Source organism: Micromonospora sp. CNZ296, assembly GCF_007827635.1.
Genome location: NZ_VISW01000004.1, coordinates 1 through 56622 on the forward strand (window position 1 = coordinate 1; position 56622 = coordinate 56622).

Below are 56622 nucleotides of genomic sequence, written 5' to 3' on the forward strand. Positions count from 1 at the left end.
AGCCAAACCAAAAGGCCTGACCAGTACGGGGTATAAAACAATTGGCACTGGCTTTACAAGCACCCTGTTGAGTTCTCAAAGAACAACCACACACCAACCAGAAGCACCGCTACCAGCGGAACCCCCGTTTGGGGCAACCTCTCCAACCTACTCGGTCTTGCTTCCGTCGTCAACCTCGCGTTCGAGGTGATCAACTTGGCTCGACCAGACCCACGCTGACGCTCACCGTTTCCGGTGGTCGTTGCTCTCGTGGGTTTCGGCGGACCGGCCGGCGTCGCTCTCGCGACCACCCGCCCGGCTCCCTGCCGACTTTCGAACTCTACCCGGTCGGCTTCGCGTTCGCAACTCCGTGTCCCGGAGTGTCGAGCACCGCCCGAATCTCAGTCTGGCTCGGCGTCACCGCCACCAGCCTGGCGCCCGTTCTCGGCCGGTTTGCCCGGCCTCCCGCGTGCAGAGAGAAAGTTACGCGGACCCGCCCCGGAAGGCAAATCAATGATCGTCATTGGGCGAGCGTGACGGGTCCACCGGAATGCCGGCGTCGAAGAGAGCGTTCCGGAGCTGTCCCGTGCCAGAGTGGTCGGCATGGATGATCCGTCCCCGGTCCCGGCCGTCGCCGAGGACGCTCTGCTCGGCCTCCTGCTGCCGTTCTGGCAGTTGGTGATCGGGGCCGTCGTGCTCGCCGTACTGCTGCTGTCGGTCAAACGCCTGGCCCGGCGCGGCCCCTCCCGGATGACCACCGCTCTCCTGGTCACCGCGGCGGCGATCGCCGGGATCGCCGCCCTGGGCCTGCTCTTCGGAGGCTGACCGCGATCAGAGCCGGCGGTTGGCCAGGCTGGGCAGCTCGGCGCGGATCGTCCGCAGCCGCTGCAGGTCGATCTCGGTGACCGCCAGTCCCGGGCCGTCGGCGACCTGGCTCAGCACGGTCCCCCACGGGTCGACCACCATGCTGCGCCCGAAGCAGGTCCGGCCCGGGTCGTGGTCACCTGTCTGTCCGGCCGCCGCCACGAAGCACTGGTTCTCGATCGCCCGGGCCCGCAGCAGCACCTCCCAGTGGTCCCGCCCGGTGTGCATCATGAACGCTGCGGGCACCACGAGCAGTTCGGCGCCGCCGTCGGTCGCGAGCTGCCGGTACAACTCCGGGAACCGCAGGTCGTAACAGATGGACAGGCCGACCCGCAGACCCTCGACGTCGACCACCACTGGCTTCTCGCCCGGCGCCACGGTTGCCGACTCCAGGTAGGAGACGCGGCCGGGGATCTCCACGTCGTACAGATGGATCTTCCGGTAGGCGGCAGCGAGCGCGCCCTCGCGGTCGAAGACCAGGGAGGTGTTCCAGGTGTGCGCCGGGTCCGGACCCGCCTCGTGGAACGAGCCGGCGATCACCCACATGCCCAGCCGGCGGGCGGTCTCCGCGAAGAACCGCCCCACAGTGCCGTCGACCGGCTCGGCCGGCGGCATCCGGTCGGCGTGACCGAGGTAGTCGACGTACTCCGGAAGGAGGGCGAGGTCCGCGCCGGCCGCCGCGGCCCTGACCAGCAGGGCCTCGGCGGCGGCGAGGTTCGCCGCCCGGTCGTCGCGGGCGTTGAGCTGGCAGATGGCGACGCGCATGACCCGAGGGTACGGGCGGAAGCAGGCGCGCGACAGGGCTCAGACGCTGGACAGGACGAGCGCCGCCGCGGCGAAGCCGAGCCCCGCGACCTGTGCCGGCCGGAGTCGTTCCCGGTCGACGGCGAGCGCGAGCAGGACGGTGCTCGCCGGGTAGAGCGAGGCGATCGCGGCCACCACGCTCAGGTGCCCCCGCCCCGCCGCGGCGAGGAACAGCGCGTTCGCGGCGGAGTCGAGCAGGCCGGCCGTCGCGGCCCAGCCGAGCACCCGCCGCCCCAGGCGCAGGCGTGCGCCGGTACGGACGGCGAGCGCGAGGCCGAACGCGATCGAGCTGACGCGTACCGCGAGAACCGGCCACATGCCGGCGGCCTCGTCGGCCTGGCCGAGCAGCGCGAAGAAGACGCCGAAGAGCAGTCCAGCGGCCAGTGCCATGCCGATCACGCGGCCGGAGACGCGGCGTGCCGCGCCGCGCTCCCCCAGGCTGACCAGCCCGATGGCGACCACGGCGAGCCCGGCGCCGCCGAGCGCAACAGCACCCGGCGAGTGTGCGAGGACCAGGCCGGCGACGATCGGCACGATCGCCGCGGTGATCGCGGTGACGGGCGCGACGACAGCCATCACGCCGGTGGCGAGCGAGCGGTAGAGCAGCATGACGCCGCCCGCGCCCGCCACGCCGGCGAGCAGTCCCCACCCCAGGTCGAGCGGGCTCGGCGTGCCGGGCACCACGAGGACGAGGACGAGCAGCAGCGGAACGCTGAGGATCTGCGACACGACAGTCACGGCGATCGGGTCGGCGCGCCGGGACGCCTTGCCGCCGGCGAAGTCGGCCGTGCCGAAGGCCAGCGCGGACACGGCGGCGAGGACAATGGGGAGCATCCCGCAGTCGTACCACAATAGTGACCGTGAAGGACAGTGTGATGACCGATACCGGTGGACGGGTCGGCGCGGTGACCTCAGCGGTCGCCCGCCAGGTACGTGACCTGCGAGCAGCACGCGGCTGGTCGTTCGAGGAACTGGCCGGCCGGTCCGGAGTCAGCAAGGGCATGCTGGTGCAGATCGAGGGGGCGCGCACCAACCCGAGCATCGGCACGCTCTGCCGGGTCGCCGACGCGTTCGGCGTCAGCATCGCCCGGCTGCTGGAGCCGGCCGAACCGAGCACGGTGCGGGTCAGCGCGGCCGACGAGGCGCCGGTGCTGTGGCGCGGCCCCAACGGCGGCCTGGCGCGTCTGCTCAGCGGCCTCGGCGAACCCGACCTGGTCGAGCTGTGGGACTGGCGGATGGAACCCGGGGAGGCGTTGCGGTCCCCCGACCACGCCCACGGCACCCGGGAGATCCTGCACGTGCTAGACGGCGTCGCCACTGTCACAGTGGACGGCGTCGACCACGACGTACGCGCCGGCGAGACGGTCGAGTTCCACGCCGACCGGGAGCACGGCTATCGCACGGCCGGTGACGGGCCGGTGCGCCTGATGATGGTGGTGGTCACCCCGTCGGGCGAGTGGGACCGGCGGACCCGCTCACGCGGACCGCGCCCGAGCTGACCCGGGCGCGGTCGCGAACGGCGGTATCAGGCCGACTTCTCCTCGCGGTCCCGCCGGCGCCGGCCGGTGAACTCGCGGGGCACGATCGTCGGGTTGACGTTCTCCAGGACGACCTCGCGGGTGATCAGCACCCGGGCGGCGTCGGGGTTGCTCGGCACCTCGTACATCACGGAGAGGAGCACCTCTTCCATGATCGCCCGCAGGCCGCGGGCGCCGGTGCCGCGGAGCATGGCCTGGTCGGCGATGGCCTCCAGCGCGGGCTGCTCGAACTCCAGCTCGACGCCGTCCAGCTCGAACAGGCGCTGGTACTGCCGGACCAGCGCGTTGCGCGGCTCGGTCAGGATCCGCACCAGGGCGCTGCGGTCGAGGCTGCGCACGTTGGTGATCACCGGAAGCCGGCCGATGAACTCGGGGATGAGCCCGAACTTCAGCATGTCCTCCGGCATGACCTGGCTGAAGATGTCGTCGGTCGACCGCTCGGACACCGACCGGAGCCGGGCGCCGAAGCCGGTGCCGCCGGAGCCGGTGCGGGCCTCGATGATCTGGTCGAGCCCGGCGAACGCGCCACCGCAGATGAACAGCACGTTCGTGGTGTCGATCTGGATGAACTCCTGGTGCGGGTGCTTGCGCCCGCCCTGCGGCGGCACGTTGGCGACGGTGCCTTCGAGCATCTTCAGCAGCGCCTGCTGCACGCCCTCGCCGGAGACGTCACGGGTGATCGACGGGTTCTCCGACTTGCGGGCGATCTTGTCGACCTCGTCGATGTAGATGATGCCCGTCTCGGCGCGCTTGATGTCGTAGTCGGCGGCCTGGATCAGCTTCAGCAGGATGTTCTCGACGTCCTCACCGACGTAGCCCGCCTCGGTGAGCGCGGTGGCGTCGGCGATGGCGAACGGGACGTTGAGCATCCGCGCGAGCGTCTGCGCCAGGTGCGTCTTGCCGCAACCCGTCGGGCCGAGCAGCAGGATGTTGGACTTGGCCAGCTCGACGCCGTCGGTGCCGGAGCCCGGCGCGCCTGCGGCCTCGGCCTGGATCCGCTTGTAGTGGTTGTAGACCGCGACGGCGAGCGCCTTCTTGGCCTGCTCCTGACCGACGACGTAGTTGTCGAGGAACTGGCAGATCTCCATCGGCTTGGGAAGCTCTTCCCACTTCACCTCGCCGGACTCGGCCAGCTCCTCTTCGATGATCTCGTTGCAGAGGTCGATGCACTCGTCGCAGATGTAGACACCAGGGCCCGCGATGAGCTTCTTGACCTGCTTCTGCGACTTGCCGCAGAACGAGCATTTCAGTAGGTCGCCGCCGTCACCGATCCGTGCCACCTACGTTCTCCCTGCACTCGTCGGCCGGAACGCCGGCCCTGACCTGCGAGCGCCGGAGCGCCCGTCCGTCCTGTCGTCCCACCATGCTGTCGGCTCCACCTGATCCGACCGGCGGAGCGGTACAGACCCGACGTTACCCGGTGGCCGGGTTTTCTCCGACCCCCAAAACGGGTGTGTCAGAGGTCGACCGGGAACGATACCCCGACCGACCTCCGACCACACGTTGCTCAGCCCGCGGCGTGCGACGCCAGCAGACCCTTCTTGCGGCTGGTCAGGATCGTGTCGACCAGCCCGTACTCCTTGGACTCCTCGGCCGTCATGATCTTGTCACGGTCGATGTCCTTGCGAACCTGCTCGATCGGGCGGTTGCAGTGCCGGGAGAGCATGTCCTCCAGCTGCGTCCGCATCCGCAGGATCTCCCGCGCCTGGATCTCGATGTCCGAGCCCTGGCCGTAGCCGCCCTCGGTGGCCGGCTGGTGGATGATGATCCGGGAGTTGGGCAGCGCCATCCGCTTACCCGGCGTGCCCGCGGAGAGCAGCACCGCCGCCGCGCTCGCCGCCTGCCCGAGGCAGACGGTCTGGATGTCCGGGCGGACGTACTGCATGGTGTCGTAGATCGCCGTCATGGCGGTGAAGGAGCCACCGGGCGAGTTGATGTACATGATGATGTCGCGGTCCGGGTCGGTGCCCTCCAGCGTCAGCAGCTGGGCCATCACGTCGTTGGCCGACGCGTCGTCCACCTGCACGCCGAGGAAGATAATCCGGTCCTCGAAGAGCTTGTTGTACGGGTTGGACTCCTTCATCCCGTACGACGTGCGCTCGACGAACGACGGCAGAACGTAGCGGTTGTGCACGGCCGCGAACTGGGGCGGCAGGCTCAGGTCGGTCATCGTCAGCTCCTCGGTCAGCTCAGGGTCCCGGCGCCATCCGGAACCTGCGCGGCCCCGATGATCACCTTGTCGATGAAGCCGTAGTCCATGGCCTCCTGGGCGGTGAACCAGCGGTCACGGTCCGAGTCCGCCTCGATCTGCGCCTGGGACTGGCCGGTGTGGAACGCGACCCGCTCCTGGAACATCCGCTTGGTGTAGAGCATCTGCTCGGCCTGGATCGCGATGTCCGACGCGGTGCCGCCGAGGCCACCCGAGGGCTGGTGCATCATGATCCGCGCGTGCGGCAGGGCGTAGCGCTTGCCCTTGGTGCCCGCGCAGAGCAGCAGCTGGCCCATGGAGGCGGCCATGCCCATCGCCACGGTCGAGACGTCGTTGTCGATGTACTGCATGGTGTCGTAGATCGCCATGCCGGAGTAGACCGAGCCACCCGGCGAGTTGATCCAGAGGAAGATGTCGCGGTCCGGGTCCTCCGCCGCGAGCAGCAGGAGCTGCGCGCAGATGCGGTTGGCCACCTGGTCGTTCACCTCACTGCCCAGGAAGATGATCCGTTCCTTGAGCAACCGGTTGTAGACCGAGTCGTCGAGGTTGCCAATGGAGTCGCCACCGCGGGCCTCGTTCACCCGGAGCGACTTCTTGGGGATGTGCATGTCGGTCATGGCAGCCCTTCGCTCTCCGTACCGTCCTACCCGACACTAACCGCTCAGCCGGGAGGCGTACTCCCGGTCGGGGCACTGTTCGCTCTCAGCGCAGTCACCCGCACGGCGTACCCCGGAAAGGGTTTCGGCCGCCTCCCGGCGCGCAGCGCGGGACGGCGGCCGACACCCCCGATGGTCAGTGCTGGTGGTCGTGCTCGGCCTCGTTCTGGGCCCGCAGCGCGTCGAGGGAGACCTCGTTGCCCGCCGAGTCCTTGATCTTGATCTTCTCCATCACCGCGGCGAGCGCCTTGCCCCGGCGGACGTCGCCGAAGACGGCCGCGGCGGCGCCGGAGCGGACCAGCTGGTCGTAGTACTGCTGCGGGGCCATGCCGGCGCGCTGCGCACGGTGCACGATCTCGTGACCGAACTCGTCGTCGGAGACCTGCACGTCCTCGGCGTCGGCCAGGGTGTCCAGCAGGAGCTGGATCTTGACGCCGTCGGTCGCCGCCTCGGTCAGCTCGGTGTCGATCTGCTCCTCGGTCTTCTCCTCCGCCGCGAGGTATTCCTCCAGGGAGGCGCCGATGCGCTCGAGCTGGTCGACCATCGCGGCCTTGCGGCTCTCGACCTCCTCCTTGACGACGCCCTCGGGCGCCGGCACCTCGGCGGCGGCCACCATCTGCTCCAGGGCCTTGTCACGGGCGGCGTAGATCTGCTCGACCTGCTTGCCCCGGGTGACCCGCTCCCGCAGGTCGGCGCGCAGCTCGTCGATGGTGTCGAACTCGCTGGCCATCTGCGCGAAGTCGTCGTTGAGCTCGGGGAGCTCCTTCTCCTTGACCGTGCGGACGGTCACCGCCACGTCGGCGTCACGGCCGGCGTAGTCGCCGCCGACGAGCTGCGTGGTGAAGGTGGTGCTGTCGCCGGCGGCCAGGCCGACCAGCGCCTCGTCCAGACCCGGCAGGAGCTGCTTGCTGCCCACCTCGTGCGAGATGTTGCTCGCCGAACCGCCCGGGACCTCCTCGCCGTCAACAGTGGCGTTCAGGTCGATCTGCACGAAGTCGCCCTCCTGGGCGGCCCGCTCGACGGTCTTCAGCGTGGCGAACCGCTCGCGCAGGCTGTTGATCTGCTCGTCGATCTCGCTGTCGGCGATCTGGATCTCGTCGACGGTCACCTCGATGGTGGCCGGGTCCGGCAGGGTGATCTCCGGCCGGACGTCCACCTCGGCGGTGAAATTGAGCGAGTCGCCGTCGTTGAACTCCGTGATGTCGACCTCGGGCCGGCCGAGCGTCTTCAGGTCGTGCTCCCGGACCGCGGCGAGGATGTTCTGCGGGATGGCCTCCTGGATCGCCTCGTTGAGGACGGTCCCCCGGCCCACCCGCTGGTCGATCACCGCGCTGGGGACCTTGCCCCGGCGGAAGCCGGGAACCTGGACCTGCTGGCCGATCTCCCGGTACGCCTTCTTGAGGCTCGGCTCGAGCTCGACGAACGGCACCTCGATGGCGAGCCGCACGCGCGTCGGGCTCAGAGTCTCGACGGTGCTCTTCACAGGCGTACTCCTTGACGGATCTGGGTGTTGAGTCTGGGGCGTGATTGCGCGCATCGAGTGTAGGCGAGCCGGCCGACGGCATCGGCAGGGCCCGGGTACCGCGCGGAAAAAACCGGCGGTTCCCGGGACGATCCGGTCGCGAACGACAGTCGGGGTGGCGGGATTTGAACCCACGGCCCCTCGCTCCCAAAGCGAGTGCGCTACCAAGCTGCGCCACACCCCGGTGGCGACGAAGAGTGTATGCCGTCCGGCCCCTCGCGCGGGTGACCGGGGCACGGCGCGCGGTGTGGCGGGCGCCGCCGGGTGCCGCCGGGTGGCGTCGGGTGGCGCCGGGTGGCGTCGGGCGCCAGTTCGGGGAAGTGGCTGGGTCCGGGGGCGCAGGAAGGCGCCACCTCGCCGAAATTGTGTGGATCTTGACGGTCGGCGGCGTGCGCGGGGTACGCGCTGCACGGCGGCGGGGGTGATTCGGTACGCTGTCGGCGCGCCCTGCTGTGGTGGGGCGCTCGCGGGCGTAGCTCAATGGCAGAGCTTCAGTCTTCCAAACTGACGGTGCGGGTTCGATTCCCGTCGCCCGCTCCACGGCCTCCGGCCCCGGTCAGAGGACGCATCCCCCGAGCCTGGGCCGGTCGGCGACTCCCCCGCTCGGGCCAGCCGTGGCCATCAGCTGCTCCGGCCGCCTGCGAGGATCCGCCTCACGAACTCAACGGCCGGGCCCCTGGAGCGCCGAAGCCAGCAGTTCGTACGTGGCCTGGTCGAAGGCGACCAGGCGGACGTGCTCGACGTTCGTCGGTGTCGCTCTGATGGTCGAGATCGCGATCTTCGCTGCCTGGTCGGTCGGGAACCCGTACACACCAGTAGCGATGGCGGGGAAGGCGACGCGGCGAGCGGCGATCTCATCGGCAACCTCAAGGCTGCGCCGGTAGCACGACGCCAGGACATCGGCCTCGCCGTAGCCGCCGCCTTCCCACACCGGGCCGACGGTGTGAATGACATGGCGTACCGGTGGGTCCAGATCGAACGCCGGCGTGGCGACCGCGTCGCCCGGATCGCACGGTGCCAGGGCAGCACCCGCCTGGGCCAGCCGCGGTCCGGCTGCACGATGAATCGCCCCGTCCACACCGCCGCCACCCAACAGCGACTCATTCGCCGCGGTAACGACGGCATCGACGTCCTCTTGGGTGATGTCACCGAGGACAACTTCGATCACAGGCACGGATCGATGATGCCACCAGAGCACCTCGCCGGCAGATGACCCCCGCCGCTCTCATCGACCGAGGAACCCCACGACGGCGTCGCGCAGATGCCGGTCCGGCTCGCGAGGTTCAAGGTCCGGGCCGGAGGTAGCGACGCCGGAGGCCCACCGCACCGCTCGACCCGGTGCTCAGCCGTGGCGCGTCCACCGTCGCCCGGGTGCCTAGTAGTGGTCCTCGATCGGCCGACGTGCCTCGTCGAACAGCGCCGGCCCGTCGTACCGCACCGGGCGCGGCGCGGGCGTCGCGGGCTTGACCTGCTCGAACTGCTCGGTGGACAGCGCAAAGACGACCCGGCCGAGGCCTGATGCGTTGATCGCGACTGTGCACATCGGGCAGGGCTGGCAACTGGTGTACATGGTGGTGGCGACGGCCGCCTCGGGGGCGAGCTGCCGGGCGGCCCAGCGGGCCAGCTTCAGCTCCGGGTGGGCGGTGACGTCCTTGTCGGAGACCACAGTGTTGTGGTCCTCGATCAGGACGGTGCCGTCCGCGCCGACGAGCAGCGACGCGAACGGCCGCTCGCCGGACGCGCCGGCCCGGTCGGCGAGTTCCACGGCGCGGCGCAGGAACGCCTCGTCGTCGGGTGTCATCAGCCCTCCACGTGTTCAGTCTGCGGCGATCTGCTCGACGGCTCGGGCGGCCACGGCGAGCAGGGCCGGGTCGCCGCTGCGGGCGTACGCGTCGCTCAGGGTGTCGATGAATTTGATCGCGTGCGCGTCCCCGGTGTCCAGCGCCCGCGCCATGACCTCGTCGAGTTCCGGCCCGGCGGCCGGCGGGAGGGCACGGGCCCCGGCCGGGGCGTAGGCGGCGGTGACGGCGGCGGTCGCCGCCCAGGCGGCGGCCAGGCTCGGCCGCCACAGCGCCGGCGGCAGGGCCGGCAGCGTACGCAGGACGGCGTTCGGCGCGGTGGCTGCGTGCACGAGCATCACCGGACCGGCGTACCCGTGTGTGCCGTGCCGGACCACGGCGGCGTCGACGACAGCGGCGAGCCGGGCAGGCACGTCGCGCCACGGCTCACCGGCCAGCTCGCGGTCGAAGAGGTCGAGCCAGTCACCGGCACGTGGTTGGACAGCCACCCGTCGCGCTCGGGACCGGTGTGGCGTACGCGCTCGTACGCCTCGTCGAGTACGGAGTTCAGCACACCGGGAGCGTCCGACCTGAAGTGTGGTTCAGGTCAAGCGGCGGCGGATCCGCGCCATGTCCTCCTCGGGGAGCGCGTCGGCGACCAGCAGCCGGGGCAGCAGCTCCGTCTCCAGCGTCGTGGCCCGGAACACCAGCGCCACGGTCACGTCGTGGTCGGGCCGGTGCACGACCTCGACCGGGTCTCCGGCGCCGACGCTGCCCGGCGTGACCACCCGCAGGTACGCCCCGGGCCGTACCTGCTCGGTGAACCGCTTGATCCAGCCGCGTTCGCCCAGCCACCCCTGGAACGTGCCGCAGGGGATGCGCGGGCAGGAGACCTCCAGCACCAGGTTCGGCCCGATCCGCCACCGCTCGCCGATCAGCGCGCCGTTGACGTCCAGCCCGGTGGTGGTCAGGTTCTCGCCGAAGCTGCCGTCGGCGAGCGGGCGGCCCAGGCCGGCCTCCCAGTGGTCGAGATCCTCCCGGGCGTACGCGTAGACCGCCTGGTCGGTGCCGCCGTGGTGGGCCACGTCGTAGACCCGGTCACCGGCGAGCCCGACGTCGCCGGTGCCCTTGGGGCCGGGCGCGGTGACGGCGACCCGGCCGTCCACGGGCCGCTTGTCGATGCCGGTGGCGCCGATTCCCTTCCACGGGTTCGGTTGCGGTCGGCCCACGTTGACGGAGATCACCCTCATGACGGCGACGGTATGCGGCCGGGCGCCGGACCGGCCAGTCCATTCCCCCGGGCCGGGTGCGCGGCGAGGCGGCGCGGCCTGCGTACGATGCGGGCCGGACATCCTCGTCGGGTGGTGGAGGTAGCCGCGGATGGCAGGCCAGCAGGACGGTTTCGCCCTCGGCGTGGACCTCGGCACCTCGAACACGGTGGCGGTGCTGCGCTGGCCGGACGGGCGGACCCGGCCGGTCCTCGTCGACGGCCACCCGATCCTGCCGTCCGGCGTGTACGCCGACGCGGACGGTCACCTGCACGTCGGGCGGGACGCGCAGCGCCTCGCCCAGGCCGACCCGGCCGGCTACGAGCCGAACCCGAAGCGCCGGGTCGACGAGGAGACGGTGGAGCTGGGCGGGCGGGCGTACCGGCCGGCGGAGCTGCTGGCCGCGACGCTGCGCGCGGTTGCGGACGCAGCGGTGGCGGCGGTCGGGATGCTGCCCCCGGCGGTGGTCACCCACCCGGCGGCCTGGACGCCGGCCCGCCGTCAGGTGCTGCACGACGCGCTGGAACTCGCCGGCTGGCCGGCGGCGGCCGAGCACACGCTGGCCGGGCCGATCGCGCCCGGCACCCGTCTGCTGCGGGAGCCGGTGGCCGCGGCGCGCTACTTCACGCAGGTGCTGCGCCGGCCGGTGCCGGTGGGCGGTGCGGTGGCGGTGTTCGACTTCGGCGGCGGCACGCTCGACGTGGCGGTGCTGCGCAACGAGGGCGCCGATCCGTGGGGAGACTCCGGCTTCCAGCTGGTCGCCACCGGCGGGATCCCCGACCTCGGCGGTCTCGACCTGGACGCGGCCCTGCTCGGGCGGCTCGGCGAGCTGGTCGGCCCGGCCCATCCGGGCGAGTGGGCCCGGCTGACCGACGCGACGACCACCGCCGAGCGGCGGGACCGCCAGCAGTTGTGGGACAACGTGCGCGGCGCGAAGGAGATGCTGTCCCGGGCCATGGTGGCGCCGGTCGCCGTACCGGGGGTGGAGGCGGCGGTGCCGCTGTCCCGGGAGGACTTCGAACGCCTGGCCGCGCCGCTGCTGGCCCGGGCCGTGACGGAGACCCGCGAGGTGACCGCCGCCGCCGGGCTGCGTCCGGAGCAGCTATCCGGTCTGTTCCTGGTCGGCGGGTCGACCCGGGTGCCGCTGGTGGCCCGGCTGCTGCACGCCGAGCTGGGCATCGCGCCGACGGTGCTGGAGCAGCCGGAGATGCCTGTCGCCGAGGGCGCGCTCACCGACCTGCCGCTGCCCCGGCGGTCCGGCCGTCCCGGCGTGCCGGTCCAGGCCGCGCCGGCACCACCCGCGCCGGCCCAGCCCGAATCGACTCGGCCCGCGCCGCCCGCGGGCGGGACCGACGCCGGCACGGCGAGCGCCGCCACGGTCCCGGCCGGTGCGACGAGGCCGAACCCGACCGCGCCGCTCGGCGGTCCGGACGCGGCGTCCGCCGGACCGCACGGCACGCTGGTAGCCGACGGCCCCGTCCCGCAGACCCCCGCCACGAGGTACGACGGCACGCCGGGCCCGGTTCCGCCACAGCCGACGAGGTACGACGGCATGCCGGCCGCCCACGGGCCGGTTCCGCCGCACCCGGCCGCGGGCTACGGCGTACCCGGACCGTCCGCTCCCCCGCCCGGCGGCTGGCAGCCCGGCGTACCCGGGGCGCCCTTCTCCCCCGCGCCGGGCGGTGTCCGGCCGGGCGGCGGCCGGCCACGGCGCGGCCGGTGGATCGCGCTCGGCGCGGGTCTCGTGGTCGTCGCCGTGGCGGCGTCGGTGCTGCTCTGGGTGTTCCGGGACCGGCACCCGGCGCTGGACTTCCACACCGCGGAGCTGGTGAAGACTGTGTCCGCCGGTGACGCGCGGCCGGACCAGATGTTCACCGCGACGCTCGGGGAACGCGCCTACCTGGCCCGTTCGCTGCCCGACGACCACCTCCACGTGACTGCCGTCGAGGCGGCCACCGGCAAGACGGTCTGGGAGAGGCGGACCGACGCGACAGCGCAGCGGTGGGCGGGGATCCGGGCGCTGCCCGACGGGCTGCTCGTCCTCGGCGATGCCACCGGAAGTGACACCCCCCGCGTGCTCGCGGTGCTCGACGAGGACTCCGGCGACCAGCGCTGGCGGACCGACGTCGGTCGCGACGACACCCTGTACCTCGGGCCCGACACGATCGTCCGGCTGGACCGCGCCGGTGAACGCCTGGTCGGGCTGCGGCTGGACGACGGCCGGCAGCGGTGGGAGCGGCCCAACCCGCGCACCGAGTACGGCGACGCGCGCACGAAGGTGGTACCGGTCGGCACCGGCGCGGCGCTGGACGGGCCCGGCAACGCCGAGGGCTCGCCGCTCGCCCCGTGGGCGGGGAAGGCGGACCGGCTCGTGCAGGTCGGCGCGGACCGGTCGCTCCGGGTCGTCGACATGCGCAGCGGGAAGATCCTCAAGGACCGGGGCAACGTCGCCGGGCTCGACGATCCGGTGGCCGCCCGCGACGACCGGCTGTACGTGGCGGAGAACGAGCGCGGCCTGCGGCTGCTCGCCTACGACCTGGGCGGTCTCGGCACGCCGGGCGTGCTGTACGAGGCGCCGGAACAGGGCGGCCGGGTGAAGGATCTCGTCACCTGCGGGGAGCGCCGCGTGTGCCTGCTGGAGACGCCCGGCAGCGGCGCCGACGACACCCGGGTGGTGGCGGCGACCGAGGGTGAGGGCACCCGGCAGTGGCCGGCGCCGCGCGCCGAGTCGCTGGTGCCGGTCGGTGAGCACGTGCTGGCCGGGCGGGACTCGCCGGACGCGGTGACGCTGTTCGCGCCGGACGGCACGGCGGTGCTGCGTGACCGGGACGGGACGGCGGTCCGGTTGGACGCCGGCAACCTGCTGATCTTCTCCGAGGCGCCGAGCGCGTACGAGGACGACCGGGTCCTCGCCGGGACGGCGGTGGACGGCAAGCCGGTCGAGATGGGGCAGCTCAAGCAGATCCGCAGCGAGTCCTGCTCGTGGAACACCGAGATGCTCGTGTGCGGCGCGGAGAAGGAGTTCCGGTTGTACCGGTTCGCCGGCTGACCGGAACTGAGCTTGGCAGCGATCGATGCCTCGGCTGGTGTGAACGGCAGAGAGATCGACGTTCGTCAGGAGGCCCCGTGTTCGTCCGACGACGGTGGACCGCACTCGCCACCACCAGCATCCTGATCGCCGCGGCGCTGGCCCATCCCGGGCCGGGCGCCGCCGCACCGCCCTCCCCCGCGATCACGCTCGCCCCCACCGAGACCGCGCTGGTCCGCGTGCGGCTCGCCGACCGGGCGCAGCTCGACCGCCTGGTGGCCGGCGGCGCCGACCTGGCCAACCGTCCCCGCTCGCGCGACGGCGAGTGGACCGCCGACCTGGTCCTCACCGGACGGCAGCTCGCCGACCTCACCCGGCAGGGGGCCACGGCCGTGCAGGTGGTGCAGCGCGCCGACGACGGGGCCCGGCACCTGGCCGAGAGCCGCCGCGCCGCGCAGGAGCGCACCCGCGCCGGGCTGCATACGAGCGGCGCCGCCGCTGTCGACACGCTCCAGTTCCTCCAGGCGTACTGGTGGACCACCGGCGGCCGGACGTTCCTCCAGGCCCAGGTCGCCACCACCGCCACCGACGACCCGGACGTGGAGATCACTGTGAGCTGGCGGACGGCCGACGGCGCCACCGGATCATTCCCGCTGTACCGCTTCGAGGACTCGGGCGAGTACCAGTACCACTACGCGCTGCCGCAGCCGGTGCCGAGCCGTCCGGTGCAGCTCACTGCCACCTCCACGCTGGGCGGCACGAGCCGGCCGATGACGCCGTCGCTCTGGCCGAACGCGACCCCGCCGCCGCAGCCGGCCGGCTATCAGAAGGACTTCATCGACGCCTACCTGACGCCCGTCGACATCAAGGCGCGCATCGCCCGGCTCGGCCGCCAGTACCGCGACCTGGTGGACGTCATCGACCTGCCGAACAAGACCCAGGGATACCGCCGGACCGCCGCCGCCTACCTGGGCGACCCGGCGGCCGCCGCCGTGGTGGTGGAGTCGGTCCGCTTCGGCGACCAGGGCATGAACGGCGTGCAGGTACGCACCGTCGACCCGGGCCGGCCGAACCGGCCGCTGAACATGCGCTACCGGGACCGGGTGCTGACCATCTCGCTGGCCACCGACGGCGCGGGCAAGGTCACGAGCACCACCGACGACGTCGCCGCCCTGATCAACGCCCCGCGGGGCGCCCGCTTCCGGGCCAGCGTGGAGGACGGCTCGGCGGGGCTGCCGATGCCGGTCACCGGGCCGGTACGCCTCGACGACGGCTTGCAGGGCACCGAGGTGCCGGCCCGGCCGTGGACGGTGCAGGCGCTGCGGATCGGCAAGCACCGCGACGGCTCCCGGATCGGCGTGCTGGCGTACTCGCAGGAGCACGCCCGCGAGTGGGCGACCCCGCTCGTCACGCTGGAGTTCGCCGAGCGGCTGCTGGCGAACGCGCGTACCGACGCGGCGACCCGCAGGCTGCTGGAGCAGGTGGACGTGTTCGTCATCCCGACTGTGAACCCGGACGGCGCGAACTACTCGTTCCACGACTACAACTTCCAGCGCAAGAACCTGGTCAACCACTGCACCGGCGCCTCCCGTGACCCGAAGAACCGCACCATGTGGGGCGTCGACGTCAACCGCAACTACACGGTCGGATCCCTGTTCGACGGGTACGTGGGCGCCAGCGCCAACTGCCTGTCCGGCAACTACGCGGGCACGGCGGAGCTGTCCGAGCCGGAGAGCCGCAACGTGATCGACCTGGCCAAGGCCCACCCGAACATCAAGTTCGCGATGAACGTGCACTCGTACGGCGGCTACTTCATGTGGCCGCCCGGGGCGTACAAGGCCGACGGGCGGGTGACGCTGCCGCGCCCGTCGATCGACGAGTCGACGCTGTTCCTGGGCAGCGCCCGGCGCATCGTGGGCGCGATCGCGGCCGAGCGCGGCACCGTCACCTGGCCGTCGCAGACCGGCCCGGTCGCCGACGTGCTCTACTCGGCGGCCGGCAACTCGGCCGACCAGCTCTACTACGAGCTGGGCATCTTCGCCTGGGACTTCGAGGTCGGGAACGACAGGTGGAACGAGACCACCGGTCAGTGGGACGGCGTCGGCTTCCAGCCGCCGTTCGACGAGGCGCACGCCGAGGCGCAGGAGTACGCCGGCGGCCTGGTGGAACTGGTCCGCGTCGCCCGCGACTACGCCGCCGACAACCCGGTCCGGCGCTGACCGCAAGCGGTCCCCGGCCGGTGGAGTCCGGCCGGGGACCGCTTCAGCCCTGCCTGGCTCAGTCCGCGGTGCCGAGGTCGCGGAACACGGCGAGCGCGCCCGGGTCGTCGATGGTCGCCGGGACCGGCTCGTCGCGCCCCTCCACCAGGCCCCGCATGGTGCGGCGCAGGATCTTCCCGGAGCGGGTCTTCGGCAGCGCCGGGACCACTGTCACCCGGCGGAACGCAGCCACCGGGCCGATCCGCTGCCGGACCAGCGCGACCAGCTCGGCGGCGAGCGCGTCCGGGTCCACGTCGGCGCCGGCCTTGAGCACCACGTACCCGCTGGGCACCTGCCCCTTGAGCGCATCGGCCACGCCGATCACCGCGCACTCGGCCACCGCCGGGTGCGTCGCCAGGACCTCCTCCATCGCGCCTGTGGACAGGCGGTGCCCGGCCACGTTGATGACGTCGTCGGTGCGGCCCATCACGTACAGGTAGCCGTCCTCGTCGAACCGGCCGCCGTCGCCGGTCAGGTAGTGACCCGGGAACGTGGACAGGTAGGAGCGGACGAACCGCTCGTCGTCACCCCAGAGCGTGGGCAGACAGCCGGGCGGCAGCGGCAGCCGGATCACGATCGAGCCGTCCGTGCCGGGGGGCACGTCCCGGCCCGCACCGTCGACCACGCGCACGTCGTAGCCGGGCACCGGCACCGACGGCGACCCCGGCTTGATCGGCAGCGGCTCCAGGCCGCGCGGGTTGGCCGCCACCGGCCAGCCGGTCTCCGTCTGCCACCAGTTGTCGACCACCGGTACGCCGAGCCGCTCCCCCGCCCAGGCCCAGGTGTCCGGGTCCAGCCGCTCACCGGCGAGGAAGAGGGTACGCAGCGCACTCAGGCCGTACCGGGAGATGTGGCTGCCGTCCGGGTCCTGCCGGCGGATCGCCCGGATCGCGGTGGGCGCGGTGAACAGGGCGGCCACCCGGTGCTCGGCGGCGACCCGCCAGAACGCCCCGGCGTCGGGAGTGCCGACCGGCTTGCCCTCGTAGAGCACGGTGGTCGCGCCGGTGAGCAGCGGCGCGTACACGATGTAGGAGTGGCCGACCACCCAGCCCACGTCGGAGGCGGCCCAGAAGACCTCGCCCGGCTCGATGCCGTAGACGTTGCGCATCGACCACCGCAGCGCCACCGCGTGCCCGCCGTTGTCCCGCACCACGCCCTTGGGACGGCCCGTGGTGCCGGAGGTGTAGAGGACGTAGAGCGGGTCGGTGGCGGCCACCGGCTCGCACGGCGCCGGTTCCGCGTCCGCCATCACCTCGGCCCAGGTCAGGTCGCGGCCGGGCACCAGCGGGGCCGGCTCCTGCGGGCGCTGCACCACCACGCAGCGCTCCGGCGCGTGCGCGGCCTCGTCGAGCGCGGCGGCGAGGATCGGGTGGTACGGCACCACCCGGTCGGCCTCGATGCCGCAGGAGGTCGCCACCACCACCTTCGGCCGCGCGTCGTCGATCCGGACGGCCAGCTCGTGCGCGGCGAAGCCGCCGAAGACCACCGAGTGCACCGCGCCGATCCGGGCGCAGGCCAGCATGGCGATCGCCGCCTCCGGGACCATCGCCAGGTAGAGCAGCACCCGGTCGCCCCGGCCGACGCCGAGCCGGCGCAGCGCCCCGGCGAACCGGGCGGTCTCGGCGAGCAGTTCGGCGTACGTGAGGGTACGTACCGTGCCGGTGACCGGGCTGTCGTGGATCACCGCGGGCTGGTCGCCACGCCCGGCGGCGACGTGCCGGTCCAGCGCGTTGTGGCAGGTGTTCAGCACCCCGTCGGGGAACCAGCGGTACAGCGGCGCCGCCGAGTCGTCGAGGATGCGCTCCGGCGGGATGACCCAGTCGATGTCGGCCGCCGCGTCCCGCCAGAAGCCGGCCGGGTCGGCGATGCTCCGCTCGTACGCTGATCGATACGCGCCCATGCCGTCATGCTGCTCCGCGGCGACGCGCAGGCACGACGGCCGGACGGGTCCGGTGCGCCGGAAGCACGCCCCGGCTCGCTGAACGGCCGCTCACGGCGGTGGGCGGTACCCGTCGTCTGTCGTTCCGGCGGCCCGGGCGTCGAGGACCGGCGGCCCGGGTCGCGTCGCCGAAGGCCGACGAGCAGCGGCGACGGCTCAGCCCAACGGGCGACGGATGAAGCCCGCGGGGCGGGGTAAGGCAGCACGGTCCTGGTGGAGCGACGACCGGTGTCGCGGCGTACCGCGGCCGGGCACGCGGGCGGGCGGCGCGAATGCCGCCCGCCCGCGCATCCCGGGGCCGACCCGGGCAAACCGAGTTTGATCAATGACGGGCATCGACTAGCGTGCCCAGACGTGAAAACGAACCGGATCTTCCCGATCCTCCTGACCTGTGCCGTGCTGGGCCTCGCCGCGTGCGGCGACGAGAAGCCCTCGACCACGGCCGGGCCGGCAGCCACCTCGGCCTCCGCCGCACCCTCCTCGGCGGCCCCCTCGCCGTCGGCGGCCGCGATGAGCGACAAGGAACTCTGCACCGCCGCAGAGAAGATCAACAAGGACATGCGGGCGAAGCTCATGACCGTCGTGCAGGCGGGCGGCGACCTGACGAAGAAGACCGGCGCGATCCTGACCGAACTCGGTGACCGGGTGACCGAGCTCGCCGCGACCGCCGGCGACGGCAAGGCGGCCACCGCCCTGAAGGAGTTCGGCGCGGAGGCCGGCAAGGCGGGCGCGGCCGCCGACCCGGGCACCGCCGCCGACAACCCCGCCATGGAGAAGGCCAGCAAGGACATCAACGCCGCCTGCCAGACGGCCGGCGCGCCGACCACCTTCTGACACCGACGCCCCGGGTCGTCCGTCCGGCGCGTACCGGACGGACGACCTGTCGGCTCAGTTGCCGGTCACCCAGTTCCAGGCGGAGACCACCCACTCGGTCTGCTGGAGATACGCCACACCGACGCCGACCAGGAACAACGCGGTGACCAGGTGGGCGCCCCGGGCGCTGCGGCGCACCCGGCCGAACTGCCGCTCCAAGATCAGCCGGCCGAGCAGCCGGGCCAGCGCGAACAGGCCGACCGCGGTGAGCAGGCTGAGCACGAACGTCAGCAGCGGGGCGACCAGGTTGCCCCGGCCGGAGATCGCCCAGATGCCCCAGCACACGAACGCGAACAGGGCACCGGCGGCGCTCAGCTCCCCGCCCTTGCGCGCCTGGGCCAGGTGCCAGCTCATCGGCCGGCGGGGCGCCGGCTCCGCCGCCCAGTCGCCGTGCTCGACGGTGGGGAACTGCTCGGTACGGGGCGTACGCGACGGGCGCGGCTGACCGACCGCCGCCACCCCGCGCTGGAACGCGTCCCGCTGCGGGGGCACCACCCCCGGCTGGGGCGGCACCTCCACGGTGCGCTCGGCCCACGGCTGTGTCTGGTCCGCCATCTTCGTCCTCCCCCTCGACCGATTCCGGCCTCGGTTCCGAGGGTAGCCAGCCCGCAAATAGGGTGCCGACCCCCATCGCGGTGCGATACACACGTGCCGTGACTGACGTGGTGGTATCCCGGGCCGAGGACTTCGACGACATCGCGGCGCTGCTGGCGCTGGCCTTCCACGGCGATCTCGACCCCGAGGTGCAGGCGCTCGAACGCCCGATCTTCGAGCCGGACCGGTCGCTGCTGGTCCGCGACGGCGGCACGGCGGTGGCGCACGCCGCCGCGTTCAGCCGCGACCTCGCGGTGCCCGGCGCGGACCTGCCGGCCGCGCACGTGACGATGGTCGCGGTCGCGCCGACGCACCGGCGGCGCGGCCTGCTCACCACACTGATGCGGCGCCAGCTGCGGGACGTCCGCGACGCCGGCCGCGAGCCGATCGCGGTGCTCTGGGCCAGCGAGGGCCGCATCTACCCCCGCTTCGGCTACGGGTCCGCGGCCCCGCGCTACGTGCTGTCGGTGGACACCACCGGCCTGCGGCTGCCCGCACCGGTGCCCGCTGAGGGCAGGCTGCGACTGGACCGTCCGGACGCGCACCGGAACGAGCTGGCCCGGCTGTACGAGCGGGTCCGCACCGAGCGTCCCGGCTGGTCCCGGCGCGACGAGCGCTGGTGGTCGTACGTGCTGGCGGACCTCAAGGCGCACCGGGGCGGCGCCACCGAGCGCCGGGTGCTGCTGCACGAGGGTGCCGAGGGCCTCGACGGGTACGCGCTCTACCGGACGAAGGACAGCTCGTCGGCCACCGGGCCGCAGGCCGAGGTGCAGGTCGGCGAGGTGGTGGCGGCGACGCCCGAGGCGTACACGGCGCTGTGGCGGCTGCTGCTCTCGGTCGACCTGACCCGCCGGCTGTCGTTCCCGATCGCGGCCCTGGACGAGCCGTTGCTGCGGCTGGTGGACGAGCCCCGCCAGCTCTCCCCGCAGCTCGCCGACGCGCTCTGGGTACGGGTGGTGGACGTGCCGGCCGCGCTCGCCGCCCGGCGCTACGCCACGGACGTCGACGTGGTGATCGAGGTCACCGACGAGCTGCTGAAGGAGAACACCGGCCGCTGGCGGCTGGTCGGCGGACGCGACGGCGCGCAGTGCACGCCCACCACCGCCCCGGCCGGGCTGGCGTGTGACGTACGCGCTCTCGGCGAGCTGTACCTCGGCGGCGCGAACCCGTACGCGCTGGCCGCCGCCGGCCGCGTCCGGGAGCTGATCCCGCACACGCTGACCGCGCTGACACCCGCCTTCACCTGGCACCGCACCCCCTCCCCCATGGAGGTCTTCTAGCCCTCACCCCCGCCCCGCCCGCCCGGCCGCCCCGCCCGCCCGGCCGCCCGCCCCGGCGATCATGAAGTTGGCGGCATGAACCGTCCGGTTTGTCCCGGCCAACTTCATGATCGCGCGGGTGGGGGCACGGGTGCGCCCGGAGGGGGTGCGGGTGGGTGTGGGGGCGGTACGGTCGGGGGATGGGTGAGGCGGAGCGACGGCGACGGCGGCTGCGGCATCACGGCGAGGCCGCCCCGCCGACGGAGACCGCCGGAACCGGTGCCGACGGCACGGGCACCGGCGGCACCACTGCCAGTACGACACCGGTACACGACGACGTGGCGCCCCGGTCACCGCGCGGCGGCCGGCCGGGCGAGCCGGAGCCCCGGGGACGCCGCGCCGCCGCGCCCGCCGAGGAGGGCGAGCGCGGGCTGCGCGGGCTGGTCGGCTCCGGCTCGTCGCAGGTGAGCGTGACGGCCGCGCTGCGGGCACGGGACGCCGCCCGCCCCACCGAGGACGACCTCGCCGAGGCCGAGCAGCGCGTGGTGCTCATCCGCCGCAACTGGGTGCCGCGCGAGGAGCTGCCCCGCAACGGGCGGTGAGCCGGAGGCGTCCGCTCAGGCGGGCAGCTCGGGCAGGCGGCGGCTCTGCTCGTAGGCGGCCACCTGCTCGATGCGCCGGCTGTGCCGGGGGTTGCCGGAGAACGGCGTGGTGAGGAACGCCTCGACGAGCGCTGTGGCCTCGTCCAGCGTGTGCTGCCGGGCGCCGATGGCGACGACGTTCGCGTCGTTGTGCTCGCGGGCCAGCTGGGCGGTGTCGACGTTCCAGGCGAGCGCCGCCCGGACGCCCGCGACCTTGTTCGAGGCGATCTGCTCGCCGTTGCCGGAGCCACCGATCACCACGCCGAGGCTGCCCGGGTCGCCGACCACCCGGTCACCGGTGTGCAGGCAGAACGCCGGGTAGTCGTCGTCCGGGTCGAAGACGTGCGGTCCCACGTCGACCACCTCGTAGCCCTGCTTGGCCAGGTGGTTGGCGAGGTGCACCTTCAACTCGAAACCGGCGTGGTCGGATCCCAGGTAGACGCGCATACCGCGCAGTCTGACAGGCCCGCCTCCGGGCCGGCGCGCGGGCGGCGACCCGGAGGCGGATTCGTCACACGGTCAGTGCGGCAGCTCGGCCACGACCAGGCCGGCCCGCGCTTTCGGGGTGAACCAGGTGCTCTTGCGCGGCATCTTCTCCCGGGCCAGGTTCACCGCGACGAAGTCGTCGACAGTCACCGGCGCGACGAGCACCGCCAGCTCGGCCCGGCCGGCGTCGACCTCACCGACGAGCCAGCTCGCCGGGTAGTCGCCGCCCACGTACGTGATCCGCTTGTCGCCCGGGTCGAGGCCCAGCGCGTCGCGCAGCAGCAGGCGCTCGACGAGCGCGTGGTCGAGGTTCTCCAGCCGGGCGGCGCCGACGTGCGGCAGCGTCACCGCGTACCCCCGGCCGCCGAGGTAGAGGTGCACGACGCCGCCGGTGGCCGGCACGTCGACCGGCCCGTCCACCGGGGTGACCTCCGCGCCCGCCGCGCGCAGCCGGTCGAGCAGCTCGTCCGGCGTGGTGGTCAGCTCGCTGACCAGCCGGTTGTAGGGCTGGATGGCGACCGACGCGGGCGTGGTGATCACCGACAGGAAGCGCGGGAAACCGCCGGTCTGCGCGGCCAGGCTGCGGTGGTTGCCGTCCGCGACCACCAGCTCCCCGCCGCCGGCCAGCGCGGTCAGCTCGTCCTGCGCCGGGCCCGGGCCGAGCAGCCAGATCGCGTGCGTCCGGCCGGACTGGTCGACGTCCGTCGCGGCGGGCGCGCCGGCCGCGTCGGTCGCCGCCGCGAGCGCGGCGTGCAGCTCGTCGCCCTTACCGGTCTGGAGCAGGAGTACGGGCGAGAGCAGGTGACCGAGCGCCTCGGCCAGGGCGACGCGCTCGCGCACCTTGGCGATGAACACGTCCTCGTTGCGGATCACCAGGCCCGGCTCGTCGGCGCGGGTGGAGATCTGGTCGGTGTCGACCATGGCCCACAGCCCGTACGCGCTCTCCTCGCCCGGCGCGCTGATCCGGTAGAGCACCACCACCTGCTCGGCGGGCGTGTAGCTGCCGTCCGCCTTCGCCTCGGCCAGGCGCGCCGCCGCGTCCGGCAACGCGTCGAGGAAGGACTTCCCGAGGCTGCCGGGCGCCCGGTGGGGCATCTCGATGCCCAGGGCGCTGTGCGGATTCGCCTCGACGATGGAGGTGATCTCCGCGTCGTCGGCGAACTCGTCGTAGTTCTGCGCGCCGGTGCCGCCAGTGGTGATCCAGGCCCGGGTGATCGGATGCACGACCGTCATGTCCGCTGACGCTACCCGGGCCCCGATCGGCGCCGCCGCCGGACTCACCCGCTTACCACCAGGTGAAAGGAAGGGCCCCCTCTTAACGCCTCCGGTAGAGGAAGGGCCCCTTCTTAACGCCGGGAAGGGCAGCTCAGGCGGTGGAGTTGCGGTGCCGGCCCGGGGTCGGGCGGCGGGTCGCCGGGGCGGGGCGGGAGCCGGCGTTGAGGCGTACCGTCGTCGCCCCCGCGGCGGCCGGGTGGGCGGCGGCGCCGGGCCGCGACGGCGCGCGGCCGGGGCGGCCGGTCTCGCCCGGCGGTGTCATCCGCGAGGTGGCCACCACCCGGGCCACGCCGACCACGATCGGCGGGGCCAGCAGGTCGGCCACCTCGGCCGGGCCGGCCGGCCAGTGGCTCTCGGTCACCGACCAGTACGTCGCACCGGAGTCCTCGGTCGCCTGCCGCGGCGCGTCGTCGGACATGTGGCGGTGCTTGGCCATGGGAACGCCTCCAGGAGCTGCCGTGTTGCGGCCCCGCGGGCCGTCGGCTGGGACACCCGGTGAAACGAGCCCCGCACCGGCCCGGTGACGGGCGGGTGCGGGGCTCGGGGCGTGCTGCCGGTGTTAAGAAGGGGCCCTTCCTCTACAGGAGGCGTTAAGAAGGGGCCCTTCCTTACCCCTCAGTCGAAGATGGGGCCCTGCTCCCGGGTGCGCTTCAGCTCGTAGAAGCCGGGGGTGCCGGCGACGAGCAGCACGCCGTCCCAGAGGCGGCCGGCCGCCTCGCCCTTCGGCGCCGGGGTGATCACCGGGCCGAAGAAGGCGACCTGCCCGCCGTCCGGACCCGGGGCGTGGATCACCGGGGTGCCCACGTCGGTGCCGACCGGCCGCATGCCCGCCTCGTGGCTGGCCCGCAGCGCCTCGTCGTACTGGGTGGACTCGGCCGCGTCGGCGAGCGCCGGGTCCAGGCCCACCTCGGTGAGCGCGCCCACCAGCATGTCCCGGCCCAGGCCCTCCTTGCCGAGGTGGATCCGGTTGCCCATCGCGGTGTAGAGCTTCGCCAGCGCCTCGGCGCCGTGCGCCTGCTCGACGGCGATGCACACCCGCACCGGGCCCCAGCCGTCGCGCATCAGGTCCCGGTACTCCTCCGGCAGCTCCCGGCCGTCGTTGAGCACGGACAGGCTCATCACGTGGAACCGGATGTCCACATCCCGGACCTGCTCGACCTCCAGCAGCCAACGGGAGGTGATCCACGCCCACGGGCACAGCGGGTCGAACCACATGTCCGCGGTGACACGTTCGGTCACGGTGTTTTCCCTTCACGGCATCGTCGCGCCGGGGACCCGGCGCGGTCACCTCCGATCCTCACCCCGTACCCCGTCGACCGGTACCGGAATGAGAGCGTGACCTCGACCACCGGGAGCGGTCCGTGCATGGAAGACTCGGTTCTCGACGGGCCGTCACGAGCGGCCGGGCAGAACCGGCGCCGCGGGGCGCGGCGAGACGAGTGGGATGGAGACGAACAGTGCCGGGAGTGCGCAACCTGACCCAGGTCGAGGCGACGGAGCGGGCCCGCCTGCTCGAGGTGACCGGGTACGACATCAGCCTTGACCTGTCGACCGCGGTGCAGCCCACCGGTCGCACGTTCCGCTCGGTGACCGAGGTCCGGTTCCGCTGCGCCGAACCGGGGGCGACCACGTTCATCGAGACAGCCGCCGAATCGGTGCGGTCGGCCACACTCAACGGCGAGCCGGTGGACCTGTCCGGCTGGTCCGCCGAGAAGGGACTCACGCTCAGCGGCCTGGCCGCCGAGAACGTGCTGGTGGTCGACGCCGACTTCGGCTACTCCAACAGCGGGCAGGGCCTGCACCGGACCGTCGACCCGGTGGACGGCGAGACCTACCTCTACAGCCAGTTCGAGACCGCCGACGCGCAGAAGGTCTACGCCTGCTTCGACCAGCCCGACCTGAAGAGCGTCTACACCTGGCACGCCACCGTCCCGGACCACTGGCGGGTCGTGTCGAACATGCCGGTGGCCCGCGAGGAGGCCGCCGGTGAGGGCCTGAAGACGGTGCACTTCACCGTGTCGGAGCGGATGAGCACCTACATCACCGCGCTCTGCGCCGGGCCGTACCACGAGGTGCGGCGCACCCACGACGGCATCGACATGGGCTACTTCTGCCGGGCCAGCATGGCCCCGCACATGGACGCCGACGACCTGCACCTGATCACCACGCAGGGCTTCGACTTCTTCCAGGAGAAGTTCGGGGTGCGCTACCCGCTGCCCAAGTACGACCAGCTCTGGGTGCCGGACTTCAACGCCGGCGCGATGGAGAACTTCGGCTGCGTCACGCACGCCGAGTCGCACTACATCTTCCGCTCGCAGGTCACCGACTTCGAGTACGAGCAGCGCGCCAACACGATCCTGCACGAGCTGGCGCACATGTGGTTCGGTGACCTGGTCACCATGCGCTGGTGGAACGACCTGTGGCTCAACGAGTCGTTCGCCGAGTGGGCCAGCCACTGGTGCAACACGCACGCCACCCGCTTCACCGACGCCTGGACCACGTTCCTGTCGATCCGCAAGAACTGGGGTTACCGGCAGGACCAGCTCTCCTCCACCCACCCGGTCTACTGCGAGATGCCGGACCTGGAGGCCGTCGAGGTCAACTTCGACGGCATCACGTACGCCAAGGGCGCGAGCGTGCTCAAGCAGCTCGTCGCGTACGTGGGCGAGGAGCCGTTCCTGGCCGGCCTGCGCGCCTACTTCGGCAAGTACGCCTGGGGCAACGCCACCTTCGACGACCTGCTGTCCGAACTGGAGGCGGCCTCCGGCCGGGAGCTGCGCAAGTTCGCCGCCCAGTGGCTGGAGACCGCGCAGGTCAACACGTTGCGCCCGGAGGTGACCATCGGCGCCGACGGCACGTACGAGCGGGTGGTGGTCCGGCAGGAGGCGCCGTCGGCCTACCCGACGCTGCGTACCCACCGCATCGGCGTCGGCCTGTACGACCTGACCGACGGCCGGCTGGTGCGCCGCGAGCTGATCGAGACGGACGTGACCGGCGAGCTGACCGAGCTGTCCGAGCTGCACGGCAAGCCGGCCGCCGACGTGCTGCTGCTCAACGACGAGGACCTCACGTACGCCAAGCTGCGGCTGGACGAGCGGTCGATGGCCACTGTGGTGCAGCACATCGCCGGCTTCGACTCGTCGCTGGCCCGGGCGCTGTGCTGGACCGCCGCCTGGGACATGACCCGCGACGCCGAGCTGTCGGCCCGCGACTACGTGGCGCTGGTGCTGGCCGGGCTGACCGCCGAGACCGACATCAACCTGGTGACGGCCACGCTGCGGCAGGCGACCACGGCGCTCACCTTCTACGCCGACCCGGCGTGGGCGCCGACCGGCTGGGCCGACCTGGCCCGTACCGCGCGGACCGCGCTCGCGGCGGCCGAGCCGGGGAGCGGCTTCCAGCTCGCCTGGGCCCGGTCGTACGCCTCGTCGGCCCGCTCCGGTGAGGACCTGGCCACGCTGCGCGGCTGGCTGGACGGCAACGGGGTGCCGGAGGGGCTGACCGTCGACACGGAGCTGCGCTGGACGGTGCTCCAGTCGCTGGTCGCCAACGGCGCGGCCGGTGCCGCCGACGTGGACGCGGAGCTGGCCGGCGACCGTACCGCCAGCGGCGAGCGGGAGGCCGCGTACGCGTACGCGCTGGTGCCGACCGTCGAGAACAAGGCCGCGGTGTGGGCGCTGCTCACCGGCCCGGACGCGCTGCCCAACTGGCGCAACCGGGCGCTGTTGCAGGGCTTCACCCACGCGGCGCAGGTCGAGCTGACCGCGCCCTACCGGGAGCGGTACTTCGCCACGGTGGACCAGGTGTGGGCGCAGCGCGACAGCGAGCCGGCGCAGGAGTTCGTGCAGCTCGCCTACCCGGCGCACCTGGTCGAGGAGGACACCGTCGCGGCCACCGACGCGTGGCTGGCCCAGGACGGCCGGCCGGCGTCGCTGCGGCGGCTGGTCGCCGAGGGCCGCGACGGCGTGGTCCGCGCGCTGAAGGCCCGGGAGCGGGACGCGCGCAGCGCCTGAGTGAGGCACGTCGGCCGGGGCCGGCGCGGGTGGCAGTCCGCGCCGGCCCCGGCCGTTGTCGTGGGCCAGCCCCGCTGACACGAGAAAGCCCGGCCCACGCGTACGCGGGGCCGGGCTTCGTCGTGTGTGCGGGCGGGGATCAGCCCTTGCCGGCGTGGCTGGCGAGCTGGTCGAGGCCCTGGATGATGCCGCCGGCCAGGTCGCCGCCGCCGAAGGAGGCCACCATGGAGAGCGCGGCCAGCTTGGCGTACGTGTCCGGGATGCGCTTGCGCGCGTACTTGCCGGTGACGATCTCCAGCTGCCGCTGGTTGGGCGACACCGCGATCAGCACCGAGCGGTCCGGGTCGGCGAGCTGGCGGTGCAGCCGCTCGGCGTGCTCCCGGATCGGCTCGTCGAGGCCGCCGACGTAGACCGAGAAGACCAGACCGGTGCCCTGGTCGGCGAGGCGCAGGGCCTCGTCGATGCGGAGCAGCTGACGGGTCGAGAACGGTCCGTCCAGCACCTCGGGCGGGGTGCCCGTCCCCGTCGTGGGCCGCGCTTCACCAACGGTCACTTGCGCCTCCGGTTCCACCGGCCGGCGCCTCCCGGCCGGCCTGCTCCTGCTTGCGGCTGGTCAACGCCGGCGCCTGCGCCCCGGCGGCCAGCGCCGTGCCGGCCGAGTCGGCCAGCTGCTCCGGACGGCCCAGGAACCAGACCGGAGTGAAGTCGAAGGGCCGGCCCGGCCGGTAGCGCTTGGCGCCGCCACCGTTGCCGCGGCTGCCGACGGCCGCCAGGGCGGCGATCAGCAGCACCGCGGCGGCCGGGATGCCGACGAAGACCACCAACGTCTCGGTAACAGACAATCCCAACGCCCCCAGGCGGAAAGAGAGACCAGGAATGGTGCGGGTCGGCCGGTCAGGACCGGTCGCGCCCCACGTCACTTGTGATGTTCACGTTAGCGGAGTCGGCGGCCCGCCAGATTGCGGGGTGCTGATCCCATCCGTCACTCCGGTACTCCAGTTGCGCGGCAGTGGCGAGCAGTGTCGCGTCGTCGCCGTACCGGCCGGTGAGGAGCACCCCGACCGGAAGCCCGTCGGTGGTCCGCCCGAGAGGTAACGAAACGGACGGATCGCCCGTGACGTTGAAGACCGCGCAGTACGGCGAGAAGCGCCGCTGCCGGTCGAAGTCCTCTGCCGGTTCGAGGGCGGCGAACGCGCCCACCGGCGCCTGCGGGGCCGCGAGCGTCGGGCAGAGCAGCAGGTCACACCCGGCGGTACGGCGTACGCCACGGCGTACCTGCGCCTGGAGTTCGCCGAGCGCGGCCATCAGCCGGGCCGCGCCCAGCGCCTCGCCGCGCTCGCGCAGGTACCGGGTCAGTGGCAGCAGGTCGCCCTCCCGCCCGGCCGGGACGGGGGTGACAGCCAGCGCGTACCAGACGGTCTCGAACAGCGGCCACGCCTCGGGGCCGAGCGGCGCGGGGACGTCGACCACCTCGTGGCCGGCGTCGGTCAGCAGCGCGGCGGCCCGGTCGACGGCGGCCACGCAGTCCGGGTGGACCGGTTCGTCGGCGAGCATCGGCGTGGTGAAGCGGCCGACGCGCAGCCGGCCGGGGCCGGTGACGCGGGCGGCGCGGGTGACGCCGAGGTAGCCGCCGGCGGGCGCGGCCGGCGGCAGGTACGGCTCGCCGGGCACCGGGCGGGCGAGCACGTCGAGCAGCGCGGCCACGTCGGCGACGGTGCGGCCGATCGGCCCGTTCACCGGCAGCCCGAAGCCGCCGAAGCCGAGCGGCCCGCCGGAGACCATGCCCCGGCTGGGTTTGTAGCCGACCAGGCCGCAGAGCGCGGCCGGGATGCGCAGCGAGCCGCCGCCGTCGGAGCCCTGCGCCACCGGCACCAGCCCGGCGGCGACCGCTGCTGCCGCGCCGCCGCTGGACCCGCCCGCGGTGTACGCGAGGTCCCACGGGTTTCGGGCCGGCGGCGCCACCAGCCCTTCCGAGTAGAGCGAGCAGCCGAGTTCGGAGGTGGTGGTCTTGCCGAGGCTGACCAGGCCGGCGTCGGCCAGGAGGCGGACCACGTCGGCGTCGACGGGTGGGACGAAGTCGGCGAAGGCCGCGGAGCCGAAGGTGGTGCGGACCCCGGCGGTGAGCGTGAGGTCCTTGATCGCGGTCGGCACCCCGTGCAGCGGGCCGCACCCCTCGGCCGCGAGCGCGTCGGCGGCCCGGGCGGCGCTCCGGGCCTGCTCGGCGGTGACTGTGACGAACGCGCCGACGGTGTCGCCGAGCCCTTCGACCCGGCGCAGGTGGTGCTCGACCAGTTCCAGGCTGGACAGCTCGCCCCGGCGGATCGCGGCGGCCTGCTCCAGCGCGGTCAGGTCGTGCGGCTCGGCCATGCCGTCCATCCTGCCGGTCCGGCGGCCGGGAGGCCGGGCGACACGTCCGGCGGCCGGTCCACATCCGGGTGATCCGGCCCGCGGCGGCCGGTCCATATGCGGGTGACATGACCGGTTCGGGATGGTCCGCCGGGCGGGCGTGACGCGCAGGATGTGGAGATCGACGCAAGTCGATCGAAGGCCGCCCCCACCACCCCGAGGAGCACGCCGTGCACCACGCACCCGGCACACCGGACCGCCCGTCCCGGCTTCCGCGCGCCCTGCGCCCCCTGCTCGCCCTCGCCCTGACCGCCGCCGGCCTCGCCGCCCTGCCGGTGACCCCGGCCGGCGCCGGTGACGGCGGGCCGGCGGCAGCGCTGGCCGCGAACCCCTACGAGCGCGGCCCCGCGCCCACCACCGCCTCCATCGAGGCCACCCGGGGCCCGTTCGCGACCGCCCAGACCACCGTCTCCGCATCGAGCGTCAGCGGCTTCCGCGGTGGCACGATCTACTACCCGACCAGCACCGCCGAGGGCACGTTCGGCGCGGTCGCGATCTCCCCCGGCTTCACCGCCGGCCAGTCGGCAGTCTCCTGGCTCGGGCCGCGGCTGGCCTCGCAGGGCTTCGTGGTCATCACCATCGACACCCTCTCCGTCTACGACCAGCCGGCCAGCCGCGGCACCCAGCTCCTGGCCGCCCTGGACTACCTGACCAACACCAGCGCGGTACGTACCCGGATCGACCGCAACCGGCTCGCCGTGATGGGGCACTCGATGGGCGGCGGCGGCAGCCTGTCGGCGGCGAACGCCCGGCCCGCGCTCCAGGCGGCGATCCCGCTGACCGGCTGGCACACGACGAAGAACTGGTCGTCGGTACGCGTGCCGACGCTCGTCATCGGCGCCGAGAACGACTCGGTGGCGCCGGTGTCGTCGCACTCGGAGCCGTTCTACACCAGCCTGCCGGCCACGCTGGACAAGGCGTACCTGGAGTTGAACGCGGCCAGCCACTCGGCGCCGACCTCGCCGAACGTGACAGTCGCGAAATACAGCATCTCGTGGCTCAAGCGGTTCGTCGACGACGACACCCGCTACGAGCAGTTCCTCTGCCCGGCGCCTCGCGGCACCGCGATCGAGGAGTACCGGGACACCTGCCCGCACTCCTGAGCCGTTCCGGGTGCGTCTGCCCTCGGCAGACGCACCCGGAGTTCGTCAGCGGCCGAGGAACCGCAGCGCGTTGCCGCCGAGCAACGCGTCCCGCTGCGCGTCGGTGAGGAAGTCCGCCCGGTGCACCACCTGGCCGACCGGCCGCTCCCCCAGCGGGTACGGGTAGTCGCTGCCGAGCAGCACCCGCTCGGCGCCCATGGTGTCCACGAGCAGCCGCAGCGCGGCCGGCTCGAAGACCACCGAGTCGACGTGGAACCTGTCGACGTACGAGCTGGGCGGCGCGCTGGACGCGCCGCGCACCAGGTCTCCGCGGCGGTGCCAGGCGTTGTCGGCGCGGCCCAGCCAGAACGGGAAGCTGCCGCCGCCGTGCGCGAAGCAGATCCGCAGCGTGTCCGGCACCCGGTCGAACACGCCGCCGAGGATCAGCGCGAGCACCGACAGGTGCGTCTCGGCCGGCATCCCGGTCAGCCAGCGGGCCATCCACCGGTCCAGCCGGGGGCCGCCGGGCATGTCCCACGGATGCACGAACACCGGCGCGCCGACCTCGGCGCAGTGGGTCAGGAACTGCACGATGCCCTCGTCGTCCAGGTCCCGGTCGCCGACGTGGTTGCCGATCTCCACGCCGGCGTGCCCCGCCGACAGGCAGCGGTCCAACTCGGCGCAGGCCGCGTCCGGGTCCTGCAACGGCACCTGGCAGAACGGCACCAGCCGGCCGTTACCGGCCGCTGTGACCTCCAGCGTGAGGTCGTTGAAGATCCGGGCCACCTTGACCGCCTGGTCGGCCGGTCGGTCGTAGCTGAAGAACACCGGGGTGGGCGAGACGACCTGCACGTCCACGCCGTCGGCCTCCATGTCGGCCAGCCGGGTCGGCGCGTCCCAGCACTGCGCGCCGATCGGACGGAACTCCGTCTCCCCCACCATGATCATGGCGGCGCGCTCGGAGTCCACCCGCAGCCAGGGCCAGCCGGACCCGCCGCACGCCGCGGCGAGGTCCGGCCACCCCTTCGGTACGACGTGCGTGTGCACGTCCACGACCGGCACGCGTCAGCCCTTGCCCGGGTGCAGCGCGCCGCAGTTGTCGCAGGTACGGGCCTTCTCGTCGGCGTAGAAGGCGGCGAAGACCGGGGGCAGGTCGGCGGCGATGTCGCGGACCTGCAACTCCACCTCGTGCACCTTGTGGTGGCACTCGCCGCAGTACCACTGGAACTTCTCCAGCGTGCCTTCCTCGCGGACCCGCTCGATCACCATGCCGATCGAGCCGGCCTCGGGACGCTGCGGCGAGTGCGGCGTGTTGCGCGGCAGCATCCACATCTGCCCCTCGCGCACGTGCACCGTACGCGGGCCCTCGGGCAGCATCAGGTTGATGTGCATGTTGCCCTTGACCTGGTAGAAGAACTCCTCGTACGGGTCGACGTGGAAGTCCGTGCGCTGGTTCGGGCCGCCCACCACCATGACGATGAAGTCGTCGCTGCCGGGCAGCATCTCCTTGTTGCCCACCGGGGGCTTGAGCAGGTGCTGGTTCTCGCCGATCCAGCCGGAGAAGCTGAACGGCTCGGCGATCTCACTCATGGGAACCTCCCGACGGAAATAGGGCGACGGCCTGCATCTCGATCAGCAGATGCGGGTGCGGAAGCTGGTGCACGGCGACTGTGGTCCGGGTCGGCCCGGTGGCGTCGAAGAACTCCGCCCACACCTCGTTGTAGCCGCCGAAGTCGTTCATGTTGACCAGGTAGCTGGTGACCTGCACCAGGTCGTTCAGGTCGGCGCCGACCGAGCGGAGCAGGTCGCGGATGTTCTCGACCACGGCCCGGGTCTGCTCCCGGATGTCCAGGTCGGTGGTGCCGAACTCGTCCACCGACACCCCGGCGAACGTGTTGTCCGGCCGGCGCGACGACGTACCGGAGACGTAGACGAACCCGCCGGCCACCTTGACGTGCGGGAACGCCCCCCGCGGCACGGCCTTCCCGGCCACCACCCGGGCGGTCACGGCAGAACCGCCTTCCGTTCGCGACTGCGGGGCTCGCAGACCCGGCTCACTCCTCGCGCTCACCGGGCCGCTTTCCGTTCGCGACTGCGGGGCTCGCAGACCCGGCTCACTCCTCGCGCTCACGAGAGGGCCTTCAGAGAGGCGGAACCCAGCTTCTCGACAGTGGCGCGGACGTGCGCACCGGGGCGCAGCGGCACCGCGGCGGTGGCCGCGCCGGCCAGGAACACCCAGCCCTTGCGCAGTCGTACGCCGTGCCGGCCGGCCAGCCGCAGCCCCTCGTCCAGCGCGCGGCGCGGGTCGCCGAGGATGGCAGCGGTCGAGCCGACCTGCGCCACCCGCCCGTCGATCTCCAGCAGCACGCCGAGGTTGTCCAGCCCGTCCGGCACCGGCGACCACGGCCCCACCACGAACGCGGCGGCCGAGGTGTTGTCGGCGATCACGTCCGGCAGCGAGAAGGTGAAGTTCGCGTACCGGGAGTCGATCAGCTCGATCGCCGGGGCGACCGCGCGGACGGCACGGGTGAACGAGCCGACCGGTTCGCCCGGGTCGGGCAGCCGGTCCAGCAGGAACGCCACCTCCGGCTCGACCCGGGGGTGGATGAAATCGCCGACGTCGACGCCGCCGCCGTCGGGCACCCGCATCACGTCGGTCAGCCGGCCCCAGATCACCTCGTCCACGCCGACCTGCGCCATCTTGGCCTTGCTGGTGAGCCCCATCTTGAGGCCGACCAGCCGCTCACCCCGGTCGAGGCGGCGCTTGACCAGCGCGGTCTGCACCGCGTACGCGGCGTCGACGTCGAGGCCGGTCTCGGCGGCCAGCTGCGGGATCGCGGTGGCGTCGTCGGCCGCCGCACCCAGCTTCTCCGCGATGCCGGCGATGTCCGGCCCGATCATGAGTTCTCCCTACCCGCCAGGTCCAATGCCACGTCCACGATCATGTCCTCCTGGCCGCCGACCATCCGGCGACGGCCCAGCTCGACCAGGATCGAGCGGACGTCCACGCCGTACTTGGCCGAGGCCCGCTCGGCGTGCCGCAGGAAGCTGGAGTAGACGCCCGCGTACCCCAGGGAGAGCGTCTCCCGGTCGACCTGGACCGGCCGGTCCTGCAACGGGCGGACGAGGTCGTCGGCGGCGTCCATCAGCGCGAACACGTCGCAGCCGTGCTTCCAGCCGTGCAGCTCGGCGACCGCGACGAAGACCTCCAGCGGCGCGTTGCCCGCACCGGCGCCCATGCCGGCGAGCGACGCGTCCACCCGGACGGTCCGCCCGGACGGCGAACCGAGCGGGCCGTCGCCGAGGATCCGGCCGTGCTCGACCGCCAGCACGCTGTTCGCCACACCCAGCGACAGGTTGTGGTGCGCGTGGATGCCGATCTGCGTCTCGGGTTCCAGCACCTGCCGGTACGCGTCGACGCGCTGCGCCACGTCCGACATCAGCAGCCGGCCGCCGGAGTCGGTGACGTAGACGCAGTGCGCGCCGTACGACTCCATCAGCTTGGCCTGCGCGGCCAGCCCGGCCGGGTCGTTGAGGTGCGACATCATGAGGAACCCGGAGACGTCCATGTCGTTCTCCCGGGCCCAGGCGATGTGCTGGGCGGAGATGTCCGCCTCGGTGCAGTGGGTGGCGATCCGGACGCTGGTCACGCCGAGCGCCTTCGCCGCCTTCAGGTCGGCGATGGTGCCGATGCCCGGCAGCAGCAGCGTGGTGAGCCGCGCGGTGGTCAGCACCTCGGCGGCGGCGGCGATCCAGTCCGCGTCGGCGGCGGCGCCGTGCCCGTAGTTGACGCTGGAACCGGCCAGGCCGTCGCCGTGCGCCACCTCGACCGCCGCCACACCGGCCGCGTCGAGCGCGGCGGCGATGGTACGCACCTGGTCGACCGTGTAGCGGTGGGCGACGGCGTGCATGCCGTCGCGCAGCGTCACGTCCTGGATGTAGAGGTCGGTCATCGGGCACTCACCTCCGGGGAACGCAGCGCCACCAGCCGCTCCGCGGTACGCAGCGCGGCCGACGTCATGATGTCCAGGTTGCCGGCGTACGCGGGCAGGTAGTGCCCGGCGCCGGAGACCTCCAGGAACACCGACACCTGGAGGCCGGTGAAGTGCCGGCCCAGCACCGGCGCGTACGTGTCCACGGCGTCGAACTGCACGTCCTGCTTGAGCCGGTAGCCGGGCACGTACTCCTGCACGGCCTTCACCATGTCGGCCACCGAGGCGGCGATCGCGCCCCGGTCGGCGTCGGCGTCCGGGCACAGGCAGTAGACCGTGTCCCGCATGAGCAGCGGCGGGTCGGCCGGGTTCAGCACGATGATGGCCTTGCCGCGCTCGGCGCCGCCGACCACCTCGATGGCGCGGGCGGTGGTCTCGGTGAACTCGTCGATGTTGGCCCGGGTGCCGGGCCCGGCCGACTTCGAGGCGATCGAGGCGACGATCTCGCCGTACGCGACGGGGGTGACCCGGCCGACCGCGTGCACGATCGGCACTGTGGCCTGGCCGCCGCAGGTCACCATGTTGACGTTCGGCTCGCCCAGGTGCTCGTCGAGGTTCACCGGCGGCACCACGTACGGGCCGATCGCCGCGGGCGTCAGGTCGACGACGGTACGGCCGTGCGCCCGCAGCACCTCGTCGTGACGCTTGTGCGCGCCGGCCGAGGTGGCGTCGAAGACGAGCTGGACGTCCGCGAACTCGGGCAGCGCCACGAGGCCGTCGACGCCCTCGGCGGTGGTGGTCACGCCGAGCCGGCGGGCCCGGGCCAGACCGTCCGAGGCCGGGTCGATGCCGGCCATCGCCACCATGCGCAGGCTCTCACTGAGCCGCAACACCTTGATCATCAGGTCGGTGCCGATGTTGCCCGACCCGAGCACCGCCACTCCGACAGTCATGACGTTCCCTCCGAGGAGAAACAGGTACGCACCGAGCCGAGCCCGGAGATGCGCGCCTCGTACGCGGCGCCGGGCGTGACCGGCACCATCGGCCCGAGCGCGCCGGAGAGCACCACGTCACCGGCCTTGAGCGGGTCGCCCGCCCGGGCCATGGTCGCGGCCAGCCACTGCAACGCGTGCAGCGGATTGCCGAGGCAGGCCGCGCCCGCGCCGACCGAGACCGGCTCACCGGCGTGCTCCAGCACCATGCCGCACAGCCGCAGGTCCACGTCGGCGAGCCGCCGGGGCGCGGTGCCGAGCACGAACAGCCCACTGGAGGCGTTGTCAGCGACCGTGTCCACGATGGAGATGTCCCAGTCGGCGATCCGCGAGTCGACGATCTCGATGGCCGGCAGCACGTGGTCCACCGCCCGGATCAGGTCGACTGTGGTGACCCGCTCGTCCGGCAGGTCCGCGCCGAGCACGAAGGCGATCTCCGCCTCCACCCGCGGCTGGAGCAGCCGGCCGATCGGCACCTCGACGCCGTCGCCGACGGCCATGTCGTCGAACAGCACCCCGAAGTCGGGCTGGAAGACGCCGAAGCTCTCCTGCACGGTCCGCGACGTCAGCCCGATCTTCGCGCCGACGCGGCGGTGTCCCTTGCCCAGCCGTTGCCGGGTGTAGACCTGCTGCACCTGGTACGCGGCCTCGATGTCGCCCTCGGGCAGCAGCCGGCCGCGCAGCGGCGGGCAGGGCTTCCCCTCCTGCCGGGCCACTGCGAGTTCCCGGTTGGCGGCCTCGATGTCCACGGTCATGGCGGCTCCTCGCTTACGTCGCTGGGGATTCCGGCCATTCTGCCCACCGCGCGCGCTCATGACAGGTCCACGCAGACGTTGGTGAGTTCGGAGTAGAAGTCGAGCGAGTGCACGCCGCCCTCGCGGCCCACGCCGGACGCCTTCACGCCGCCGAACGGGGTGCGCAGGTCGCGCAGGAACCAGGTGTTCACCCAGACGATGCCGGCGTCGAGCCGGGTGCCGGCCCGGTGCGCCCGGCCCACGTCCCGCGTCCACACCGTCGCCGCCAGGCCGTAGGCGGTGCCGTTGGCCAGCGCGAACGCCTCGTCCTCGTCGTCGAACGGCGCGACGTGCACCACCGGGCCGAAGATCTCCTCCTGGTTGGTGCGGGCGTCCGCCCCCAGGCCGGTGAGCACCGTCGGCTGCACGTACGCCCCGCCGTCGCGGGCGTCCCCGAAGCGCGGCGTGCCCCCGCCGGCGCGCACCTCGGCGCCCTCGGTACGGGCCAGCGCGTAGTGGCCGAGCACCTTGTCCCGGTGCCCGTGCGAGATGAGCGGCATGTTCGCCGTGGCCTCGTCGTCCGGCCAGCCGTACGCCAGCTCGTCGGCGCGCTTGGCCAGCCGCGCGGTGAACTCCTCGAACACCGGCCGCTGCACGTAGATGCGCTCGGTGCACAGGCACACCTGGCCGCCGTTGGTGAAGCTGGACCGCACCGAACCGGCGACCGCCGCGTCCAGGTCGGCGTCGGCGAACACCAGGCCCGCGTTCTTGCCGCCCAGCTCGAAGCTGACCGCCTTCACGCCGTCGGCGGCGGCGCGCATGATCGCGCTTCCGGTCGCCGACTCGCCGGTGAACGTGATCGCGTCCACGCCCGGGTGCCGGGTCAGGTGCTCGCCGGCCGAGCCGGGGCCGAAGCCGTGCACCAGGTTGAACACGCCGTCGGGCACGCCCGCCGCGGCCATCACCTCGGCCAGCAGCGTGGCCGAGGCGGGGGTCTCCTCGCTGGGCTTGACCACCACGGCGTTCCCGCAGGCCAGGGCCGGGGCGACCTTCCAGGTGAGCAGCAGCAGCGGCAGGTTCCACGGCACGATCACCGCGACCACGCCGACCGGCTTGCGGACCGCGTAGTTCAGCGCCCGGCCCCCGGTCGGGGTGACAGTGGTGAACGACTCGGTGGGCGCGGTGGCCACGATCTCGGCGAACGCCCGGAAGTTCGCAGCGCCGCGCGGGATGTCGAGCGTACGGGCCTGCGAGATGGCCTTGCCGGTGTCGGCGACCTCGGCGGCGACCAGGTCGTCGAAGCGCCGTTCCAGCTCGTCGGCGACCCGGCGCAGCACCTCGGCGCGTTCCCGCTCCCCCATCCGGCCCCACGGGCCGCGCAGCGCCGACCGGGCCGCGGCGACCGCGTCGTCCACTGTCGACTGGGACGCCTCGACCACCTCGAACACCGGCTCGCCGGTGACCGGGCTGCGCTTGGTGAACCGGCTGCCGACGTCGACGAACTCGCCGCCGACGAAGTTGCGCAGCAGGCCGGGACCGTCCGGCGCGTGGCCGGTCATCAGGCGGGGATCCCAGAGCGTCATCGCCGCCTCCCCAGCGCCGCGCGGACACCGCCGGCCAGCAGCGCGACCGCGCCGGCCGCTACCGCGCCGACCACCGCGTACTGCGCGCGCACCCGGCGGCGCACCTGCGCGTACGGGGTGGTGGAGAACGAGACCAGCTCGTACTGGGAGACGTAGCGGCCGGGCAGCGCGCGCTCCAGCGCGTGCTCGACCTGCTTGCGGGTGCGGAACACCGGCGAGGCGACCTTGTCCCGCATCTCCACGAAGTTCGCCAGCGCCATCCGGGCGATCGCCTCGGCGTTGTCCTGGCGGCGGTGCTGGAACAGCGGCAGCGCGGCGGCCCACTCGTCGTCGCACTCGTCGAGGCAGCGGTCCAGCTCGACCACGTCCTCGAACGCGCAGTTCGCGCCCTGGCCGTAGAACGGCACGATGGCGTGCGCGGCGTCGCCGATCAGGCCGACCCTGCCTGCCACCTGCCACGGCGTGCAGCGCACGGTGCCGAGCACACCGACCGGGTTGTGCTGGTAGTCGTCGACCAGGTTCGGCGCGAGCGGGACCAGGTCCGGGTAGTGGGTGGCGAAGAACTGCTCGATCGCCGCCGGGCTGCTCAGCGAGGCGAAGCTGCGGGTGCCGTGGGTGGGCCAGAACAGCGTGCAGGTGAAGGAGCGGTCCGGGTTCGGCAGCGCGATCATCATCGAGGTGCCGCGCGGCCAGATGTGCAGCGCGCCCGGGTCGAGCGCGAACTCCCCGCCCAGCGGCGGGATGGTCAGCTCCTTGTAGCCGTAGTCGAGGAAGTCCAGGCTCTCGGTCAGGCCGCCGTACGCGAGCAGTTGCCCACGCACCGCGGAGCCGGCGCCGTCGGCGCCGAGGACGACCGAGGCGGTGGCGGTGACCTTGCCCTGCGGGGTCTCGAACGTCATCTCGCCGCCGAGCGGGTCGAGCCCGACCAGCCGGTGGTCGAACGCGACGCGCACATTCGGCAGCGCGGCGGCGGCGTCGAGCAGCGCGTTGTTCAGCGCGCCCCGGCTGATCGAGTTGATCGCCCGGTCCCCGGATCCGCTGTAGGACTGGAACTCCGGCTCGCCCTCGACCGGGTGGATCATGCGGCCGCGCATCGGCAGCGCGTCCGCCATGACCTCGTCCTCCAGGCCGATGCGGCGCAGCGCGTCCAGGCCACGCTCGGACAGCGCCAGGTTGATCGACCGGCCCCGCTCGGCGGTGCCGGTACGCGGGTCGGGCCGCCGCTCGTAGAGGGCCACCGGGTAGCCGCGCCGGGCCAGGTAGCAGGCCAGCAGACAGCCGGCCAGCCCGGCGCCGACCACGGCGATCTCGTCGCGCTCGCTCACGAGCCCTCCTTCTCAAACGTTGCCGCCAGCGCCTCGGCGACCCGCCAGCAGTCGTGGTACGAGGAGTACAGCGGCACCGGCGCGAACCGGACGATGTCCGGCTCCCGGGCGTCGGCGACCACGCCGTGCTCGTGCCGCAGCCGCTTGGTCAGCTCGTTCGCGCTGCCCACCCCGATCCGCACCGAGAGCTGGCAACCGCGGCGGGCCGGGTCGCGCGGGGTGACGACTGTCAGCGGGCGGCCCGGCGTCACCTCGTCGAGCAACTGCTCCAGCCAGGCGGTGAGCCGCAGGCTGCGCTCGCGCAGCGCGGGCATGCCGACGGAGTCGAACAGCTCCAGCGAGGTACGCACCGGGCCCATCGCGAAGATCGGCGGGTTGGAGATCTGCCACGCCTCCACTGTGGCGGGCGGCCGGGACACCGGGGTCATCTCGAACCGGGTGGCCGCCTCGGTGCTCCACCAGCCCTCGAACCGCTGGATCGACGGGTCGCCGAGGTGCCGCTCGTGGACGAAGACGCCGCCCAGCGCGCCAGGGCCGGAGTTGAGGTACTTGTACGAGCACCAGGCGGCGAAGTCCACGTCCCAGTCGTGCAGCGCCAGCGGCACGTTGCCGGCGGCGTGCGCCAGGTCCCAGCCGACCACCGCGCCCGCGGCCCGGCCGGCAGCGGTGATGGCCGGGATGTCCATCAGCTCGCCGGTCAGGTAGTTCACGCCGCCGAGCATCAGCAGCGCCACCGTGTGGCCCTCGCGGGCCAGGAAGTCCAGCACGTCCTCGGTGCCGAGCGTGTCCGAGCCGGGGCGCGGCTTGAGGCGTACCACAGTGGTGTCCGGGTCCAGGCCGTGGAAGCGGGCCTGGCTGCGCACGGCGTAGCTGTCCGAGGGGAACGCGCTGTCCTCGATGACGATGCGGGTGCGCTCGCCGGCCGGCCGGTAGAAGCTGACCATCAGCAGGTGCAGGTTCACGGTGAGGGAGTTCATCACCACGGTCTCCGCGGGCAGCGCGCCGACCAGGCGGGCGGCCGGTGCGGTCAGCAGCTCGTGGTACGGCAGCCAGGGGCGCTCCGACTCCAGGTGCCCCTCGACGCCGAGGCGACTCCAGGCGTCCAGGTCGGCGAGGAGTTCGTCCCGGGTGGCCCGGGGCTGCAGGCCGAGCGAGTTGCCCGCCAGGTACGCCGTGTCGGGGTAGCGCCCGCCGTCGGCGGGTGGGATGTGGAACAGGTGCCGGTGGCCGGGGTCGGCGGCGTCGCGGCGGAGGGCTTCGTTCTCGGGGGTGTGCATGCTGTTCTCTCTCGTCACATCGCTGTGCGGGCCGACCACAGCTCCGGGAAGACCACCCGGGCCATGCTGCGCTGCAACCATGCCAGTCCGGCGGAACCACCGCTGCCGACCTTGGCGCCCATCGTGCGCTGGACGGCCTTGACGTGGTTCCAGCGCCAGTCGCCGAACTCCTCGGCGATCTCGGTCAGCGCGTCGCCGAGCAGGCGCAGGTGGTTGTCCGGGCCGTTGTCGCCGTAGATCCGGACCCAGGCCGCCTCGATCGCCGGGTGCGCCTCGTGCTCGGCGTTCACGTCCCGCGACAGCAGTTCGGCCGGCACGTCGAAGCCCTTGCGGGCCAGCAGCGCCACCACCTCGTCCCAGAGGCTCGGCGTGGCGAGCGCGGCGGTCAGCTCGTCGTACACCTCGGTCTGCCGGCGGAACGGGCGGATCAGCGCCCGGTCCCGCAGGCCGAGCAGGAACTCCAGCTGCCGGTACATGGCGGACTGGAAGCCGGAGCCCTCGCCGAGCCGGTCGCGGAAGCGGTTGAAGTCGGCCGGGCTCATCCAGCGCAGGCCGTGCCAGGCGGCGTTGAGGCCCTCCAGGTGCAGGGCGGCGCGGCGCAGCGGGGGCAGGGCCTCCCAGATCCGGTCCTCGCGCAGCTCGCGCTTGGCGTGCCGCAGCTCGTGGCAGGTCAGGCCGAAGTACAGCTCCATGATCTGGCTGACCATCAGGAAGGACATCTCGCCCGGGTCGTCGCTGAGCGGCTCCTGGAGCCGGTGCAGTGTGCTGGCCCGTACGTACGCGTCGTACGGCACGCGGTCGGCGAACTCCAGCGTCGGCTCGCCGCCGTTGCGCGCCGCCCGAGCCGCCCGTTCCTGGGGGGTTACCGGGCGCACCGCCGTCGTCTGTTCCACAGTCATTCTCCGTCCGTGCGCGGGGTAGAAGTCATGATCCCGCTGGTGGACGGCCGAATGGAATGCCTGTTCAACGGCGGTATGGTGGTCTCACTTCGCGAACCGAAACCATCTCGCGTCGCTGTCTTTACGGAAGGAAGGTCCGCGCGTGGACGACATGGACTGGGCGCTGCTGCGCGAGCTCCAGGCCGACGCCCGGCTCTCGTACAGCGAGTTGTCCCGCCGGGTCCACCTGTCGCCGCCCGCTGTGGCCGAGCGGGTACGGCGGCTGGAGGAAGCCGGTGTGATCACCGGCTACCACGCCCACGTCGACCTCACCCGGGCCGGACGCACAGTGCTCGCGCTGATCCGGATGTCCTGCTACGGCGCGCGCTGCATCCTCAACGACCCCGACGTCGCGGGCTGGCCGGAGATCATGGAGATCCACCGGATCACCGGGGACGCGTGCAGCATGCTCAAGGTCGCCGCCACGAACATGGGCGAGTTCGAGGAGGTCATCGACCGTCTCGCGCCGTACGGGCAGCCGTCCAGCACGATGGTGCTGTCCACCCCGCTGGCCTGGCACCCCGTGGTCAAGGCGCCCCGTTAGCTACCCCGCCCTCCGGGAAAGCAGGCGCCGCTGCCCGTCAGTGGTCCGGCGCATCGTCGCGCCGGGAGGGGGGAACCATGCGAGGGCTCGTGTCACATCGTGCGTTGTCGTCCCTGTTGGGCCTGCTCGGCCTGGTCGCGGCGTTCGTCCTGACCACCGCGCCGCCGGCCCGGGCCGGGGAGAGCGTGTTCATCGAGGTGACGCCGAACAGCGTCCAGGCCGGTTCCCGGGTCAACCTGCGGGCCGGCTGCGACAACAGCAACAACCGCCAGGCGCAGGTCACCTCGGACGCCTTCGGGCGGGTGACGCTGCGGTCCGACAACGGCTTCCTCACCGGCTCGGTCACCGTGCCGGGCAACAAGGCGCCCGGCGACTACCCGGTGAACCTGGACTGCTCCAACGGCAACACCGCCTCGACCATGCTCACAGTGCTCAACATGGCGCAGCCGAGCAAGGGGCCGGCGACCGGCGGCGGTGGCACCGCGGGTAGCCGGGGCACGGGCTCGCTGCTGCTGGTCGGCGGCCTGGTCGCGGTGGCAGTGGTGGCCGGTGTGAGCGCCCGCCGCAAGCCCGGCGGCCGCGTCTGACGAGAGGTGCCGCAATGGCCCGCTCATCGCGCCGCCGGGACCGTACCGGCCCGGCGGCGGACCGCACCCGCCGCGCCGCCGCCCGTCCCGGCCGCCGGTCGCCGGAGCGCGCCGGCCGGCTCCGGGCCGCGCTGCGGCTGACGTCCCGGGCCGCGCGCCGGTTCGCCCACGTCGCCGGGCACGCGTTCTCGGCCAGCGTCGCCACCGCCGACCCGCAGTCCCGGCCGGTCGAGGCCCGCGCCGGACGGACCACCACCCGCCGGTACGCCCCGAGCCGCAGCCCCGGCGTCCCGGTGCTCGTGGTGGCGAGCGTGATGGCGCTGATCGTGGCCATGCTCGGCGTGGAACGGGTGACCGGGGTCAGCGTGCTGCCGGACCGGATCGTCGCCGGCCTGCGCCCGCCGCCGAAGAAGTTCCCGGTGCTGCCGGCCAGCCCGCCGACGGACCTGAGCATCGGCAAGCTGAACCTGCGCGCGCCGGTGCACCGGGTCGGCATCGCGCCGGACGGCAGCATCGCGGTGCCGGACGTGGAGCGCGCAGGCGAGGTCGGCTGGTACGACCAGGGCCCCACCCCCGGCCAGTACGGACCGGCCGTGCTCGTCGGGCACGTCGACACCACCACCGGTCCGGCCGTCTTCCACGGGCTGAAGGAGCTGGACGACGGCGACCGGATCGAGGTGACCCGCGAGGACCGGTCGGTGGCGGTGTTCGAGGTGACCTCGATCGAGCGGTACGGCAAGGAGAAGCTGCCGGTGGAGGACGTCTACGGCGACTTCAGCCGGCCCAACCTGCGGCTGATCACGTGCGGCGGGCGCTGGGTGGGCGGCGAGACCGGGTACGCGGACAACCTGGTCGTCTACGCCGCGCTGGTCAAGGCGCGCTGAGCGGGCCGGTCAGGCCGCCTCGGGCTCGGGTTCGCGCAGGTCGAGCCAGTCCGCCCAGCGCGGGTCGGGGGCGCGGTGCCCGAGCACCCGCCACGCGGCTCCTTTGGGCGCGGCCGGCAGGTGGTGCAGCCGCCAGCCCAGCTCGGCGGGCGTCTTGTCGCCTTTGGTGTGGTTGCACCGCGCGCACGCGGCGACCACGTTCTCCCAGGCGTGCCGGCCGCCCCGGCTGCGCGGGAAGACGTGGTCGATGGTCTCGGCCGGCCCCCGGCAGTAGGCGCACCGCCAACCGTCGCGGGCGAACACGGCCCGCCGGGACAACCCGACGTGGGTGCGGTACGGCACCCGGACGTAGCGGGTCAGGCGCACCACCGAGGGCACCGGTAACGCGTTGCGCGCGCTGTGCAGGATGCCCTCGCCGTCGGCGACGCAGACCGCCTTGGCGGAGAGGACGAGGATCGCGGCACGACGCACCGACACGACGCACAGGGGCTCGTAGGTGGCGTTGAGAACGAGTGCACCGGAGCCCGCCGTGGGTCGTATGTCAGGCATCGCGCTCACCCTCCCGGTCCAGTCGCTCCCGCCTCGTCTGCGTCGGAACCGCCCCGCGGACAGCGCGGGACGGCTCCGACGCCGGCCGGATCACCGACGTCCGTTGCGCCAATAGTCCCTGATCGCGCCCCGGATTGCACGTACTAATCCGGGGCTACCCCCCGGGTAGCGACACTTCGCCGAGGTGGCGGTGTCCGCCGCCCGCCAGGCGTGCGGTACGAAAGCAGAGTGAACGTCTCCGACCTGATCTCCGCCGTGCTGGCCGCCGTCTCCGACCGGAAGCCGGACTGCCAGGGCAGCAGCTCATGCGAGTGGGTGTACCGAGTGACGAACTCCGCCTGGTTCGCCGAGAGCAGCTACTGGATCCTGTTCAAGCCGCTGCGGGTGGCGCTGATCCTGCTGCTCGCGGTGGCCGCCCGGTGGGCGCTGCACCGGACCATCAACCGGCTGGTGCGGACCACCACCGACGGCGCGGTGCCGACCATGCTCCGGCCGCTGCGCGAGCGGATCCCCAGCGCCTCGCTCGACCCGGACCAGTTCGTGCCGGAGCGGCGGCGGCAGCGGGCCGAGGCGATCGGGTCGGTGCTGCGCAGCATGGTCACCGCGTTCGTCTTCGGCATCGCGCTGCTGATGGTGCTCAAGGAGTTCAGCTTCGACCTGGCCCCGCTGCTGGCGAGCGCGGGCATCGCCGGCGTGGCGCTCGGCTTCGGCGCGCAGAGCCTGGTCAAGGACCTGATCGCCGGCCTGTTCATGCTGATCGAGGACCAGTACGGCGTCGGCGACACGGTCGACCTGGGCGAGGCCACAGGCGTGGTCGAGGCGGTGGGGCTGCGGGTCACCACGGTCCGGGACGGCCGCGGCGTGCTCTGGTACATCCGCAACGGCGAGATCGTCCGCGTCGGGAACAAGAGCCAGGGCTGGGCGCTCGTCGTGGTCGACCTGCCGATCGGGTTCGCCGGCACCGAGGAGGCCACCGCCGTGCTGCGCACCGCGGCGGCGTCGGTGGCGCTGGACCCGGAGCTGGCGCCGAGCATCGTGGAGGAGCCGGAGGTCCTCGGCGTCGAGCAGATGACAGTCGACGGCGCGGTGATCCGTACCGTCGTCAAGACCACCGCGGACGGGCAGTTCGCGGTCGGCCGCGAGCTGCGCCGCCGCCTCGCGGAGGCGCTGGAGAACTCCGGCATCGTCGCGCAGATCGCGGCCGCACGGCTGTTCCCGGGCCTGCCGGTCCAGCCACCGGCGCCGCCCGCCGCCGAGGGTACGGGCACCGGCGGACCCACCTGAGTCGCCGGACGAGCCGGACGATTTCCGGGGTTCCGCACCGCGCGGCCCCTCGGGTATCGTCCGTTCGTTCAGTCGGAGATGCGACGATCAATCCGTTCGCCCTAGCCAGTTGTCAGACGATCGGGCAGAATCCGGTGCACACGCTCCACCGGGGGGCGTGCTCGTGTCCTCGCTGATCGGTTGATCTGACGACGGTTCCCGGTCGGGCCATCACAAGTGGTCGACCAGGAACGATGGAGGCGACGGTGTCCGACGCGCGACCCGCCCGGGAGGCCCCGGCCACCTTCCGGGACGTCTTCGGTCAGTCGGAGTTCCGCGCCATCTTCGCCGCCAACACCCTCTCCTGGGTGGGCGACTACCTGGCCCGCGCCGCGGTCACAGTGCTCGTGCTGCGCGAGACCGATTCGGTCGCGCTCTCCGCCGCCGCGTTCGCCGCCAGCTACCTTCCTTGGCTGGTCGGCGGCCCGCTGCTCTCCGCGCTCGCCGAGCGGCACAACTACCGCCGGGTCATGGTCGTCTGCGACCTCCTCCGGATGGCGCTGATGGCGCTGGTCGCGATGCCCTGGATGCCGACCTGGTCGATCTTCGCGCTGATCTTCCTGGCCACGCTCGCGAACCCGCCGAGCCAGGCGGCGCGGTCGGCGCTGATGCCGCACCTCCTGACCGGCGACCGGCTGGTCGTGGGCCTGGCCGCGTTCACCAGCGCCGGCCAGGCAGCCCAGGTCGTCGGTTACCTGATCGGCGCCACGGTGGCGGCGCTCAACCCGAACACCGCGCTGCTCGTCAACGCCGTGACCTTCGCCGTCTCGGCCGCGCTGGTCCGCTTCGGCGTCCGCGAGCGGCCACCGGCGATGTCCGAGGTGCACCGCAGCCACCTGCTGCGGGAGACCGTCCAGGGCTTCCGGATCGTCTTCGAGCGGCCGGTGCTGCGCGCCATCGCGGTGCTGGTGTTCAGCGCGATGCTCTTCTCGATCGTCCCCGAGGGACTGGCAGCGGGCTGGGCCGCCGACCGGACCGACGGCCGGATGGACGCCGGCACCGCGCAGGGGCTGATCATGGCCGCCGTCCCGGTCGGCTACATCCTCGGCGGGCTGACCATCAGCCGGCTCGTCGGCCCGGAGCGGCGGCTGACGCTGATGCGACCGTTGATGATCATCGCGCCGGCGACACTCGTACCCGCGTTGTTCAACCCGCCGCCGACGGTGGTGGCGCTGCTGGCCGGGGGGTGCGGTTTCGCCGTCGCCGGGCTCGTCCCGGTCGCCAACGGCCTGTTCGTGCAGGCGCTGCCGGACGGCTTCCGGGCCCGGGCGTTCGGCGTCATGGCCAGCGGCACGCAGATCATCCAGGGTGCCGCGGTGCTGGTCACGGGCGCGCTCGCGGAGCGGTTCTCGGTCCCGTCGGTGGTCGGCGTCTGGAGCGCCGCCGGTGTGCTGATCATGACGGTGGCGGCGCTCGCCTGGCCCCGGCCACAGGTGATCCACGAGGCCGTCGCGGCCGCCCGCGCCGAGTCGGCGGCCGGTGGCGGGCCGGCGCACGCGCACGCGCCCGGCCCCGCGTCCGGTGACCGGAACCGCGAGCACGGGCGACACCGGCACGCGGTGACGTGATCCGCGCCGCCCGGCGGGCGGGCGCGGGTGCCGGGCCGCACCTGGCAGGATGGAAGCGTGACTTCCCCAGGCGAGTCGATGACCCTCTTCGAGGCGATCGGCGGTGAACCGGCCTTCCGCAAGCTGGTGGACGAGTTCTACGCCGGTGTGGCCGACGACCCGCTGCTGCGGCCGATGTACCCGGAGGAGGACCTGGGCCCGGCGGCGGACCGGCTGACCCTGTTCCTCATCCAGTACTGGGGCGGACCGCACACCTACTCCGAGCAGCGCGGCCACCCGCGGCTGCGGATGCGGCACGCCCCGTTCCGGATCGGCGCGGCCGAGCGGGACGCCTGGCTGCACCACATGCGCCGGGCGGTGGACACGCTCGACCTGCCGCCGCAGCTCGCCGCCGCGCTCTGGGACTACCTGGAGCGGGCCGCCTACTTCATGGTGAACGTGATGGAGGACCCGGCCGCGGGCTGAGCCCGGCTCAGAGCAGGGCGCCCTCGTCGTGCAGCCAGTCGACGAACGTGACGGCGACCGCGGCGCCGCAGTCGAGCATCTCGACGAGCAGCGCGTCGTGGGCGCCGGCGCCGAGCGGGACCTGCAACTCGGCGTAGATCGGAAGCTGACCGCGCTCGGTCGGGTCGCCGATGTACGCCTTGCAGAAGCGCCGGGTGTGGTTCCACTCGTTCACGACGCGGTAGGCCCGGTCGGCCCAGTCCGGCGGGACCGTCGCGTGCGGGCGGGCCCGCATCACCAGGATCTCGTCGTCCGGGCCCTCCAGCGCGACGAGCACGGCGTGCCGCTCCCACATGGCCAGCAGGTTGCCGTCGCCGTCGGCCAGATAGCGGACGTCGAGCAGGTCGAGCGCGTCGCAGACCCGGCTCAGGGTGACCGGCGCGACGGTGGCCGGCATGTCCGCGAGGACCGGCCGCTCAGGTGGCGCCACGTCGTCCCCCGGCTGGCGAGGGGTCGGTGGGCCGACCCGGATGGTGTCATCCACTGTGGTCCCGCTTCGAGTCTCCGGCTCCCCGCCAGCGGCGGGACCAGGGCGCCATGACCACCACGGCATCGCTCGCGCACCTCACTCCCCAGCGGATCCGGACGCCTACGGTGCGTTGGATCCGAGGATGGACGGTACCCGGACAGACGGCGTGAGGCATCCCCCCAACGACCGCCCCAAACCGGAAGGACGAAGCGGGGTCATCCGTTCGGATGACCTACCGTCGGCCTGAGTGCAAGATCGGCGACGGTACGCGACCAGGCCGCCCCGAACGGTCCGACGAGTCCGACCCATCGACCAGCCGTACGCACCTGAACGTCGTCCGCGCCCGCGCCGAGGAAACCCATCCGGACCAGGGCCTGCACCAGCCGCTGCGACACCTCGACGGGTGTGCGAGGCGCCTCGTCCGGGGTCACCACCACGGCGACGTGGTCCAGCAGGGCGTCCCGCAGCACCCGCTGCCCGACCGCGCGGCCCGCCACACCGTGCGTGGCCGCCTCGCGCAGCGTCCCGGCCGCCGCCTCCGCGATCCGGCGCAGCTCGGCGCCGGGCAGCGCCTCCACCGCCCGGCTCGCGGCCGGTGGGAGCTGCCACCGCCAGCCGTCGTCCCGGCGTACCGGAAGCGCGGCGCCCCCGGCGGAGAGTTCGGCCAGCAGCTCCCCCGCGGCGACCGTGACGTCCCCGGGAGCGGCGCCCGGCACGGTTCGGACCACGAGCACCCCCCACGGCAGACGCGCCCAGAGGGCGGTACGGCCCGCCCCGGGCACCGGCCGCAGCCGGACCAGCGTGGCCGGGTCGAACCGGACCAGCCGGGCCAGGAAGGCCCCGGCGTCGGCCGTCCCGGTCAACCCGTGCCCGGTCATCCGCTCAGCCCCGGCGCGTAGCGGAGCAGGAACGCCCGCTCCTCCGGCGAGATCCGGCGCGGGCGCTGCGCCGTCAGGTCGAACGGCACCAGCAGCGACCGGGCGGTGCCGGCCAGCGTGTCGCCGTCGTACAGCTCGTACGCGACCGAGAAGGAGGCGGCCCTGATCTGGTCCACCCACAGCTCGATCCGTACCGTCGGGGCAGCCTCCGCGCTGGCCCGGCCGAGCGCGTAGTCGACCGGGCGCAGATAGTCGACCTCGTGCCGGCGGATGACCACACCGTCGGCGAACGAGCCCACTCCCCACGCCCGGCCGCCGGCGAACATCATCGCCACCCGGGCCTCCTCGTAGAGCGTGAGGAAGCGGGCGTTGTTGACGTGGCCGTACGCGTCCAGGTCGGACCAGCGCAGCGTGCAGTGGTAGACGAACCGGTCAGACAAGGGTCGGCCCCGGTCAGTCGCGGGTGAGCTTGCGGTAGGTCACCCGGTGCGGACGGGCCGCCTCGGCGCCGAGCCGGTCGACCTTGTTCTTCTCGTACGCCTCGAAGTTGCCCTCGAACCAGAACCACTTGGCCGGGTTCTGGTCGTCGCCCTCCCAGGCCAGGATGTGCGTGGCGACCCGGTCCAGGAACATCCGGTCGTGGGAGATGACCACGGCGCAGCCGGGGAACTCCAGCAGCGCGTTCTCCAGGCTGGACAGCGTCTCCACGTCCAGGTCGTTCGTCGGCTCGTCGAGCAGGATCACGTTGCCGCCGATCTTGAGCGTCAGCGCCAGGTTGAGCCGGTTGCGCTCGCCGCCGGAGAGCACCTTGGTCGGCTTCTGCTGGTCCGGCCCCTTGAAGCCGAACGCGGCGATGTACGCCCGGGACGGCATCTCGACCTTGCCCACCATGAGGTGGTCCAGCCCGTCGGAGACGACCTCCCAGACGGTCTTGTCGCCGTCCAGGCCCTGCCGGTTCTGGTCGACGTACGACAGCGAGACGGTCTCGCCGACCCGGACCGAGCCGCCGGTCGGCTGCTCCAGCCCGACGATGGTCTTGAACAGCGTGGTCTTGCCGACGCCGTTCGGGCCGATGATGCCGACGATGCCGTTGCGGGGCAGCGAGAACGACAGGTCGTCGATCAGCACCCGGTCACCGAACGCCTTGGTGAGGTTCTGCGCCTCGATGACCGTGTTGCCCAGACGCGGGCCCGGCGGGATCTGGATCTCCTCGAAGTCCAGCTTCCGGGTCTTCTCCGCCTCGGCGGCCATCTCGTCGTAGCGGTCCAGGCGGGCCTTGGACTTGGTCTGCCGCGCCTTGGCGTTCGAGCGGACCCACTCCAGTTCCTCGGACAGCCGCTTCTTCATCTTGGCGTCGCGGCGTCCCTCGACGGAGAGCCGGGCGGCCTTCTTCTCCAGGTAGGTGGAGTAGTTGCCCTCGTACGGGTAGGCCCGGCCGCGGTCCAGCTCCAGGATCCAGTTGGCCACGTTGTCCAGGAAGTACCGGTCGTGGGTGATCGCCAGGACGGTGCCGGCGTACTTCGCCAGGTGCTGCTCCAGCCACTGCACGCTCTCCGCGTCCAGGTGGTTGGTGGGCTCGTCGAGCAGCAGCAGGTCCGGCGCCTCCAGCAGCAGCTTGCACAGCGCCACCCGGCGGCGCTCACCACCGGAGAGCTGGGTGACGTCGGCGTCCGGCGGCGGGCAGCGCAGCGCGTCCATGGCCAGTTCGAGCTTGGAGTCGATGTCCCACGCGTCGGCGGCGTCCAGCTCCTCCTGGAGCTTGCCCATCTCCTCCATCAGCTCGTCGGAGTAGTCGGTGGCCATCTGCTCGGCGATGGCGTTGAACCGCTCCAGCTTGGCCTTGGTCTCGGCGACCGCCTCCTCGACGTTGCCGAGGACCGTCTTCTCCTCGTTGAGCGGCGGCTCCTGCGCGAGCATGCCGACGGAGTAGCCGGGCATGAGCCGGGCCTCGCCGTTGCTCGGCCGGTCCAGCCCTGCCATGATCTTGAGGAGGCTGGACTTACCGGCGCCGTTCGGACCGACCACCCCGATCTTGACACCCGGCAGGAAGTTCAGCGTCACGTTGTCGAGCACGACCTTGTCGCCGTGCGCCTTGCGCGCCTTGTCCAGGACGTAGATGAACTGGGCCACGGTGCGGGCTACCTCCGTCGGTTGCGATCGCGGGCTTGTCGGGTGCGGGGCGCGGGCGTCGATCTCCGCCTGCCGCCGCCGGCCGGGAGCCGGCCGCGCGCACGCCGCCGTCAATCCTGACAGGTACGGACCGCCACGCCCACATCACCCCACCCCAGGGGTACGGCGGCGAGCCTCGTCGCCGACGCCGGTAGCACTCGTGGACGTCTCCGGTACGACCGGGAAGAGCCGAACTGCGGGCCCGGGTGTCGACAAGATCACGCGTTGGGTTCGGCGGTTCTGGGACGGGTAGGTAACTCCGGCACGGGGGATCAGACGCCGCAGCTACGCTCAGTACGCTCATCGCGGTGGACCCGTCAGTACCCGGAGGTGGCCGATCGTGACCGTCCGTAGCTCCTTTGTCGTAGTGGCCAACCGTCTGCCGGTCGACGAGGTGAGCACACCCGAGGGGCGGCAGTGGCGGCGCAGCCCCGGCGGGCTGGTGACCGCGCTGCACCCGGTGCTGGCCGAGCACCAGGGCACCTGGGTGGGGTGGGCCGGCGGCACCGGCGCCGCGCCCGAGCCGTTCGACCTGGAGGGCATCCGGCTGCACCCGGTGCCGTTGAGCGCCGAGGAGCTGGAGCGCTACTACGAGGGCCAGTCGAACGCGACGATCTGGCCGCTCTACCACGACGCGGTGGAGACGCCCGCCTACAAGCGGCGCTGGCGCGAGGCGTACCGGCTGGTGAACGCCCGGTTCGCGGAGGCCGCGGCGGACGTGGCCGCCGAGGGCGCGACGGTCTGGGTCCAGGACTACCAGCTCCAGCTCGTGCCGGCGATGCTCCGCGAGCTGCGGCCGGACCTGCGGATCGGCTTCTTCCTGCACATCCCGTTCCCGCCGATCGAGCTGTTCATGCAGATGCCGTTCCGCACCGAGATCCTCCGTGGACTGCTCGGCGCGGACCTGGTCGGCTTCCAGCAGCGCCTGGCGGCGCAGAACTTCGTCCGGCTGGCCCGGCACCTGCTCGGCCTGCGCTACGAGGGCCAGATGATCCAGGTCGACGGCCGGCAGGTGAAGGCCGGCGCGTTCCCCATCTCGATCGACACCAAGGAGATGGAGCGGCTGGCCGAGGACCCCGCGATCCAGGCCCGGGCCAAGCAGATCCGCGAGGAGCTGGGCAACCCGAAGACGATCATCCTGGGCGTCGACCGGCTCGACTACACCAAGGGCATCGAACTCCGGCTGAAGGCCTTCCGAGAACTCCTCGCTGACGGAAAGTTGACAGTTCCGGACGCGGTTATGGTGCAGGTCGCCACGCCCAGCCGCGAGCGCGTGGAGCACTACCAGGCACTTCGGGTGAAGGTGGAACGCGAGGTTGGCCGGATCAATGGTGAATTCGGCCGGGTCGGCGTGCCTGCAGTGCATTATCTGCATCAGTCGTACAGTCGCTCCGAACTGGCCGCGATGTACGTCGCGGCCGACGTGATGATGGTGACCCCGCTGCGAGACGGAATGAATCTGGTGGCCAAGGAGTACGTCGCATCGCGCGCCGACCAGGGCGGCGCGCTCGTGCTCAGTGAGTTCGCCGGCGCCGCGACAGAGCTGCGCCAGGCGTTCCTGTGTAATCCGCACGACCCGGACGCGGTGAAGGACGCGTTGCTGCGGGCCGTGCATGTCGAAAAGCCCGAAGCCCGCCGCCGGATGCGCGTCATGCAGCGCCATCTGCGCAGCCACGACGTGGGCCACTGGGCCAAGTCGTTCCTCAGCGAGCTCGGCGTCCCCGATACGGAGGCTGCGTGACCTCGCCCGCCCCCGCCGCCGCCCACGGCGGCGTGCTGGATCCCGAACTGCGTGCCGCCATCGGCCGTATCGCCCGGGTTCCGCAACTCCTGGTCGCCTGCGACTACGACGGCACGCTGGCGCCGATCGTCGAGGACCCCAGCAAGGCAGTGCCGCTGCCCGAGTCGGTGGCGGCCGTACGCGCGCTCGCCGCGCTGCCGCAGACGAGCGTCGCCGTCGTCTCCGGCCGGGCGCTGCGCGACCTGGCCACGCTCTCGCGGCTGCCCAGCGAGGTGCACCTCGTCGGCAGCCACGGCTCGGAGTTCGACATCGGCTTCGTCGAGCGGCTCACCCCCGAGCTGATCGCGGTCCGGCACCGGCTCCGCGAGGCGCTGCGCGAGATCGCCGCCGAGCACCCGGGCATCCGCCTGGAACGCAAGCCGGCCAGCGTCGCAGTGCACACCCGCGGTGTGGACCCGCACATCGCCGCCCGGGCCGTCGAGGCGGTCCGCAACGGCCCCGCGACCTGGGAGGGCGTGACAGTCACCCAGGGCAAGGAGGTCATCGAGCTGTCGGTGGTCGTCACCAACAAGGGCACCGCCGTCGACCAGCTCCGCACCCAGCTCGCCGCGAGCGCGGTGCTGTTCATCGGCGACGACGTCACCGACGAGAACGCCTTCGGCAACCTGACCGGGCCGGACGTCGGCATCAAGATCGGTCCCGGGGAGACCCGGGCCGACTACCGGGTGGCCGAGCCGATCGAGGCGGCCCGGGCGCTCGGGCTGCTGCTGGAGACGCGGCGGCACTGGCTGTTCGGCGAGCGGGCGGTGCCGATCGAGCGGCACTCGATGCTCGCCAACGGCCGTACCGTCGCGCTCGTCACACCGGAAGCCAAGATCACCTGGCTGTGCCACCCGAAGCCGGACTCGGCGGCGATCTTCGCCGACCTGGTCGGCGGCAGCCCGGCCGGGCATTTCACGGTCGGCCCGGAGCGGGGCGGCATCCCGCTGGGCCAGCGCTACCGCAGCAACACGATGACGGTCGAGACCCGCTGGTCCGGCCTGACCGTGACCGACTGGCTCGACCTGCCGGTACGGGAGACCACGCCGGACGACCCCGCAGTGGTCAGCGGCGACTCGACACTGGTCCGGGTGCTCAGCGGCACCGGGCGGGCCCGGGTCGAGTTCGCGCCGCGCCCCGAGTTCGGGCAGGTGGCGGTGCAGCTCCAGCCGCTCGACGACGGCCTGCTGGTGCTCGGCTCCAACGAGCCGGTCGCGCTGCACTCCCCCGGCGTCGAGTGGGAGGTCACCAACGACGCCGGCTACGAGACCGCGAAGGCGGTGGTCGACCTGTCCGCCGCCGGTGGCCAGGTGGTGCTGGAGCTGCGCTTCGGCACGCAGAGCCTGGAACCGCACCGGCTGCCGCTGCACGAGCGGCAGGCCGCCGCGGAGCAGCCCTGGAAGGACTGGGTGGCCTCGCTGCGGCTGCCCGCGACCGCCCGGGACCTGGTCGCCCGCAGCGCGCTGACGCTGCGCGGCCTCTGCCACGAACCGACCGGCTCGATCCTCGCCGCGGCCACCACGTCGCTGCCGGAGGAACTGGGCGGTGTCCGCAACTGGGACTACCGCTACTGCTGGCTGCGGGACGCCGCGATGACCGCCCGCGCGCTGGTCGACCTCGGCTCGACCGAGGAGGCCGAAGGGCTGCTGCGCTGGATCGACGGCGTGGTCGAGCGCACCGGCGGGCACCCGGAGCGGCTGCACCCGCTCTACACGGTGGACGGCTTCGAACTGGGCGCCGAGGCGGTCATCGACACGCTGCCCGGCTACGCCGGCTCCCGGCCGGTACGCGTCGGCAACCTCGCCAACCACCAGCTCCAGCTCGACGTCTTCGGCCCGGTCGCGGACCTGATCGCGGCGGTGGCCGACGCCCGTGGCTCGATCCGCGACGACGAGTGGCGAGTGCTGGAGAACATGGTCGAGGCGGTACGCCGCCGCTGGCACGAGCCCGACCACGGCATCTGGGAGGCCCGCCTCCCCCCGCGGCACCACGTCTTCTCCAAGGTCATGCTCTGGATGACGGTGGACCGCGCGCTGCACGTCGTACGCCGCCACGGCGGCGAGGACCGGCCCGAGTGGGTCGAGCTGCGCGACCGGATCGCCTCGAACGTGCTGGAGCACGGCTGGCACCCGGAGGCCGAGGCGTACAGCGTCGCCTACGGGTACGAGGAGATGGACGCCTCGTCACTGTGGATCGGCATCTCCGGGCTGCTCGCCGGCGACGACCCGCGCTTCCTCTCCACCGTGCTCAAGATCGAGGCGGAGTTGCGCAGCGGTCCGGTCGTCTACCGGTACCACTGGGACGACGGCCTGCCCGGCCGGGAGGGCGGCTTCCACATCTGCACGTCGTGGCTGATCGAGGCGTACCTGCGCACCGGTCGCCGCAGCGATGCCGAGGAGCTGTTCACCCAGATGGTCGACACGGCCGGGCCGACCGGGCTGCTGCCGGAGCAGTACGACCCGCTGGCCGAGCGCGGGCTGGGCAACCACCCGCAGGCGTACAGCCACCTCGGCCTGATCCGCTGCGCCCTGCTGCTGGACAACATGCTCAAGCAGTGACCTGACCGAAGCACAAGACGGCGGCGAGGACCCCAAGGTCCCCGCCGCCGTCCCCGTCCCACCCCAGCCCCAGCCCCGCCTCCAGCCCGGCGATCTTGCACTTGCTGCCCCGGCGAAGGGGCTATAACGGGCACCGAGCGGGCACCAAGTGCAAGATCGGCGCTATCAGGGGGCGGCGGGCGGGGTCAGGGCGTGGACCACGTCGCCGAGCACCACGATCGCGGGTGGGCGCAGCGCGGCGGCCTCGACGTCGGCGGCGACCCGGCCCAGCGTGGAGCGCAGCATCCGCTGGGCGGCTGTGGTGCCCTCCTGGATCACCGCGGCGGGAGTGTCAGCCGGCTTGCCGTGCGCGATCAGGGTGGCACCGATCGCGGCGAGGTTCTTCAGGCCCATCAGGATCACGAGCGTGCCCCGCAGCCCGGCCAGGGCGTCCCAGCGCACCAGCGACGCGGGCGCGTCGGGCGCGAGGTGCCCGGAGACCACTGTGAACTCGTGCGCCACGCCCCGGTGGGTCACCGGCACCCCGGCCACCTCCGGCACCGCGATCGCGCTCGTCACGCCGGGCACCACAGTCACCGGCACGCCCGCCTCGGCGCAGGCCAGCAACTCCTCGCCCCCACGGCCGAAGACGTACGGGTCGCCGCCCTTGAGCCGTACCACCACCTTGCCGGCCCGCGCCCGGTCCACCAGGATCCGGTTGATCTCCTCCTGGGCACGGGACGGCCCGTACGGGATCTTGGAGGCGTCGACCAGCTCGACGTCCGGGCGCAACTCGTCCAGGAGCAGGCCGGGCACGAGCCGGTCGGCGACGACCACCTCGGCCTCGGTGAGCAGCCGCCACCCCTTCACGGTGATCAGCTCCGGGTCGCCCGGTCCGGATCCGACAAGTGCGACGCGCCCTCCGGTGTTAAGAGGGGGCCCTTCCTCTACCGCAGGCGTTAAGAGGGGGCCCTTCCTTCCGAGCAGGGCGCGGATGGCGTCGCGGGTCGCCATCGCTCGGCGGGGGTCGCCGCCGCCGAGGACCGCCACTGTGACCGGGCCGTGCCGGGTCACCGCCGGGGTCCACGCGCTCGCCGCCGTCCGGTCGTCGGCGCGTACGCAGAAGATCCGCCGCTCGGCCGCGGCGGCACTGACCGCAGCGGCGGCCGCCCGGTCGTCGACCGCCACCTGGACCAGCCACGCACCGTCCAGGTCGCCGGGGACGAACCGGCGCGGCTCCCAGTGCAGCCGCCCGGCGTCGACGTGCGCGCGCAGCGCCGGGGTCAGCTCGGGCGACACCAGCAGCACGTCCGCGCCGGCGTCGAGCAGCGCGGGCACCCGCCGGGTCGCGACCGCTCCCCCGCCGACGACGACCACGCGCCGCCCGCCCAGCCGCAACCCCAGCGGGTACGGGCTCGGCGGCGTCGGCCCGGTCACTTCTCCGCCACCCCGGCGGAGTCGAACGTGGCCACCTCGTGCAGCACCCGGACCGCGCCGGTGACCACCGGCAGGGCGAGCAGCGCTCCGGTGCCCTCGCCGAGCCGCAGCCCCAGGTCGATCAGCGGTTCCAGGCCGAG

The 56622-nt window shown here is 72.8% G+C and carries 53 protein-coding genes, 2 tRNA genes and 1 pseudogene (1 of these 56 only partly in view); 18 read left to right on the top strand and 38 right to left on the bottom strand.

Annotated elements, in window-relative coordinates:
• The first annotated feature begins 582 nt into the window (after positions 1–582).
• Positions 583–804, top strand: a complete 222-nt coding sequence (locus FB455_RS07980) for a hypothetical protein (RefSeq protein WP_030273372.1) — start codon at positions 583–585, stop codon at positions 802–804.
• Between the two features lie 6 nt (positions 805–810).
• Here FB455_RS07980 and FB455_RS07985 read toward each other — a convergent pair whose 3' ends face one another.
• On the bottom strand, positions 811–1608 hold the full coding sequence (locus FB455_RS07985) for a carbon-nitrogen hydrolase family protein (protein ID WP_030273370.1): 798 nt from the start codon (positions 1606–1608) through the stop codon (positions 811–813).
• A 39-nt stretch (positions 1609–1647) separates the two neighbouring features.
• Positions 1648–2481, bottom strand: a complete 834-nt coding sequence (locus FB455_RS07990) for an EamA family transporter (RefSeq protein WP_013288031.1) — start codon at positions 2479–2481, stop codon at positions 1648–1650.
• 41 nt (positions 2482–2522) lie between these two features.
• Here FB455_RS07990 and FB455_RS07995 point away from each other — a divergent pair, with 41 nt between their 5' ends.
• On the top strand, positions 2523–3146 hold the full coding sequence (locus FB455_RS07995; RefSeq protein WP_030273366.1) for a helix-turn-helix domain-containing protein: 624 nt from the start codon (positions 2523–2525) through the stop codon (positions 3144–3146).
• Positions 3147–3172: 26 nt separating this feature from the next.
• Here the strand turns inward: FB455_RS07995 and clpX are convergent, their stop codons facing one another.
• The 5 genes from clpX to FB455_RS08020 form a co-directional block, all read right to left on the bottom strand.
• The gene (clpX, locus tag FB455_RS08000; protein WP_013288033.1) at positions 3173–4465 is read right to left on the bottom strand and encodes an ATP-dependent Clp protease ATP-binding subunit ClpX; all 1293 of its coding nucleotides are present in this window, start codon (positions 4463–4465) and stop codon (positions 3173–3175) included.
• Between the two features lie 227 nt (positions 4466–4692).
• Complete coding sequence (locus tag FB455_RS08005; protein WP_013288034.1) at positions 4693–5355, bottom strand: ATP-dependent Clp protease proteolytic subunit; 663 nt, start codon at positions 5353–5355, stop codon at positions 4693–4695.
• Positions 5356–5369: 14 nt separating this feature from the next.
• Positions 5370–6011, bottom strand: coding sequence for an ATP-dependent Clp protease proteolytic subunit (locus FB455_RS08010; RefSeq protein ID WP_013288035.1), 642 nt, complete (start codon positions 6009–6011; stop codon positions 5370–5372).
• Between the two features lie 175 nt (positions 6012–6186).
• Positions 6187–7533, bottom strand: a complete 1347-nt coding sequence (tig, locus tag FB455_RS08015; protein WP_013288036.1) for a trigger factor — start codon at positions 7531–7533, stop codon at positions 6187–6189.
• Between the two features lie 149 nt (positions 7534–7682).
• Positions 7683–7756: transfer RNA gene (locus FB455_RS08020), tRNA-Pro, on the bottom strand.
• Between the two features lie 282 nt (positions 7757–8038).
• Here FB455_RS08020 and FB455_RS08025 point away from each other — a divergent pair.
• Positions 8039–8112: transfer RNA gene (locus FB455_RS08025), tRNA-Gly, on the top strand.
• 121 nt (positions 8113–8233) lie between these two features.
• On the opposite strand, the gene FB455_RS08030 is transcribed toward FB455_RS08025, so the two are convergent.
• The 4 genes and pseudogenes from FB455_RS08030 to FB455_RS08045 form a co-directional block, all read right to left on the bottom strand.
• The gene (locus FB455_RS08030; protein WP_145752731.1) at positions 8234–8746 is read right to left on the bottom strand and encodes an O-acetyl-ADP-ribose deacetylase; all 513 of its coding nucleotides are present in this window, start codon (positions 8744–8746) and stop codon (positions 8234–8236) included.
• Positions 8747–8947: 201 nt separating this feature from the next.
• Positions 8948–9373, bottom strand: a complete 426-nt coding sequence (locus FB455_RS08035; protein ID WP_030273332.1) for a nucleoside deaminase — start codon at positions 9371–9373, stop codon at positions 8948–8950.
• A gap of 15 nt (positions 9374–9388) precedes the next feature.
• Positions 9389–9784, bottom strand: a pseudogene (locus FB455_RS08040) (DUF4243 domain-containing protein); the annotation flags it as partial.
• Between the two features lie 168 nt (positions 9785–9952).
• Complete coding sequence (locus FB455_RS08045) at positions 9953–10600, bottom strand: MOSC domain-containing protein (RefSeq protein ID WP_145752734.1); 648 nt, start codon at positions 10598–10600, stop codon at positions 9953–9955.
• Between the two features lie 130 nt (positions 10601–10730).
• On the opposite strand from FB455_RS08045, the gene FB455_RS08050 reads away from it, so the two are divergent.
• Complete coding sequence (locus FB455_RS08050) at positions 10731–13667, top strand: Hsp70 family protein (protein ID WP_145752737.1); 2937 nt, start codon at positions 10731–10733, stop codon at positions 13665–13667.
• Between the two features lie 77 nt (positions 13668–13744).
• Positions 13745–15865, top strand: a complete 2121-nt coding sequence (locus FB455_RS08055; protein WP_145752740.1) for a M14 family zinc carboxypeptidase — start codon at positions 13745–13747, stop codon at positions 15863–15865.
• A 58-nt stretch (positions 15866–15923) separates the two neighbouring features.
• Here FB455_RS08055 and FB455_RS08060 read toward each other — a convergent pair whose 3' ends face one another.
• Entirely contained in the window at positions 15924–17834 is a 1911-nt protein-coding gene (locus FB455_RS08060) for a propionyl-CoA synthetase (protein WP_145752742.1), read from the bottom strand.
• A 363-nt stretch (positions 17835–18197) separates the two neighbouring features.
• Between FB455_RS08060 and FB455_RS08065 the strand changes: the two genes are divergently transcribed.
• Positions 18198–18677, top strand: a complete 480-nt coding sequence (locus FB455_RS08065; RefSeq protein ID WP_013288044.1) for a hypothetical protein — start codon at positions 18198–18200, stop codon at positions 18675–18677.
• A gap of 54 nt (positions 18678–18731) precedes the next feature.
• On the opposite strand, the gene FB455_RS08070 is transcribed toward FB455_RS08065, so the two are convergent.
• Positions 18732–19271: a hypothetical protein gene (locus tag FB455_RS08070; protein WP_013288045.1), complete on the bottom strand. Its 540-nt coding sequence runs from the start codon at positions 19269–19271 to the stop codon at positions 18732–18734.
• Between the two features lie 98 nt (positions 19272–19369).
• Here FB455_RS08070 and FB455_RS08075 point away from each other — a divergent pair, with 98 nt between their 5' ends.
• Complete coding sequence (locus tag FB455_RS08075) at positions 19370–20590, top strand: GNAT family N-acetyltransferase (RefSeq protein ID WP_356998219.1); 1221 nt, start codon at positions 19370–19372, stop codon at positions 20588–20590.
• 179 nt (positions 20591–20769) lie between these two features.
• Entirely contained in the window at positions 20770–21171 is a 402-nt protein-coding gene (locus tag FB455_RS08080) for a hypothetical protein (RefSeq protein WP_047892640.1), read from the top strand.
• 15 nt (positions 21172–21186) lie between these two features.
• Here FB455_RS08080 and FB455_RS08085 read toward each other — a convergent pair whose 3' ends face one another.
• From FB455_RS08085 to FB455_RS08100, 4 genes are all read right to left on the bottom strand, one after another.
• Positions 21187–21657 carry a ribose-5-phosphate isomerase gene (locus FB455_RS08085; protein ID WP_013288048.1) on the bottom strand — a complete coding sequence of 157 codons (471 nt, stop codon included), beginning with the start codon at positions 21655–21657 and terminating at the stop codon, positions 21187–21189.
• 72 nt (positions 21658–21729) lie between these two features.
• Positions 21730–22929 (bottom strand): DUF1015 family protein, encoded by a 1200-nt coding sequence (locus tag FB455_RS08090; protein ID WP_145752748.1) that lies wholly within the window; start codon positions 22927–22929, stop codon positions 21730–21732.
• A 133-nt stretch (positions 22930–23062) separates the two neighbouring features.
• On the bottom strand, positions 23063–23407 hold the full coding sequence (locus tag FB455_RS08095; protein ID WP_013288050.1) for a hypothetical protein: 345 nt from the start codon (positions 23405–23407) through the stop codon (positions 23063–23065).
• Positions 23408–23586: 179 nt separating this feature from the next.
• On the bottom strand, positions 23587–24210 hold the full coding sequence (locus tag FB455_RS08100) for a mycothiol-dependent nitroreductase Rv2466c family protein (protein ID WP_013288051.1): 624 nt from the start codon (positions 24208–24210) through the stop codon (positions 23587–23589).
• A gap of 227 nt (positions 24211–24437) precedes the next feature.
• Here FB455_RS08100 and pepN point away from each other — a divergent pair, with 227 nt between their 5' ends.
• Complete coding sequence (pepN, locus tag FB455_RS08105; protein WP_047892637.1) at positions 24438–26984, top strand: aminopeptidase N; 2547 nt, start codon at positions 24438–24440, stop codon at positions 26982–26984.
• Positions 26985–27123: 139 nt separating this feature from the next.
• Here pepN and FB455_RS08110 read toward each other — a convergent pair whose 3' ends face one another.
• Genes FB455_RS08110 through FB455_RS08120 form a run of 3 tightly spaced genes read right to left on the bottom strand, consistent with a single transcriptional unit; the run spans position 27124 to position 29351 of the window.
• Positions 27124–27537 (bottom strand): DUF5130 family protein, encoded by a 414-nt coding sequence (locus FB455_RS08110; protein ID WP_013475476.1) that lies wholly within the window; start codon positions 27535–27537, stop codon positions 27124–27126.
• Positions 27524–27826, bottom strand: a complete 303-nt coding sequence (ctaJ, locus tag FB455_RS08115; protein WP_013475475.1) for an aa3-type cytochrome oxidase subunit CtaJ — start codon at positions 27824–27826, stop codon at positions 27524–27526. Before ctaJ ends, FB455_RS08110 begins: the two co-directional genes overlap by 14 nt.
• Before the next feature lie 52 nt (positions 27827–27878).
• Positions 27879–29351 carry an amidase gene (locus FB455_RS08120; RefSeq protein WP_145752750.1) on the bottom strand — a complete coding sequence of 491 codons (1473 nt, stop codon included), beginning with the start codon at positions 29349–29351 and terminating at the stop codon, positions 27879–27881.
• A 209-nt stretch (positions 29352–29560) separates the two neighbouring features.
• On the opposite strand from FB455_RS08120, the gene FB455_RS08125 reads away from it, so the two are divergent.
• Positions 29561–30493: a poly(ethylene terephthalate) hydrolase family protein gene (locus FB455_RS08125; protein WP_013288056.1), complete on the top strand. Its 933-nt coding sequence runs from the start codon at positions 29561–29563 to the stop codon at positions 30491–30493.
• A gap of 45 nt (positions 30494–30538) precedes the next feature.
• Here FB455_RS08125 and FB455_RS08130 read toward each other — a convergent pair whose 3' ends face one another.
• From FB455_RS08130 to FB455_RS08180, 11 genes are all read right to left on the bottom strand, one after another.
• Entirely contained in the window at positions 30539–31534 is a 996-nt protein-coding gene (locus tag FB455_RS08130) for an amidohydrolase family protein (RefSeq protein WP_013288057.1), read from the bottom strand.
• Between the two features lie 3 nt (positions 31535–31537).
• Positions 31538–32062, bottom strand: a complete 525-nt coding sequence (locus FB455_RS08135) for a 3-hydroxyanthranilate 3,4-dioxygenase (protein WP_013288058.1) — start codon at positions 32060–32062, stop codon at positions 31538–31540.
• Entirely contained in the window at positions 32055–32480 is a 426-nt protein-coding gene (locus FB455_RS08140) for a RidA family protein (protein WP_145752754.1), read from the bottom strand. Before FB455_RS08140 ends, FB455_RS08135 begins: the two co-directional genes overlap by 8 nt.
• A 119-nt stretch (positions 32481–32599) precedes the next feature.
• On the bottom strand, positions 32600–33373 hold the full coding sequence (locus tag FB455_RS08145) for a 2-keto-4-pentenoate hydratase (RefSeq protein ID WP_013288060.1): 774 nt from the start codon (positions 33371–33373) through the stop codon (positions 32600–32602).
• The gene (gene dmpG, locus FB455_RS08150) at positions 33370–34425 is read right to left on the bottom strand and encodes a 4-hydroxy-2-oxovalerate aldolase (RefSeq protein ID WP_013288061.1); all 1056 of its coding nucleotides are present in this window, start codon (positions 34423–34425) and stop codon (positions 33370–33372) included. The genes FB455_RS08145 and dmpG overlap by 4 nt, the downstream gene beginning before the upstream one ends.
• Complete coding sequence (locus tag FB455_RS08155) at positions 34422–35357, bottom strand: acetaldehyde dehydrogenase (acetylating) (protein WP_013288062.1); 936 nt, start codon at positions 35355–35357, stop codon at positions 34422–34424. The genes dmpG and FB455_RS08155 overlap by 4 nt, the downstream gene beginning before the upstream one ends.
• Positions 35354–36151: a 2-keto-4-pentenoate hydratase gene (locus FB455_RS08160; protein ID WP_013288063.1), complete on the bottom strand. Its 798-nt coding sequence runs from the start codon at positions 36149–36151 to the stop codon at positions 35354–35356. The genes FB455_RS08155 and FB455_RS08160 overlap by 4 nt, the downstream gene beginning before the upstream one ends.
• A 56-nt stretch (positions 36152–36207) precedes the next feature.
• Entirely contained in the window at positions 36208–37689 is a 1482-nt protein-coding gene (locus FB455_RS08165) for a 2-hydroxymuconic semialdehyde dehydrogenase (RefSeq protein WP_145753053.1), read from the bottom strand.
• 20 nt (positions 37690–37709) lie between these two features.
• Positions 37710–39038, bottom strand: coding sequence for an FAD-dependent oxidoreductase (locus FB455_RS08170; RefSeq protein ID WP_013288065.1), 1329 nt, complete (start codon positions 39036–39038; stop codon positions 37710–37712).
• Positions 39035–40315, bottom strand: a complete 1281-nt coding sequence (gene kynU / locus FB455_RS08175) for a kynureninase (protein ID WP_145752756.1) — start codon at positions 40313–40315, stop codon at positions 39035–39037. The genes FB455_RS08170 and kynU overlap by 4 nt, the downstream gene beginning before the upstream one ends.
• A gap of 14 nt (positions 40316–40329) precedes the next feature.
• Entirely contained in the window at positions 40330–41214 is an 885-nt protein-coding gene (locus FB455_RS08180) for a tryptophan 2,3-dioxygenase (protein WP_030273297.1), read from the bottom strand.
• A 142-nt stretch (positions 41215–41356) separates the two neighbouring features.
• On the opposite strand from FB455_RS08180, the gene FB455_RS08185 reads away from it, so the two are divergent.
• The 3 genes from FB455_RS08185 (at position 41357) to FB455_RS08195 (ending at position 43268) form a co-directional block, all read left to right on the top strand.
• Positions 41357–41797: an Lrp/AsnC family transcriptional regulator gene (locus FB455_RS08185; RefSeq protein ID WP_013288068.1), complete on the top strand. Its 441-nt coding sequence runs from the start codon at positions 41357–41359 to the stop codon at positions 41795–41797.
• A gap of 77 nt (positions 41798–41874) precedes the next feature.
• On the top strand, positions 41875–42384 hold the full coding sequence (locus FB455_RS08190; RefSeq protein WP_013475465.1) for a hypothetical protein: 510 nt from the start codon (positions 41875–41877) through the stop codon (positions 42382–42384).
• Positions 42385–42398: 14 nt separating this feature from the next.
• Complete coding sequence (locus tag FB455_RS08195) at positions 42399–43268, top strand: class F sortase (RefSeq protein WP_013288070.1); 870 nt, start codon at positions 42399–42401, stop codon at positions 43266–43268.
• A 9-nt stretch (positions 43269–43277) separates the two neighbouring features.
• Here FB455_RS08195 and FB455_RS08200 read toward each other — a convergent pair whose 3' ends face one another.
• Positions 43278–43817, bottom strand: a complete 540-nt coding sequence (locus tag FB455_RS08200) for an HNH endonuclease (protein ID WP_013288071.1) — start codon at positions 43815–43817, stop codon at positions 43278–43280.
• A gap of 228 nt (positions 43818–44045) precedes the next feature.
• Between FB455_RS08200 and FB455_RS08205 the strand changes: the two genes are divergently transcribed.
• From FB455_RS08205 to FB455_RS08215, 3 genes are all read left to right on the top strand, one after another.
• Complete coding sequence (locus FB455_RS08205; protein WP_030273292.1) at positions 44046–45101, top strand: mechanosensitive ion channel family protein; 1056 nt, start codon at positions 44046–44048, stop codon at positions 45099–45101.
• Between the two features lie 233 nt (positions 45102–45334).
• Positions 45335–46708 carry an MFS transporter gene (locus FB455_RS08210; RefSeq protein WP_047892631.1) on the top strand — a complete coding sequence of 458 codons (1374 nt, stop codon included), beginning with the start codon at positions 45335–45337 and terminating at the stop codon, positions 46706–46708.
• A gap of 78 nt (positions 46709–46786) precedes the next feature.
• Entirely contained in the window at positions 46787–47173 is a 387-nt protein-coding gene (locus FB455_RS08215; protein WP_174361815.1) for a globin, read from the top strand.
• A 7-nt stretch (positions 47174–47180) separates the two neighbouring features.
• Here the strand turns inward: FB455_RS08215 and FB455_RS08220 are convergent, their stop codons facing one another.
• The 4 genes from FB455_RS08220 to ettA form a co-directional block, all read right to left on the bottom strand.
• Positions 47181–47765, bottom strand: a complete 585-nt coding sequence (locus FB455_RS08220) for a type III secretion system chaperone family protein (protein WP_013288075.1) — start codon at positions 47763–47765, stop codon at positions 47181–47183.
• Between the two features lie 131 nt (positions 47766–47896).
• Complete coding sequence (locus tag FB455_RS08225) at positions 47897–48559, bottom strand: DUF8185 domain-containing protein (protein WP_145752758.1); 663 nt, start codon at positions 48557–48559, stop codon at positions 47897–47899.
• On the bottom strand, positions 48556–48999 hold the full coding sequence (locus FB455_RS08230; protein WP_071098016.1) for an acyl-CoA thioesterase: 444 nt from the start codon (positions 48997–48999) through the stop codon (positions 48556–48558). Before FB455_RS08230 ends, FB455_RS08225 begins: the two co-directional genes overlap by 4 nt.
• Positions 49000–49012: 13 nt before the next feature.
• A complete protein-coding gene (gene ettA / locus FB455_RS08235) occupies positions 49013–50689 on the bottom strand; it encodes an energy-dependent translational throttle protein EttA (RefSeq protein WP_013288078.1) in 1677 nt (558 codons plus the stop codon).
• A 379-nt stretch (positions 50690–51068) separates the two neighbouring features.
• Here ettA and FB455_RS08240 point away from each other — a divergent pair, with 379 nt between their 5' ends.
• Positions 51069–52469 carry an alpha,alpha-trehalose-phosphate synthase (UDP-forming) gene (locus FB455_RS08240; RefSeq protein WP_013288079.1) on the top strand — a complete coding sequence of 467 codons (1401 nt, stop codon included), beginning with the start codon at positions 51069–51071 and terminating at the stop codon, positions 52467–52469.
• A complete protein-coding gene (gene otsB / locus FB455_RS08245; protein ID WP_071098014.1) occupies positions 52466–55066 on the top strand; it encodes a trehalose-phosphatase in 2601 nt (866 codons plus the stop codon). The genes FB455_RS08240 and otsB overlap by 4 nt, the downstream gene beginning before the upstream one ends.
• Positions 55067–55231: 165 nt before the next feature.
• Here the strand turns inward: otsB and cobA are convergent, their stop codons facing one another.
• Positions 55232–56482 carry a uroporphyrinogen-III C-methyltransferase gene (gene cobA, locus FB455_RS08250; RefSeq protein ID WP_013475462.1) on the bottom strand — a complete coding sequence of 417 codons (1251 nt, stop codon included), beginning with the start codon at positions 56480–56482 and terminating at the stop codon, positions 55232–55234.
• A protein-coding gene (cobT, locus tag FB455_RS08255; protein WP_145753055.1) for a nicotinate-nucleotide--dimethylbenzimidazole phosphoribosyltransferase crosses the window boundary here: on the bottom strand, positions 56479–56622 show its 3' end. It continues 930 nt past the right edge of the window; only the last 144 of its 1074 coding nucleotides appear in the window; its start codon lies beyond the right edge, outside the window; the stop codon is at positions 56479–56481. The genes cobA and cobT overlap by 4 nt, the downstream gene beginning before the upstream one ends.

Excerpts from the sequence above, each read along its gene's own strand:
- FB455_RS08145 (WP_013288060.1), bottom strand. The coding sequence starts at position 33,373 with ATGATCGGGCCGGACATCGCCGGCATCGCGGAGAAGCTGGGTGCGGCG.
- FB455_RS08035 (WP_030273332.1), bottom strand. The coding sequence starts at position 9,373 with ATGACACCCGACGACGAGGCGTTCCTGCGCCGCGCCGTGGAACTCGCC.
- FB455_RS08225 (WP_145752758.1), bottom strand. The coding sequence starts at position 48,559 with ATGACCGGGCACGGGTTGACCGGGACGGCCGACGCCGGGGCCTTCCTG.
- FB455_RS08120 (WP_145752750.1), bottom strand. The coding sequence starts at position 29,351 with ATGGCCGAGCCGCACGACCTGACCGCGCTGGAGCAGGCCGCCGCGATC.
- FB455_RS08005 (WP_013288034.1), bottom strand. The coding sequence starts at position 5,355 with ATGACCGACCTGAGCCTGCCGCCCCAGTTCGCGGCCGTGCACAACCGC.
- FB455_RS08080 (WP_047892640.1), top strand. The coding sequence starts at position 20,770 with ATGGGTGAGGCGGAGCGACGGCGACGGCGGCTGCGGCATCACGGCGAG.
- FB455_RS08050 (WP_145752737.1), top strand. The coding sequence starts at position 10,731 with ATGGCAGGCCAGCAGGACGGTTTCGCCCTCGGCGTGGACCTCGGCACC.
- FB455_RS08165 (WP_145753053.1), bottom strand. The coding sequence starts at position 37,689 with ATGACCGGCCACGCGCCGGACGGTCCCGGCCTGCTGCGCAACTTCGTC.
- FB455_RS08135 (WP_013288058.1), bottom strand. The coding sequence starts at position 32,062 with ATGAGTGAGATCGCCGAGCCGTTCAGCTTCTCCGGCTGGATCGGCGAG.
- FB455_RS08095 (WP_013288050.1), bottom strand. The coding sequence starts at position 23,407 with ATGGCCAAGCACCGCCACATGTCCGACGACGCGCCGCGGCAGGCGACC.
- FB455_RS08210 (WP_047892631.1), top strand. The coding sequence starts at position 45,335 with ATGGAGGCGACGGTGTCCGACGCGCGACCCGCCCGGGAGGCCCCGGCC.
- FB455_RS08180 (WP_030273297.1), bottom strand. The coding sequence starts at position 41,214 with ATGACTGTGGAACAGACGACGGCGGTGCGCCCGGTAACCCCCCAGGAA.
- FB455_RS08200 (WP_013288071.1), bottom strand. The coding sequence starts at position 43,817 with ATGCCTGACATACGACCCACGGCGGGCTCCGGTGCACTCGTTCTCAAC.
- FB455_RS07990 (WP_013288031.1), bottom strand. The coding sequence starts at position 2,481 with ATGCTCCCCATTGTCCTCGCCGCCGTGTCCGCGCTGGCCTTCGGCACG.
- FB455_RS08155 (WP_013288062.1), bottom strand. The coding sequence starts at position 35,357 with ATGACTGTCGGAGTGGCGGTGCTCGGGTCGGGCAACATCGGCACCGAC.
- kynU (WP_145752756.1), bottom strand. The coding sequence starts at position 40,315 with ATGCACACCCCCGAGAACGAAGCCCTCCGCCGCGACGCCGCCGACCCC.
- FB455_RS08070 (WP_013288045.1), bottom strand. The coding sequence starts at position 19,271 with ATGGCGGACCAGACACAGCCGTGGGCCGAGCGCACCGTGGAGGTGCCG.
- FB455_RS08090 (WP_145752748.1), bottom strand. The coding sequence starts at position 22,929 with ATGACGGTCGTGCATCCGATCACCCGGGCCTGGATCACCACTGGCGGC.
- FB455_RS08085 (WP_013288048.1), bottom strand. The coding sequence starts at position 21,657 with ATGCGCGTCTACCTGGGATCCGACCACGCCGGTTTCGAGTTGAAGGTG.
- FB455_RS08215 (WP_174361815.1), top strand. The coding sequence starts at position 46,787 with ATGACCCTCTTCGAGGCGATCGGCGGTGAACCGGCCTTCCGCAAGCTG.
- FB455_RS08190 (WP_013475465.1), top strand. The coding sequence starts at position 41,875 with ATGCGAGGGCTCGTGTCACATCGTGCGTTGTCGTCCCTGTTGGGCCTG.
- FB455_RS07980 (WP_030273372.1), top strand. The coding sequence starts at position 583 with ATGGATGATCCGTCCCCGGTCCCGGCCGTCGCCGAGGACGCTCTGCTC.
- FB455_RS07985 (WP_030273370.1), bottom strand. The coding sequence starts at position 1,608 with ATGCGCGTCGCCATCTGCCAGCTCAACGCCCGCGACGACCGGGCGGCG.
- FB455_RS08220 (WP_013288075.1), bottom strand. The coding sequence starts at position 47,765 with ATGCCGTGGTGGTCATGGCGCCCTGGTCCCGCCGCTGGCGGGGAGCCG.
- FB455_RS08010 (WP_013288035.1), bottom strand. The coding sequence starts at position 6,011 with ATGACCGACATGCACATCCCCAAGAAGTCGCTCCGGGTGAACGAGGCC.
- FB455_RS08160 (WP_013288063.1), bottom strand. The coding sequence starts at position 36,151 with ATGACCGTGGACATCGAGGCCGCCAACCGGGAACTCGCAGTGGCCCGG.
- FB455_RS07995 (WP_030273366.1), top strand. The coding sequence starts at position 2,523 with ATGACCGATACCGGTGGACGGGTCGGCGCGGTGACCTCAGCGGTCGCC.
- FB455_RS08195 (WP_013288070.1), top strand. The coding sequence starts at position 42,399 with ATGGCCCGCTCATCGCGCCGCCGGGACCGTACCGGCCCGGCGGCGGAC.
- FB455_RS08045 (WP_145752734.1), bottom strand. The coding sequence starts at position 10,600 with ATGAGGGTGATCTCCGTCAACGTGGGCCGACCGCAACCGAACCCGTGG.
- dmpG (WP_013288061.1), bottom strand. The coding sequence starts at position 34,425 with ATGACCGACCTCTACATCCAGGACGTGACGCTGCGCGACGGCATGCAC.